General features: G+C 70.9%; 53 protein-coding genes and 1 tRNA gene (1 of these 54 cut by a window edge). 24 read left to right on the top strand and 30 right to left on the bottom strand.

Annotated features, from left to right (window positions below; genetic code table 11):
- The 5 genes from ACZ5KW_RS17130 to ACZ5KW_RS17110 form a co-directional block, all read right to left on the bottom strand.
- On the bottom strand, nucleotides 1-180 hold the 5' end (the start) of the coding sequence (locus ACZ5KW_RS17130) for an ornithine cyclodeaminase family protein (protein WP_343779074.1). 879 nt of this gene lie to the left of the window's left edge; 180 of the gene's 1,059 nt are visible here — the first part of the coding sequence; the start codon lies at nucleotides 178-180; the stop codon falls past the left edge of the window.
- Nucleotides 181-200: 20 nt separating this feature from the next.
- On the bottom strand, nucleotides 201-1,664 hold the full coding sequence (locus ACZ5KW_RS17125; RefSeq protein WP_343779072.1) for a glycerate kinase type-2 family protein: 1,464 nt from the start codon (nucleotides 1,662-1,664) through the stop codon (nucleotides 201-203).
- 66 nt (nucleotides 1,665-1,730) lie between these two features.
- Complete coding sequence (locus tag ACZ5KW_RS17120; protein WP_343779070.1) at nucleotides 1,731-3,110, bottom strand: NCS2 family permease; 1,380 nt, start codon at nucleotides 3,108-3,110, stop codon at nucleotides 1,731-1,733.
- A 126-nt stretch (nucleotides 3,111-3,236) separates the two neighbouring features.
- Nucleotides 3,237-3,950 carry a phosphoribosyltransferase family protein gene (locus tag ACZ5KW_RS17115; RefSeq protein ID WP_343779068.1) on the bottom strand — a complete coding sequence of 238 codons (714 nt, stop codon included), beginning with the start codon at nucleotides 3,948-3,950 and terminating at the stop codon, nucleotides 3,237-3,239.
- A gap of 73 nt (nucleotides 3,951-4,023) precedes the next feature.
- Nucleotides 4,024-4,479 carry a DUF7529 family protein gene (locus ACZ5KW_RS17110; RefSeq protein WP_343779067.1) on the bottom strand — a complete coding sequence of 152 codons (456 nt, stop codon included), beginning with the start codon at nucleotides 4,477-4,479 and terminating at the stop codon, nucleotides 4,024-4,026.
- A gap of 183 nt (nucleotides 4,480-4,662) precedes the next feature.
- Between ACZ5KW_RS17110 and ACZ5KW_RS17105 the strand changes: the two genes are divergently transcribed.
- From ACZ5KW_RS17105 to ACZ5KW_RS17080, 6 genes are all read left to right on the top strand, one after another.
- Nucleotides 4,663-6,216, top strand: coding sequence for an ABC transporter substrate-binding protein (locus ACZ5KW_RS17105; protein WP_343779066.1), 1,554 nt, complete (start codon nucleotides 4,663-4,665; stop codon nucleotides 6,214-6,216).
- Nucleotides 6,217-6,246: 30 nt separating this feature from the next.
- Nucleotides 6,247-7,239, top strand: a complete 993-nt coding sequence (locus ACZ5KW_RS17100) for an ABC transporter permease (protein ID WP_343779065.1) — start codon at nucleotides 6,247-6,249, stop codon at nucleotides 7,237-7,239.
- 1 nt (nucleotide 7,240) lies between these two features.
- Nucleotides 7,241-8,260, top strand: coding sequence for an ABC transporter permease (locus tag ACZ5KW_RS17095; protein ID WP_343779064.1), 1,020 nt, complete (start codon nucleotides 7,241-7,243; stop codon nucleotides 8,258-8,260).
- Nucleotides 8,257-9,573, top strand: a complete 1,317-nt coding sequence (locus ACZ5KW_RS17090) for an ABC transporter ATP-binding protein (RefSeq protein ID WP_343779062.1) — start codon at nucleotides 8,257-8,259, stop codon at nucleotides 9,571-9,573. The genes ACZ5KW_RS17095 and ACZ5KW_RS17090 overlap by 4 nt, the downstream gene beginning before the upstream one ends.
- On the top strand, nucleotides 9,570-10,619 hold the full coding sequence (locus ACZ5KW_RS17085; RefSeq protein ID WP_343779060.1) for an ABC transporter ATP-binding protein: 1,050 nt from the start codon (nucleotides 9,570-9,572) through the stop codon (nucleotides 10,617-10,619). The genes ACZ5KW_RS17090 and ACZ5KW_RS17085 overlap by 4 nt, the downstream gene beginning before the upstream one ends.
- A 120-nt stretch (nucleotides 10,620-10,739) precedes the next feature.
- Nucleotides 10,740-11,891 (top strand): multicopper oxidase domain-containing protein, encoded by a 1,152-nt coding sequence (locus ACZ5KW_RS17080; RefSeq protein WP_343779058.1) that lies wholly within the window; start codon nucleotides 10,740-10,742, stop codon nucleotides 11,889-11,891.
- Between the two features lie 39 nt (nucleotides 11,892-11,930).
- Here the strand turns inward: ACZ5KW_RS17080 and ACZ5KW_RS17075 are convergent, their stop codons facing one another.
- Nucleotides 11,931-12,773 carry a polyprenyl synthetase family protein gene (locus ACZ5KW_RS17075; RefSeq protein ID WP_343779056.1) on the bottom strand — a complete coding sequence of 281 codons (843 nt, stop codon included), beginning with the start codon at nucleotides 12,771-12,773 and terminating at the stop codon, nucleotides 11,931-11,933.
- Between the two features lie 473 nt (nucleotides 12,774-13,246).
- Nucleotides 13,247-13,915, bottom strand: a complete 669-nt coding sequence (gene npdG / locus ACZ5KW_RS17070) for an NADPH-dependent F420 reductase (RefSeq protein WP_343779054.1) — start codon at nucleotides 13,913-13,915, stop codon at nucleotides 13,247-13,249.
- A 164-nt stretch (nucleotides 13,916-14,079) separates the two neighbouring features.
- On the opposite strand from npdG, the gene ACZ5KW_RS17065 reads away from it, so the two are divergent.
- Nucleotides 14,080-14,250, top strand: coding sequence for a hypothetical protein (locus ACZ5KW_RS17065; protein ID WP_343779052.1), 171 nt, complete (start codon nucleotides 14,080-14,082; stop codon nucleotides 14,248-14,250).
- Between the two features lie 50 nt (nucleotides 14,251-14,300).
- Here the strand turns inward: ACZ5KW_RS17065 and ACZ5KW_RS17060 are convergent, their stop codons facing one another.
- From ACZ5KW_RS17060 to ACZ5KW_RS17050, 3 genes are all read right to left on the bottom strand, one after another.
- Nucleotides 14,301-16,061, bottom strand: a complete 1,761-nt coding sequence (locus tag ACZ5KW_RS17060) for a globin-coupled sensor protein (protein WP_343779050.1) — start codon at nucleotides 16,059-16,061, stop codon at nucleotides 14,301-14,303.
- 137 nt (nucleotides 16,062-16,198) lie between these two features.
- A complete protein-coding gene (gene fdhF / locus ACZ5KW_RS17055) occupies nucleotides 16,199-18,301 on the bottom strand; it encodes a formate dehydrogenase subunit alpha (RefSeq protein WP_343779841.1) in 2,103 nt (700 codons plus the stop codon).
- A gap of 143 nt (nucleotides 18,302-18,444) precedes the next feature.
- Entirely contained in the window at nucleotides 18,445-19,395 is a 951-nt protein-coding gene (locus ACZ5KW_RS17050; protein WP_343779840.1) for a hypothetical protein, read from the bottom strand.
- A 186-nt stretch (nucleotides 19,396-19,581) separates the two neighbouring features.
- Between ACZ5KW_RS17050 and ACZ5KW_RS17045 the strand changes: the two genes are divergently transcribed.
- Entirely contained in the window at nucleotides 19,582-20,277 is a 696-nt protein-coding gene (locus ACZ5KW_RS17045; protein WP_343779048.1) for a helix-turn-helix domain-containing protein, read from the top strand.
- A gap of 248 nt (nucleotides 20,278-20,525) precedes the next feature.
- Here ACZ5KW_RS17045 and ACZ5KW_RS17040 read toward each other — a convergent pair whose 3' ends face one another.
- From ACZ5KW_RS17040 to ACZ5KW_RS16995, 10 genes are all read right to left on the bottom strand, one after another.
- Nucleotides 20,526-20,945 carry a DUF7522 family protein gene (locus tag ACZ5KW_RS17040; protein WP_343779046.1) on the bottom strand — a complete coding sequence of 140 codons (420 nt, stop codon included), beginning with the start codon at nucleotides 20,943-20,945 and terminating at the stop codon, nucleotides 20,526-20,528.
- Between the two features lie 302 nt (nucleotides 20,946-21,247).
- Complete coding sequence (locus ACZ5KW_RS17035) at nucleotides 21,248-22,888, bottom strand: cobyric acid synthase (RefSeq protein WP_343779044.1); 1,641 nt, start codon at nucleotides 22,886-22,888, stop codon at nucleotides 21,248-21,250.
- 4 nt (nucleotides 22,889-22,892) lie between these two features.
- The gene (locus ACZ5KW_RS17030) at nucleotides 22,893-23,636 is read right to left on the bottom strand and encodes a cob(I)yrinic acid a,c-diamide adenosyltransferase (protein WP_343779042.1); all 744 of its coding nucleotides are present in this window, start codon (nucleotides 23,634-23,636) and stop codon (nucleotides 22,893-22,895) included.
- Nucleotides 23,633-24,427 (bottom strand): adenosylcobinamide amidohydrolase, encoded by a 795-nt coding sequence (locus tag ACZ5KW_RS17025; protein WP_343779041.1) that lies wholly within the window; start codon nucleotides 24,425-24,427, stop codon nucleotides 23,633-23,635. The genes ACZ5KW_RS17030 and ACZ5KW_RS17025 overlap by 4 nt, the downstream gene beginning before the upstream one ends.
- On the bottom strand, nucleotides 24,420-25,493 hold the full coding sequence (locus ACZ5KW_RS17020) for an aminotransferase class I/II-fold pyridoxal phosphate-dependent enzyme (RefSeq protein ID WP_343779039.1): 1,074 nt from the start codon (nucleotides 25,491-25,493) through the stop codon (nucleotides 24,420-24,422). The genes ACZ5KW_RS17025 and ACZ5KW_RS17020 overlap by 8 nt, the downstream gene beginning before the upstream one ends.
- The gene (locus ACZ5KW_RS17015) at nucleotides 25,490-26,215 is read right to left on the bottom strand and encodes an NTP transferase domain-containing protein (protein ID WP_343779837.1); all 726 of its coding nucleotides are present in this window, start codon (nucleotides 26,213-26,215) and stop codon (nucleotides 25,490-25,492) included. The genes ACZ5KW_RS17020 and ACZ5KW_RS17015 overlap by 4 nt, the downstream gene beginning before the upstream one ends.
- Complete coding sequence (cobS, locus tag ACZ5KW_RS17010; RefSeq protein ID WP_343779834.1) at nucleotides 26,215-27,012, bottom strand: adenosylcobinamide-GDP ribazoletransferase; 798 nt, start codon at nucleotides 27,010-27,012, stop codon at nucleotides 26,215-26,217. The genes ACZ5KW_RS17015 and cobS overlap by 1 nt, the downstream gene beginning before the upstream one ends.
- On the bottom strand, nucleotides 27,009-28,028 hold the full coding sequence (locus ACZ5KW_RS17005; protein WP_343779037.1) for a CobD/CbiB family cobalamin biosynthesis protein: 1,020 nt from the start codon (nucleotides 28,026-28,028) through the stop codon (nucleotides 27,009-27,011). Before ACZ5KW_RS17005 ends, cobS begins: the two co-directional genes overlap by 4 nt.
- Nucleotides 28,025-29,341, bottom strand: a complete 1,317-nt coding sequence (locus ACZ5KW_RS17000) for a cobyrinic acid a,c-diamide synthase (protein ID WP_343779035.1) — start codon at nucleotides 29,339-29,341, stop codon at nucleotides 28,025-28,027. Before ACZ5KW_RS17000 ends, ACZ5KW_RS17005 begins: the two co-directional genes overlap by 4 nt.
- Nucleotides 29,338-30,450, bottom strand: coding sequence for a nicotinate-nucleotide--dimethylbenzimidazole phosphoribosyltransferase (locus ACZ5KW_RS16995; protein WP_371152635.1), 1,113 nt, complete (start codon nucleotides 30,448-30,450; stop codon nucleotides 29,338-29,340). The genes ACZ5KW_RS17000 and ACZ5KW_RS16995 overlap by 4 nt, the downstream gene beginning before the upstream one ends.
- 321 nt (nucleotides 30,451-30,771) lie before the next feature.
- On the opposite strand from ACZ5KW_RS16995, the gene ACZ5KW_RS16990 reads away from it, so the two are divergent.
- The 3 genes from ACZ5KW_RS16990 to ubaA all read left to right on the top strand — a co-directional run bounded on the left by ACZ5KW_RS16990 (nucleotide 30,772) and on the right by ubaA (nucleotide 33,812).
- Nucleotides 30,772-31,362: a 50S ribosomal protein L15e gene (locus ACZ5KW_RS16990; RefSeq protein WP_343779033.1), complete on the top strand. Its 591-nt coding sequence runs from the start codon at nucleotides 30,772-30,774 to the stop codon at nucleotides 31,360-31,362.
- 202 nt (nucleotides 31,363-31,564) lie between these two features.
- Complete coding sequence (locus ACZ5KW_RS16985) at nucleotides 31,565-32,947, top strand: hypothetical protein (RefSeq protein ID WP_343779031.1); 1,383 nt, start codon at nucleotides 31,565-31,567, stop codon at nucleotides 32,945-32,947.
- 52 nt (nucleotides 32,948-32,999) lie between these two features.
- On the top strand, nucleotides 33,000-33,812 hold the full coding sequence (gene ubaA, locus ACZ5KW_RS16980) for an SAMP-activating enzyme E1 (RefSeq protein WP_343779029.1): 813 nt from the start codon (nucleotides 33,000-33,002) through the stop codon (nucleotides 33,810-33,812).
- 61 nt (nucleotides 33,813-33,873) lie between these two features.
- On the opposite strand, the gene ACZ5KW_RS16975 is transcribed toward ubaA, so the two are convergent.
- Nucleotides 33,874-34,275 (bottom strand): zinc ribbon domain-containing protein, encoded by a 402-nt coding sequence (locus ACZ5KW_RS16975; protein ID WP_343779028.1) that lies wholly within the window; start codon nucleotides 34,273-34,275, stop codon nucleotides 33,874-33,876.
- Between the two features lie 97 nt (nucleotides 34,276-34,372).
- Here ACZ5KW_RS16975 and ACZ5KW_RS16970 point away from each other — a divergent pair, with 97 nt between their 5' ends.
- From ACZ5KW_RS16970 to ACZ5KW_RS16940, 7 genes are all read left to right on the top strand, one after another.
- Nucleotides 34,373-34,753: a Rid family detoxifying hydrolase gene (locus tag ACZ5KW_RS16970; RefSeq protein ID WP_343779026.1), complete on the top strand. Its 381-nt coding sequence runs from the start codon at nucleotides 34,373-34,375 to the stop codon at nucleotides 34,751-34,753.
- Nucleotides 34,753-35,013 (top strand): hypothetical protein, encoded by a 261-nt coding sequence (locus tag ACZ5KW_RS16965; RefSeq protein ID WP_343779024.1) that lies wholly within the window; start codon nucleotides 34,753-34,755, stop codon nucleotides 35,011-35,013. The genes ACZ5KW_RS16970 and ACZ5KW_RS16965 overlap by 1 nt, the downstream gene beginning before the upstream one ends.
- Before the next feature lie 27 nt (nucleotides 35,014-35,040).
- Nucleotides 35,041-35,122 (top strand) — tRNA-Ser (locus ACZ5KW_RS16960).
- Nucleotides 35,123-35,564: 442 nt separating this feature from the next.
- Nucleotides 35,565-36,059, top strand: a complete 495-nt coding sequence (locus ACZ5KW_RS16955) for a hypothetical protein (protein WP_343779022.1) — start codon at nucleotides 35,565-35,567, stop codon at nucleotides 36,057-36,059.
- A 484-nt stretch (nucleotides 36,060-36,543) separates the two neighbouring features.
- Entirely contained in the window at nucleotides 36,544-36,711 is a 168-nt protein-coding gene (locus ACZ5KW_RS16950) for a hypothetical protein (protein ID WP_006111840.1), read from the top strand.
- 103 nt (nucleotides 36,712-36,814) lie between these two features.
- Complete coding sequence (locus ACZ5KW_RS16945) at nucleotides 36,815-39,412, top strand: DNA topoisomerase I (protein WP_343779020.1); 2,598 nt, start codon at nucleotides 36,815-36,817, stop codon at nucleotides 39,410-39,412.
- A 142-nt stretch (nucleotides 39,413-39,554) separates the two neighbouring features.
- Complete coding sequence (locus ACZ5KW_RS16940; RefSeq protein ID WP_343779018.1) at nucleotides 39,555-41,075, top strand: PAS domain-containing sensor histidine kinase; 1,521 nt, start codon at nucleotides 39,555-39,557, stop codon at nucleotides 41,073-41,075.
- Between the two features lie 63 nt (nucleotides 41,076-41,138).
- Here ACZ5KW_RS16940 and ACZ5KW_RS16935 read toward each other — a convergent pair whose 3' ends face one another.
- The 5 genes from ACZ5KW_RS16935 to ACZ5KW_RS16915 form a co-directional block, all read right to left on the bottom strand.
- Nucleotides 41,139-41,504 (bottom strand): DUF192 domain-containing protein, encoded by a 366-nt coding sequence (locus tag ACZ5KW_RS16935; protein WP_343779016.1) that lies wholly within the window; start codon nucleotides 41,502-41,504, stop codon nucleotides 41,139-41,141.
- Nucleotides 41,505-41,600: 96 nt separating this feature from the next.
- Entirely contained in the window at nucleotides 41,601-41,855 is a 255-nt protein-coding gene (locus tag ACZ5KW_RS16930) for a glutathione S-transferase N-terminal domain-containing protein (RefSeq protein WP_343779015.1), read from the bottom strand.
- Between the two features lie 199 nt (nucleotides 41,856-42,054).
- Entirely contained in the window at nucleotides 42,055-43,701 is a 1,647-nt protein-coding gene (thsB, locus tag ACZ5KW_RS16925) for a thermosome subunit beta (protein ID WP_343779831.1), read from the bottom strand.
- 245 nt (nucleotides 43,702-43,946) lie between these two features.
- Entirely contained in the window at nucleotides 43,947-44,498 is a 552-nt protein-coding gene (locus ACZ5KW_RS16920; RefSeq protein WP_371152627.1) for a copper resistance protein CopD, read from the bottom strand.
- A 31-nt stretch (nucleotides 44,499-44,529) separates the two neighbouring features.
- Nucleotides 44,530-44,862: a hypothetical protein gene (locus tag ACZ5KW_RS16915; RefSeq protein ID WP_343779012.1), complete on the bottom strand. Its 333-nt coding sequence runs from the start codon at nucleotides 44,860-44,862 to the stop codon at nucleotides 44,530-44,532.
- A 152-nt stretch (nucleotides 44,863-45,014) separates the two neighbouring features.
- Between ACZ5KW_RS16915 and ACZ5KW_RS16910 the strand changes: the two genes are divergently transcribed.
- From ACZ5KW_RS16910 to pheA, 4 genes are all read left to right on the top strand, one after another.
- Nucleotides 45,015-45,527, top strand: coding sequence for a DUF7523 family protein (locus tag ACZ5KW_RS16910; protein ID WP_343779010.1), 513 nt, complete (start codon nucleotides 45,015-45,017; stop codon nucleotides 45,525-45,527).
- A gap of 113 nt (nucleotides 45,528-45,640) precedes the next feature.
- The gene (locus ACZ5KW_RS16905) at nucleotides 45,641-46,510 is read left to right on the top strand and encodes a CbiX/SirB N-terminal domain-containing protein (protein WP_343779008.1); all 870 of its coding nucleotides are present in this window, start codon (nucleotides 45,641-45,643) and stop codon (nucleotides 46,508-46,510) included.
- 2 nt (nucleotides 46,511-46,512) lie between these two features.
- Nucleotides 46,513-47,715 carry a DR2241 family protein gene (locus ACZ5KW_RS16900; RefSeq protein WP_343779007.1) on the top strand — a complete coding sequence of 401 codons (1,203 nt, stop codon included), beginning with the start codon at nucleotides 46,513-46,515 and terminating at the stop codon, nucleotides 47,713-47,715.
- A 101-nt stretch (nucleotides 47,716-47,816) separates the two neighbouring features.
- The gene (pheA, locus tag ACZ5KW_RS16895) at nucleotides 47,817-48,623 is read left to right on the top strand and encodes a prephenate dehydratase (protein ID WP_343779005.1); all 807 of its coding nucleotides are present in this window, start codon (nucleotides 47,817-47,819) and stop codon (nucleotides 48,621-48,623) included.
- 48 nt (nucleotides 48,624-48,671) lie between these two features.
- Here the strand turns inward: pheA and ACZ5KW_RS16890 are convergent, their stop codons facing one another.
- The 4 genes from ACZ5KW_RS16890 to ACZ5KW_RS16875 all read right to left on the bottom strand — a co-directional run bounded on the left by ACZ5KW_RS16890 (nucleotide 48,672) and on the right by ACZ5KW_RS16875 (nucleotide 54,189).
- Nucleotides 48,672-49,292: a class I SAM-dependent methyltransferase gene (locus ACZ5KW_RS16890; protein ID WP_343779003.1), complete on the bottom strand. Its 621-nt coding sequence runs from the start codon at nucleotides 49,290-49,292 to the stop codon at nucleotides 48,672-48,674.
- A gap of 143 nt (nucleotides 49,293-49,435) precedes the next feature.
- Nucleotides 49,436-50,944: a cysteine--tRNA ligase gene (gene cysS / locus ACZ5KW_RS16885; RefSeq protein ID WP_343779002.1), complete on the bottom strand. Its 1,509-nt coding sequence runs from the start codon at nucleotides 50,942-50,944 to the stop codon at nucleotides 49,436-49,438.
- Nucleotides 50,945-51,467: 523 nt separating this feature from the next.
- Nucleotides 51,468-52,730, bottom strand: coding sequence for a threonine ammonia-lyase (gene ilvA / locus ACZ5KW_RS16880; protein WP_343779001.1), 1,263 nt, complete (start codon nucleotides 52,728-52,730; stop codon nucleotides 51,468-51,470).
- Nucleotides 52,731-52,803: 73 nt separating this feature from the next.
- A complete protein-coding gene (locus tag ACZ5KW_RS16875; protein ID WP_343778999.1) occupies nucleotides 52,804-54,189 on the bottom strand; it encodes a cryptochrome/photolyase family protein in 1,386 nt (461 codons plus the stop codon).
- Nucleotides 54,190-54,300: 111 nt separating this feature from the next.
- On the opposite strand from ACZ5KW_RS16875, the gene ACZ5KW_RS16870 reads away from it, so the two are divergent.
- Complete coding sequence (locus ACZ5KW_RS16870) at nucleotides 54,301-54,789, top strand: Hsp20/alpha crystallin family protein (RefSeq protein WP_343778997.1); 489 nt, start codon at nucleotides 54,301-54,303, stop codon at nucleotides 54,787-54,789.
- A 139-nt stretch (nucleotides 54,790-54,928) separates the two neighbouring features.
- Complete coding sequence (gene hsp14, locus ACZ5KW_RS16865) at nucleotides 54,929-55,342, top strand: archaeal heat shock protein Hsp14 (protein WP_343778995.1); 414 nt, start codon at nucleotides 54,929-54,931, stop codon at nucleotides 55,340-55,342.
- The last annotated feature ends 146 nt before the right edge of the window (nucleotides 55,343-55,488 follow it).

Genomic DNA, 55,488 nt, shown 5'->3' with positions numbered 1-55,488 from the left:
GAGGTACGCGGGCATCGAGCGGAAGTCGCCGTTGTACTCCGGCAGGTCGATGTACGACTTCGCCGGCATCTTGGCGTTGCCGCGCTCGTAGGCCGTGAACGCGCCCCGAACCGCGTCGATGACACGGTCCGTCTCGGCGTTTTCCTCCACGTCGTCCGCGTTGAGGAGCAGCGTCTGCATGCCGCAGAATTTGCCGGCCGCTACTTAGTCCCTTCCGAACGCGCTCCGGTCGTCGGAATCACGACGGCGCGGAGGTCGTTGACGTTCGTTCCGGTCGGTCCGGTCCGGAGCAGCGCGCCCGCGGCGTCGAGCGCCGGATACGCGTCGCGGGCGTCGAGCGCGGCCGCCGCCGCGTCGCGGTCCAGTTCCTGGCCGTTCGGCGCTCCGGGGCCCGGCTCCCCGTCGTCGCCGACGAGCCGGTCGTCGACCAGCGCCCCCGCCGCGTCCGTGGCGCCGTCGATGCCGTCGGTGTCGACGCTCGCGGCGACGACGCCCTCGCCGTCGGCTCCCGCCCCGTCGAGTTCGAGCGCCGCCGACAGCGCGAACTCCTGGTTCGGCCCGCCTCGGCCGTGGTCGTCGCCGAGCGTGACCGTCACCTCGCCCGCCGAGAGGACGACGGCGGGCGGCTCGATCGGGTCGCCGACGGCCCGGCACTCCTCGGCGACCGCCGCGTGCGTCTTCGCCGCCTCTCGGGCCTCGCCCCGCACTCGCGAGGAGAGCACGAGCGGCTCGTACCCGTTCGCCGCGGCGACCGCTCGGGCGGCGTTCAGCGCCGTGCGCGCGTTCGCGACGACGCGAACGTCGACCCCGTCGAACGCGGCGTCTCCCGGCTTCGGCGTCTCCGCGACCGCGCCCCGGTCCCCCCGGTCGAGACGCTGCCGGACCGCCTCCGGCGCGTCGATCCCGTACCGATCGAGGACCGACAGCGCGTCCGCGAACGTCGTCGGATCGGGCGAGAATGGACCGCTCGCGATCACGCCGAGGTCGTCGCCGGTCACGTCGCTGATCGCGAGACCGAGCGCGTCGGCGGGCGCGACGGCCCGGGCGAGGCCGCCGCCTTTCACCGCCGAGAGGTGCTTGCGGACCGCGTTGATCTCGGCTATCGTCGCGCCGCTGGCGAGCAGCGCCTCGGTCGTTTCACGCAGGTCGTCGAGGTCGATCCCGGGCGCGGGCGCGGCCAAGAGCGCGCTCCCGCCGCCGGTGATCAGGCCGATCACGAGGTCGGACTCGCCGGCGTCGGCCGCGAGGGTCCGGACCCGTCGGGCGCTCTCGACGCCCGCCTCGCTCGGTGTCGGGTGGTCACCGGGGAGGACCGTAATCCGCTCCGTCTCGACCGGGTCGTCGGTGACGACGGCGCCGCCGTCGATCCGGTCGCCGAGCACCTCCTCCAGCGCGGCCGCGAAGTGGCCCGCCGCGTTTCCGGCGCCGACGACCACCGCGCGGTCGTACCGGTCGAGGTCGCGTGTCGTCGTCCCGCCGTTCACGTCCGAGGCGGTCAGCCGGTCGCGGTCCAGCGAGAGGGCGTCGGCGACGACCGCGGTGGGGTGGGCGGCCTCGATGCCCGCGACCACGCAGTCGAGCGCGAGTTCGCGCGCCGGGTCGGTCGCGTGTTGCTCGCGGTCGGCGACGGTCACGGAGCGATCGGCGTCGGGCGCGTCGGGCATCGTCTCTCGGTCGGTATGCGGCCCGTCGCGACAAGAGGGTTCGGTCGGACCGGAGCGCGGTCCGCCTCAGAGGATGTACCCGGCGGTCGAGAGGACGTAGTAGGCGGCCAGCAGCGCCGCGATGACGTACTGCCCGAGCGCGACGTCGCGCCCCTCGCCGATCGCGAGCTTGACGACCGGGTACGCGACGATGCCGGCCGCCAGCCCGTCGGCGATGGAGTAGGCGAACGGCATCACGGTGACCGTGAGCCCGGCGGAGACGGCCCACGCGGGGTCGGTCCAGTCGACCTCGGTAAGCCCCTGAAGCATTATCACGCCGACGACGATCAGCGCGATGAACGAGGCGTACGCCGGGATGGCGGCGACGACGGGGATCACCACGAGCGACGCGAGAAAGAGCAGCGCGACGACCAGGGCGGTCAGCCCGGTGCGACCGCCCTCCTCGACGCCGGTCGACGACTCGATGTAGGTCGTCACCGTCGAGGTGCCGACGACCGCGCCGAATGTGGTGCCGACCGCGTCGGCCATCAGCGGCCGGTCCATGTCGGGTAAGTCGCCGTCCTCGTCGAGGAAGTCACCGAACTGCGAGACGCCGATGAGCGTCCCCGCGGTGTCGAAGAAGTCGACGAAAAAGAAGGTGAACACGACCAGCACGAAGGTGAGCGGGTCGACCCCGGAGAGCCCGTCGAGGAACGCCCCCGCCAGCGGCGTGATGTCGTACTGCGCCGACGGCAGGGTCTCGGGCGTGACCGCGCCGCGAGCGAACACGCCGCCGAGGGTGAGCGCCCACCCCGCGACCGCGGTGGTGAGGACGCCGAGGATGATGGCGCCGGTGACGTTCCGCGCCCACAGCACGAACGTGAGCACGAGCCCGAGCACGCCGAGGATCGCCCACGGGTTGGCGAAGACGCTCCCGAGCGCGACGAGCGTCGCCTCGTCGTTGACGACGATCTGGAGCTCCTGAAGCCCGATGAAAAGCAGGAACAGTCCGATACCGGCCCCGACCGCCCGCTTCACCGGTTCGGGGAACAGGCGGATCACGTACTCGCGAGCGCCGACCGCGGTCAGGAGCATGAACAGGACGCCCTCGACGAACACCGCGGCGAGCGCCGTCTGCCACGGAATTCCGAGTCCCAACACGACCGTGTACGCGAAGAAGGCGTTGAGCCCCAGCCCGGGGGCGAGCCCGAACGGGCGGTTGGCGTACAGCGCCATCACGGCCGTCGCGACCGCCGCCGAGAGGATCGTCGCGATGGCGATCATCTGGAACACCTCGCCCTGGCCGTACCCCTCTATCTGGATCGCCGCCGAGAGGATCGCGGGATTCACCACGATGATGTACGACATCGCGAGGAACGTCGTGAGCCCGGCGACCAGTTCGGTACGGACGTCCGACCCGTGCGACTCCACGTCGAACCGCGCAGCCAGCGTGTCTGAAAGCCCCATTGAACGCGTAGAGGTACCGGCGGATCGACTGATAAGCCTTGCTGAACGCCACGGCAGATGATCCACAAATACGGATCAAAAACGTCTACCGGACGGATTATTTCCCGATAATATGCTCGAACGTGGTTACTCGAACGTCGTCAGCGCCCCGACCGGCGCGTCGGTGATCGCTCGCGCGCGTTCCATCCCCTCGTCGCCGACGGCGATGAGCGCGAACACGCCGGTGACGTCCGCGTCGCCTTGGAGCGCGATGTCGAGCAGTAGCTCCTGGGTCTCGCCCGACCGGATCAGGTCGTCGACGACGAGGACGGTGTCCCCGGCGTCGATGGCGCTCGCGGGGAGGTAGTAGGTGAGTTCGATGCCGGACGCGAGCCGCTGGCGCGACTCGATGAACTCCTCGACGGCCGTCTCCTTCGACTTCTTCGCGTAGGCGAGGCGCGCGCCGAAGAAGGAGGCCATCGCCGCCCCCAGCGTGATCCCGTCGGTCGCGGCCGTCAACACCACGTCCGGGCGCTCGAACCCGAACGTCTCCGCCGCGACGGGCGCTACGAGGTCGAGGAACGACTGGTCGAAGACGACGCCGGAGTTGTCGACGTACCCCTCGTCGTCGAACTCGACGCGCGCGACCAGTTCGTCGGCCAGCGCCTCGCGGCCCACCGACTCGACGACCTCGCTCGCGCGGTCGGTGCCGGGCAGAACGTGGCCGTTCACGTACCGGTTCAGGTCGCCTGCGGGCAGCCCGGTCACCTCGGACAGCTCCTCGTACGTTCGCGTCTCCTTCAGCATCCGCAACACGGCGACCGCCTGCAACTGGAGGGCCGCCTTCTCTGCGCGATTCATAGCGATGATCGTGATCGCACAACTATGAATACGTCGAAGTCACACGAGCGTGGAATACCCACGTGTGTGGTTCTCACGCCTCGGGCGCGTCGAAGAAGACGGCGGGGTCGTCGATCGCGATCTCGACGTGGTCGCGGTCGTCGAGCGGACGCAGTCGGACGGTGAGCGTCCCCGCCGCCTCGGCGGCCGCCCGCAGCGAGGCGAGGTCGTCGCCCCCGAGGTAGGTGGGCACGCACAGCGCCACGCCCGCCGCCTCGTCGGTCGCGACCACCAACCGGTACGCGACCCCGCCGGCGGCGCCGGCGTACACGTCGACGCCGTCGATCGCGGCCTCGTCGACCGCGTCGAGCGCCGCGTCGAACTCCGACCCGGGCAACAGCACGTCGATCCGGGCGGCGTCCGCGACGGGGTTCACCTGCCCGGGGTGGCCAGCGATCGCGGTCCAGCCGCGCTCTCGGTACGCCGCCGCCGTCGACTCCGCGTCCTCCTCGACAGCGTCCCACCGCGGTCCGGGATCGGGTCCGTCCATACCGCTCGCCTACCGTCGGCGTCCCTACATAGGCGTCGGTTTTCGCTCGCGTCGGACTCGCCCGCACCGCACGCTCATCCCGTCGATTCGGCACCCCCTACTGTCAGCGGATCGCCAGCAGCGGACCCGAAGGGGGACGCGTCTGCCGGTAGGTTCATAACGCTCTGTCGTATGATATCGGCTATGCCTACTGACAACGATTCGCAGGTCGACAGGCGGACGGTGCTCAAGTACGCCGGAACGGCCGGCGCGGTCGGCCTCGCTGGCTGTGCCGGAAACGGCGGCGACGGCGGCGACTCCTTCGAACTCGGCGTCACCATGGGCCAGATGGACTCCGGGCTCGACCCGCAGGACCACGCCGAGACGAACACCGAGATCATCGTCGGCCAGCTGTACGAAGGACTCCTCGACCGCGACAAGCAGGGGGGAATCATCGCCGGCCTCGCGGACGAGTGGGAGCGCACCGACGACGGCAGCGTCCGGTTCATGCTCCGGGACGGCCTCACCTTCCACAACGGCGACGAGGTCACCGCCGAGGACGTTCGGTTCAGCATCCGCCGGATCGTCTTCGAGGACGTCGGCATCGCCAGCCCGCAGTCGAACGACCTCGGCTCGGTTACGGAGGTCGCGACCGGCGACGGCGAGGTGACGGTCTCCTTCGAGGGGTACAACCCGATCGCCTTCCAGCTGTTCGCGACGAACGGCCCCGTCATGCAGCAGTCGTGGGTCGAGGAGAACGGCAGCGACTACATCAACCGGAACGCCAACGGGACGGGACCGTTCCGCCTCAGCGAGTACGAGTCGGGCAACCAGGTCGTCTACGAGCCGAACGAGGAGTACTGGGACGGCGCTCCCGCGGTCGACGAACTCACGATGAGCGCCTCCAGCGAGTCGAGCACGCGGGTCAACCAGCTGCTCGCCGAGGAGACGGACATCGTGACGAACGTGCCGCCGAACGAGGTCTCTCGGGTGAACAGTTCCGACGTCGCGACGATCAACTCCGTTCCGAGCGCGCGGATCATCTTCCTCCAGATGCGGTACGACGTGGAGCCGTTCTCCAGCCAGCAGTTCCGGCAGGCGATGAACCACGCGGTCGACGTCGAGAGCATCATCGAGAACGTCCTCAACGGCTTCGGCAACATCACCGGACAGCCGACCCTCGACGGCCACGTCGGCTACAACCCCGACATCGAGCCGTACCCGTACGACCCCGAGGAGGCCGAGCGCCTCGTCGAGGAGTCCGGTCACGCCGGCGTCGAGATCACGCTGGAAACGCCGATCGGACGCTACCTCCGCGACGTTCAGATCGCGCAGGCGGCGGCGAACCAGATCGACTCGCTGTCGAACGTCTCCTGTGAGGTCGAACAGCGCGAGTTCTCCTCGCTCGTTCAGGACGTCACCGCGCCGGACATCGAGGACCGCCCGCACTTCAACCTCCTCGGCTGGGGGAACGGCGAGTTCGACGGCAGCCAGACGCTGACGCCGCTGCTCTCGTCGAGCGGCGCGCTCACCGTGCTGGAAAACGAGGAGCTCGACGGACTGCTCACGGACGCCGAGGCGACCGAGGACCCCGACGAGCGCGTCGGGATCCTCCAGGAGGCGAACCAGCTCGCTCACGACCTGGCGCCGTGGGTGTTCATGCACCAGCAGTTCAGCGTCTACGGCGTCTCGAACGAGATCTCGTGGGAGCCGCGGGCCGACGAGTTCATCGACCCGGACACCGCCACGCAACAGTAACGCGACCGCCATCTCCCCACATCCGTATTAATGTCATTCGGCAGATTCGTACTCAAAAGAAGCCTCCAAGGAGTCGGCGTCGTCTGGGGCGTCGTCACCGTCGTGTTCGCGCTCCGATTCGTCACGCCCGGGAGCCCGATCAACGCGGTCTCGCCGCTCGACGCCTCACAGGAGACGCGACAGGCGATCGCGGCCGAACTCGGCCTCGACCAGCCGCTGTACGTCCAGTACGGCCAGTACGTCTTCGACCTGCTTCAGGGCGACATGGGCCAGTCGTACATCCGCGGACAGGAGGTCACGACGCTCGTGTTCGAACGCCTTCCCGCCACCGTGGAGCTCGCCGTCGCCGCCAGCGTCGTGGCCATCGCGCTCGCCATTCCGCTCGGCGTGATCAGCGCGACCCGCCGCAACGAGCCGGTCGACTACGGGGCGACGCTCCTGTCGCTCGGCGGCATCTCGACGCCGAACTTCTGGCTCGGGATCATGCTCATCCTGATCTTCGCCGTGGAGTTCAACGTGTTCAACACCAGCGGCCGCGGGGTCGACGTTGGCGACGTGGCGCTGTCGGTGATCAACGCCGAGCCGTTCGTCGGGACGCTGGTGGCGTGGCTCGCGTACATCACGCTGCCCGCGATCGCTCTCGGCACCTACTTCATGGCCCTCATCACCCGGCTGACGCGGTCGGGGATGCTGGACGAACTCAGCAAGGGCTACGTTCAGGCCGCGCGCGCCAAGGGGCTCCCGCGGACGCTGATCCGGTACAAACACGCGCTCCGGAACACCCTCATCCCCGTGATCACCGTGCTCGGGCTCCAGCTCGGGACGCTGATCGGCGGGGCCGTGATCACCGAGGCGGTGTTCTCGTGGCCGGGGCTCGGGACGCTGGTCATCGAGAGCATCAACCAGCGCGACTGGCCGGCGCTCCAGGGGAGTCTCATCGTCATCGGGACGAGTTTCGTCCTCGTCAACATCCTCGTCGACGTGGTGTACGCCTACCTCGACCCCGAGGTGGTGACTGACTAATATGGTCTCTTCACGTGTCATACGCAATCTCAAAAAGGAGTTCAGAGGGAGCGGGCTGGCGAAGCTCGGGCTGGCGCTGGTGGTCGTCATCGTGTTGACCGCCGTGTTCGCCCCCTTCGTCGCGCCCCACGATCCGACAGACCAACAGCTCGACCAGAGCGAGTTGCCGCCGGTCGGCTTCTCGCAGACGGAGGAGCGGACCTCCTCGCAGATGGTCGACGGCGAGATCCAGACGGTCACCGAGACCGTCGAGATCACCCCCGACCCCGACCACGTGTTCGGCACCGACGGGCTCGGCCGCGACATGTTCTCGCGGGTGGTGTACGGCGCCCGGACGTCGCTCGTCGTCGGGGTGCTCGGCACCCTGTTTGCGGCGTCGATCGGCGTGCCGGTCGGCTTACTCGCCGGCTACCACCGCGGGCGCGTCGACGACGCGCTGATGCGGATCGCCGACATCAGCCTCGCGTTCCCGTCGCTGGTGTTAGCGGTCGCGCTGATCGGACTGTGGGGCCGCGCGGCGGTGAACGTCCCCGATCCGTTCGTCGTCGCGGGGCTCGCGCCGGAGATGCCTGAGAGCTTCGTGCTACCGATAACCGTGGTGATCGTCGTCGGCCTCGTCAACTGGGTGTGGTTCGCCCGCGTCGCCCGCGGGGAGGCGCTCTCCCTGCGCGGGCAGGAGTACGTGAAGGCGTCTCGCGCGCTCGGCGCCAGCGACAACGCGATCATCCTCCGGCACGTCCTGCCGAACGCGATCACGCCGATCATCGTCCTCGGGACGGTGCAGGTGGCCGCGATCATCCTCTTGGAGAGCTCGCTGTCGTTCCTCGGCTTCTCCGGGACGACGCTGTCGTGGGGCTTCGACATCGCGCAGGGGCGCGACTACGTCTCCTCGGGCCAGTGGTGGATCGCCTCCATCCCCGGGCTCGCTATCATGCTGTCGGTGATCGGGATCAACCTGCTCGGCGACTGGCTGCGTGACGCCTTAGACCCCGGTATCGAGGGCGAGGGGGGTGCCGCATGAGCGACGCCGAGCGGACGGGTGACGGTCCGGCGGCCGGCGACGCCGCCGCGGCCGCGGAGGCCGGCGGAACCGGCGACGCGACGCCGACCGGAACGCCCGGGGTCGACGACGTGCTGTCGGTGCGGGACCTCTCGACGCGCTTTTTCACCGAGGAGGGCCAGATCAACGCGGTCGAGTCGGTGTCGTTCGACCTCCGGGAAGACGAGATTCTCGGCGTCGTCGGCGAGTCCGGCTCCGGCAAGTCGGTGACCGCGCTGTCGCTCGTCGACCTCGTCGAGACCCCCGGCCGGGTCACCGCCGGCGAGGTGTGGTACCGCGACCCCGACCTCGCGGAGGAGTTCCGCGGCACGGACGGGGTTCACGTCGACGGAGACCACGTCGACCTCCGGACCGTGCCGCCGAGGGTCCGCCGGTCGCTGCGCGGCCCCTCGTTCAGCGTCATCTTCCAGGACCCGATGAGCAGCTTCAACCCCTCGATCACGGTCGGCGAGCAGATCGCCGAGGCGGTCGAGGTCCAGCGTCGGGCGCGGGCGAACCCCCGCTCGACGCGGTCGCGGACGCAGGGGTACGGGCTCGGGAAGTACCTGCTCGACGGGATCGTTCCCGGCCGCGACTACACGAGCGAGGAGAGCATGGAGCGCGCGGTCGACCTGCTCGGACAGGTCGGGATCCCCGACCCCGAGGAGCGCGTCGACGAGTACCCGGGTCAGTTCTCCGGCGGGATGCTCCAGCGCGCGATGATCGCGCAGGCGCTCGCCGGCGAGCCGGACGTGCTCATCGCCGACGAGCCGACGACCGCGCTCGACGTGACGATCCAGGCGCAGATCCTGAACCTGCTGAAAGAGATCCAAGCGGACCGCGGGATGAGCATCGTGCTCATCACCCACGACCTGGGCGTGATAGCCGAGATGTGCGACCGCGTCTGCGTGATGTACGCCGGCGAGGTCGTCGAGCGCGGCACGCTCGAATCGGTGTTCGAAGACACCGTCCACCCGTACACGCGGGGCCTGCTCGGCTCGATCCCCGACGTGGACGACCCGCGGGCGCGGCTCGAACCGATCGCGGGCAACGTCCCGAGCCTGATCGATTCCGAGATGGACGACCGGTGTTACTTCGCGGACCGGTGTCCGAAGGCGATGGACGCGTGTCTCGACAAGCCGGCCGAGGCGACCGTCGACGCCGCGGCCGACCACGGCGCCAAGTGCGTCCTCGCGGACCGCGAGTACGACTCGCTCGACGCGCTCCCGGACGACTACTTCGGTGACGGCTCCGGCCGCGCCGACGCCGCGGCCGACGGGGGTGCGGGCGAATGAGCGACCCCCTGCTCTCCGTCGACGGGCTGAAGAAGTACTACGCCGACGACCCGTCGCTCGTCGACCGCCTGCTCGGCGAGGAGTCGGCGAGCGTGAAGGCGGTCGACGGCGTCTCCTTCGACGTGCGAGAGGGCGAGACGCTGGGGTTGGTCGGCGAGTCCGGCTGCGGGAAGTCGACCACCGGCGAGACGGTGTTACGACTCCGCGAGCCCACCGCCGGCGAGGTCAGCTTCGACGGCGAGGACGTCCGCGGCATGACCGACAGCCAACTGACGCAGTTCCGGCGGCGCGCGCAGATCGTGTTCCAGGACCCGTTCTCCAGTCTCGACCCCCGGATGACCACCGGCGACATCATCACGGAGGGGCTCCGGATCCACGACATCGCCGACCGGGACCAGCGGCGCGAGACGGCTCGCGACCTGCTCGAGCGGGTCGGCCTCTCGGCCGACCAGATCGACCGGTACCCGCACGAGTTCTCCGGCGGCCAGCGACAGCGGGTCGGGATCGCCCGAGCGCTCGCCTTAGACCCCGACTTCGTCGTCCTCGACGAGCCGGTATCGGCGCTCGACGTCTCCGTTCAGGCGCAGATCCTGAACCTCTTGGAGGACCTCCAGGAGGACTTCGGGCTCACGTTCCTGTTCATCGCGCACAACCTCGGCGTGGTCCGACACGTCTGTGACCGCGTCGCGGTGATGTACCTCGGCGAGATAGTCGAGATCGGTCCGGTCGAGGAGATATTCGACGACCCCGCGCACCCGTACACGCAGGCGCTGTTGTCGAGCGTCCCTCGCGCGAGCACGGACGCCCGCGAGGAGGAGTTCACCACCCTCCGGGGCGACGTTCCCTCGCCGCGTAACCCGCCCGCGGGCTGTCGGTTCCACACCCGCTGTCCGGAGGCCCGCGCGGCCTGCCGGGAGTCGTCGCCCCCGGCGTACGACGTCGGCGACGGCCGGACGGCGACCTGCTTCCGCTCGGACGACGACCACGCGTACTGGGACAGCGAGCCCATCGGCGAGAACGCCGTCGAGAACCCCGCGGACGACTGAGCGACGCCGCGGCGACCGCGCTGATTCCTTTATGTATTCCGGGGCGAACCAGTTCGCTCGTCGTCTCTCGGATCGGGAAGCCGCGACCCGGTTATGGCTCCCGTTCCCCTCGGTCGAACCATGACGCACCGTGACTCCGGCTCCGACGGCGGCTTCGCGCGGCGAACCATCCTTCAGGCTGCGGGCCTCTCGGGCGTCGCCGGACTGGCCGGCTGTCTGAGCGACGCGGCGACCACCGCGGCGAACGGTCCCGACGACGCCGGCGCGACGGAGCGCGACGGACCGGCCCTCCCCGAGACCCGGTCCCCGGAGGTCGTCGACCTCGACGAGCGCGGGCGCGAGGTGACGCTGCGCTCGGTCCACGCCCGCCACCCGGCCCACCCCGGGAGTTCGCTCGGCGGCCCGGTCGAGATGCCGGTGACGTGGGCCTTCCAGGCCGACGACGGGACGCCGAGCGTCCCCGGGCCGGTCCTCCGGGCGACCGAGGGCGACGACCTGTCGATCACGCTCGATAACACCGACGGCGAGATGCCCCACACGCTCCACTTCCACGGCGTCTCGAAGTCGTGGAAGGACGACGGCGTCCCGTCGACGACGGGGCTCACCGTGATGCCCGGCGAGAAGCACACCTACGAGATCGGCGCCGACGTGCCCGGCACCCACCTCTACCACTGCCATTTCAACACTCCGATGCACATGGACATGGGGATGTACGGGATTCTCCGTATCGACCCCGAGGGGTACGAGGAAGCCGACGTCGAGCGGTTCATGACCCTGAAAGACTGGGACACCCGACTCTCCCGGTCGTACGGCGGCGAGGACGCGAGCTACGACGTCCAGGACCGCCGCCCCGACGCGTTCACGATCAACGGCCGCGTCGCGCCGTACACGCTCAACCCGGACCACGGCTCACCGATCGTCGTCAGCGAGGGCGACACGGTGCGGCTCCACCTGGTCAACGCCGGGTTCATGTCGCACCCGATGCACACCCACAACCACCGGTTCCGCACCGTCGAGAAGGACGGCGCCGCCTACCCCGAGGTGATGCAACTCCCCGAGGACGTGGTGAACGTCGCGCCAGCCGAGCGGTACACGGTCGAGTTCGAGGCGAACGCGGACCCCGGGATATACCCGATGCACTGCCACAAGGTCGACCACGTTCAAAACGACGGCTTCTACCCCGGCGGGATGCTCACCGCCATCGTCTACGAGGGGGCGATGGGGACCGACGTGTTCGCGGACCTCATGGAGAAGGCGGGCTACGATATCTGAGCCCCGGGCGACACCGACCGCGAGATCGCCTCTCTCCCCTTACCGCTCGCGGACGACGACGAACTCGGCCAGGTCGCGGAGGTACTCTATCGCCTCGGTCTCGGGCGGGTCGGCGTCGTCGAGGGCGGCCAGCGCGCGCTCGGACTCCGTCCGGGCGCGTTCGTTGATCTCCTCGGGCGACAGCGACGTGACCTGAAGCACGGAGGGGCGGTCCATCTCGGCGTCCTGTCCGGTCGGCTTGCCGAGGTCGTCGGCGTCGGCGGTCGCGTCCAGTACGTCGTCGCGCATCTGGAAGGCGACGCCGACGCGCTCGGCGTACTCGCCGAACGAGTCGATCGCGTGGGGCTCCGCGCCGCCCGCGACCGCGCCCAGCTCGGCGGCGGCGCGGAACAGCGCGCCCGTCTTCCGGCGGGCTAACTCCATGTACTCGGCCTCGTTGGTCGGGCGGGCGGCCAGCTCCGTCGCCTCGCCCTCGCCGAGTTCGACCATCGCCTCGGCGACGGTCCGCATCGCGCGGGGGTGAGTCGAGAACAGCGCGAACGCCTCCCCGAGGAGACCGTCGCTGGCGATGATCGCCGGGCCGTAGCCGAACTCCGCCCAGGCGGCCGCGGTGCCGCGCCGGACCTCCGAGCGGTCGATGATGTCGTCGATGACGAGCGAGGCGTTGTGGACGAACTCGATGCCGGCCGCGAAGTCCACCGCCTGCTCCGGGTCGCCGTCGAACGCCTCGCAGGCGAGGACGGTCACCGCGGGGCGGACCCGCTTCCCGCCCGCGAGGACGACGTGGCCGACCTCCTCGGACAGCTCGTCGGGCTCGACGTCGTCGATGACCGCCTCGATCCGGTCTTCGACCAGCCCGACCCGACGCTGCAAGTACTCCATCTACCGCCCGGAGGAACCCGGCGCGCAAAGGCCTAACGGAACGCCCTCCGGAGGGGATTCGGACGACTGCGACGACGTTATCTCGCGCGCAAGTACTGTGGTGGCGCGTGCCTCCGAGCGCCCCTCGTGCGCGAGGGGCACGCGCGAGGGAGTCGCGGCCGCTTTTAAGCGGCCGTGACGAGGCTGGGGAGGTGTGAGGTGCGGTTGCTGTGCGGGGTGGGACTCAACGGGGAGCCGGGTGGACGAAGCCCGGCGACGGGAGCACCGCAGCGAGCAACGCGAGCGAGGAGCGCACCGAGCCGCGCGAGTCCTCCCGGCTGGGGCTTCGGCGGTGGTCGCCGTCGATCCGTTCTCAACTATGTATCACCGATTGACCGCCAGAACGGGAACCATCGGCGCCGCCCGCTCCTATTTATAAACCGCGCTGAACGCCCAACTGCCCTTTACAAGCAACTCACGCCCAGAACGACCGTCTACTGAAACCGGACGCCGAGGTCGTGAAGGCCGTCGTTGTTGCTGGAGACGTTGATGAGAAGCGGCGTGAGCCCCTCGATTTCGGGTGCGTTGGCGAGGCCACCGGCGTCGAGCGCCCGCAGCCCGTCGACCCCCTCGGCGACGTCGGCGACGGTCGTCTTCGCGTCGTCGTCGTCGCCGATCACGAGGGTGTCGACCCCGAGGTCCGCGTCGAGGTTCGCGAGCCGCGCGGCCGCGAGGTTGTGGAACGCGCCGACGACGGCGACGCCCTCGGGCGCCGCGTCGGCGGCGATCTTCGTCACCGAGCCCGCGCCGGGCTTGTGGTAGTGGAACCCCTCGTCGTCGCGTTTCATCCCCGTCGCGGGCGAGACCAGGACGTCGCCGTCCTCCAGCGACTCCGCCACCGCCTCCACGGTGTCGCCGACGTGGTACGGCGGGACCGCTAAGACGACGATCCGGGCGTCGGCGGCGACCGCGGCGTTCTCCCCGCCGGTCACCGCGGCGTCGAGCCCGCGGCTGTCGAGTTCGGTGGTGTACTCTTCCGCCTTGTTCTCCGCCCTCTCCGCGTCCCGAGAGCCGATCGCGATCCGGTGTGGCGTGTCGGCCGCCAGCCGGAGCGCGAGCCCCTCACCGATGTCCCCGGTGCCGCCCAAGATGGCGATTTCCATACGATCCGTGGGGTCGCTCGCGTCTTAGGGGTTGCGTGACCGGCCGTCCTCGCCACGGTCCGAAGCCGGGAACACCCACCGAGCGCGCGGCGGCGACGCCGGTTCGGCGTGAGAGCGCCCTCCCCGACGCACCGGTTCAAGTGCGTCGACCGCCTACTGCGTCCATGACCGACGCCCCGTCGCTCGCGCTGCGCTACGTCGCCTGCGACGCCTGCGACACGGTGTTCGCGCGGCCCGACGATCCCGACGAACCGACCGCCTGCGATCGGTGCGGCGCCAGCCCCCTCCGCGAGCTCTCCGGGGTCCGGGGACCGGACGCGTACTTCGCGCCCTGAGTTCGGGCCGCGGACCTCGGCGCCCCGGCGGAGCCGTCACCGCCGCCGACTCACCGCAGGTCGTCCATCTCCAGCTCTCCGGCCGCGATCGCTCGCAGCTCCTCGTCTGAGAGGCGGTCGATCACGAACTCGGGCATTCCCTCCGGAAGCCCCGCCGGAACCGATCGACCACCGCCCTCCCCCGTCGCTCGGTTCCCGCGGTCCGGCCCCGTCACTCGCCGTCCGCCGTCCGTCAGGGACGCCGCGCGGGACCCGCCGTCGCCGCCGTCGCCGCCGTCGACGGCCAACCGACGAACGGTCCGTTCGACCGCCTCGACCGCCGCCGACTGGCGCTCGCTTTCGTCGGCCAGCTCCTGCATCCGCTCGCTGATCCGGTTCGACTGGTCGACCACCCCGTCGATCGTCGCGGCGATCTCCTCGGCGGCGGCGGCCTGCTCGTCGGTCACGTCGGAGACCTCGTCGATCCCGTCGGCCGTCTCCGTCACCGCCTCGGCGATGTCGGTGAGGTTCTCCGTCGCGTCGGCGACGCGCTCGCTCCCCTCGTCGACTCGCACCGTCGTCTCGGAGAGGCTCTCGACCGTCTCCTCGGTGTCGGTGCGGATGCCGTCGACCATCGACTCGATGTCGGCCGCGTGCCCCTGTGACTCCTCCGCGAGCGACTTGATCTCGTCGGCGACGACGCCGAATCCGGCACCCGCGTCGCCGGCCCGCGCCGCCTCGATCGAGGCGTTCAGGGCGAGCAGGTTCGTCTGGTCGGCGATGCCGTTGATCGCGTCGACGAACTCGTCGATCTCTTCGACCCGCTCTTGGAGCGTCTCGACGTCCTCCGCGACCTCGTCGACGGCGGCGCCGATGTCGTCCATGGCCGACGCGGCGTCGTCGGCCGCCTCCCGACCGTCCTCCGCGAGCGTCTCCGCCCGGCCGCTCGTCCGCTCGACCTCGTCGGCGGTCGACGCCACCTCCTCGACCGTCGCCGAGAGGTTCGCCACCTCCGAGGAGATCTCGGCGACCCGCTCCGACTGGTCCTCCGCCGCCTCGCCGACCTCGGCGGCGCTGTCGGCGACGTCGCTCGCCGACTCGCGGAGGTCGCCGATCGGCTCTTTGACCTCGTCTTCCACCTCCGCCATCAGTCGCTCGTTCTCCTCGACGGCCTCCGAGAGCTTCTGGCTGTACGAGTGGATGTACGTGTCCGTGACGACCTGCATGTCGAGATTGACGATCCGGAGGACTGAGAGCAGGTCCTCGATCGCGTCGTCGACCTCCTCTTCGACCGCCGTCGCGGTCGCGTCGTCGACCGTCTCCCCGGCCGCGTCGGGGGCCAGCCGGTCGGTGAGCGAATCGACGAGGCGGTCGCCGATGAGCGGCAGGATGAGGTCGTAGTACACGCCGTACTGACCGAGGTAGTGTTTCATCGGCATCTCCAGCATGTCGTGGATCTTGCCGATCCGCGCCCGGTCCTCGAAGTACTCCTCGCCGTACTCGCCTTCCGCGAGGGTCACCAGGTACGCCGACTGCGTCCGCTTGAGCCGTTCGATCCCCTTCTCGGACCGCCCGATCACGTCGACCGTCTGCTGGTGGCCGGTGAGGTTCTCGTAGAAGTCGTCGGCGATCCGGTCCGCGTTCTCCGCGAACGCCTCCTCGTACCGGCCCAGTCGCCGCTCGTCGTCCTCGTCGAAGCCGATGAACTCCTTCCGCCACGCGATCTCGTCCGCGTCGAGTCCGATCTCCTCGACCAACTCGCCGGCGTCGAGCCCGTCGTTTAATCCGCCCTGGCCGAAGTCCTCTCGGCCGTACTCTCCAGATGTAGCCATACCGGAGCCTCTCCGCTTGGGTTATATAAACGATAACTCCCGCCTCTCACGAGTGATACCGAACCCCGCGGCGTCGGGTGATCCGTCGCCGCAGTCGGGCGGAACTCGTCGCCGATCGCGGCAGCGGCGACGGCCGTTCAGTCCGCGCCGGCCCCGTCGCTCTCCGCGGTCGCGTCACCCTCGGGCGCCGGCTCGACCGCGACCGCCGAGTGCTTGAACTCGGGGATCTTCGCCGCCGGATCGAGCGTACCGCCGGTGAGGGCGTTCGCGAGCGGCTCCGCGTAGTGGAACGTACAGAACGCGACGCCCTCGCGGACCGCCGGCGTCACCTCGGCCGCGACCTCGACGCTGCCGCGCTCGTTCGAGACGGTCACCCGGTCGCCGTCCTCGATCCCGCGCTCGGCCGCGTCGCTCGGGTGGACCCGGAGGGCGTCCTCGCCCCGCATCGCCATCAGGCGGTCCGAGCGCCGGCTGAGCGCCCCGCTGTTGAAGTGCTGGAGCACGCGGCCGGTCGTCAGGGTCAGCTCGTCCGCGTCGAGGTCGTCGACGGGCGGGACGGGGTCGACGACCGCGAGCGGGGCGGTGCGCTCGCCCGTCGCGAACGTGTCCGCGTGCAACACCTCGGTGCCGGTCCCGTCGCGCTCCGAGAACGGCCACCGCTGGTAGCCGTCGCCGATCCCCTCGTAGCTCATCCCCTCGTAGATGGGCGCGACGCGCGTCAGCTCGTCGAACGCCGCCTCTGGTCCCTCGTAGTCGAACGCATCCGGGCGGTCCGTGAGCCGCCGGCCGAGGCCGGCGAGGATCTCGAAGTCGCGCCGCGCGTTCCCGGGCAGGTCGGCGTTCGGCCGCATCCGCATCACGCGCCGGTCGGTGTTCGTCACGGTGCCGGACTTCTCGGCCCACGCGCTCCCGGGGAGGACCACGTCCGCGTGCGCCGCCGTCCGCGTCTCGAACAGGTCGATCACCACGCAGAAGTCGAGCTCGTCGAACGCCGACGCGACCGCGGTCGCGTCCGGCTCGGTGACCGCCGGGTTCTCGCCGAAGACGACCGCGGCGCGCACCTCGTCGCCGAAGCGGTGGGTCGCCTCCACCTCGGTGAGTCCGGGCTCCGCCGGCGGCTCGACGCCCCACTCGGCCGCGACGCGTTCCCGGGCGGCCGCGTCCGTCACGGGCTCGTAGCCGGGGAGGACGCTCGGCAGTCCTCCCACGTCGCTGGCGCCCTGGACGTTGTTCTGCCCCCGCAGCGGATTCACGCCCGTCCCGGGGCGGCCGATGTTGCCGGTCAGCAGCGCGAGGTTGAGCAGGGCGTGGACGTTGTCGGTGCCGCACCGGTGCTGGCTCGTCCCCATCCCGGTCACGATCGCGGCGCGGTCCGCCCCGCCGTACGCCCGCGCCGCCTCCCGGATCACCCCGGGGTCGACGCCGGCCGCCTCGGCGCTCGCCGCGACGTCGACGTCGGCGAGGTGCTCGCGCAGCCGATCGAAACCGGTCGTCCGCTCCGCGAGGAACGCCTCGTCGACGAGCCCCTCCTCGGTCAGGACGGCGGCGATCGCGTTCAACAGCTGGATGTCGGTGCCGGGCCGCAGCGGGAGGTGGACGTCGGCTGCCTCGGTCGTGTCGTTCGCGCGCGGGTCGACGTGGACGAGCGTCGCGCCGTCGCGGACCGCCGGGAGGACGTACGAGCGGAACGCCACCGGGTGCTGTTCGGCCGGGTTCGCCCCGTTGACGAAGATACAGTCGGCCTCCCCGAGGTCGTCTAAGGTGTTCGTCATCGCGCCGGCGCCGAACCGCTCGCTCATCGCGGCGACGGTCGAGGCGTGGCAGAGCCGCGCGCAGTTGTCCACGTTGTTCGTCCCGAGGACGCGCGCGAGCTTCTGGAGGACGTAGTTCTCCTCGTTCGTACAGTTCGAGGAGGCGAAGAACTGGACGGCGTCGGGTCCGTGTTCGTCGACCACGTCCCCGATCCCGCTCGCGACGCGGTCGAGCGCCTCCTCCCACGGCGCCGTGACGAAGCGGCCGTTGTGGCGGACGAGCGGCTCCGTCAAGCGGTCGTCGTGGTCCACGACGTCGAACGCGGCCGCCCCCTTCGGGCAGATCTCCCCGCGGTCGTTCACCGGTCCCTCGACCCCGGTCGCACTTCCGCGCCCGGCGTACTCGATGCTACAGCCGACGCCGCAGAACGGACAGACCGTGGGGTTCGACTCGAAGCGTCGCTCGGTCGTCTCGGTCGGGTCGGTCATCACGTCGGCGTAGGGGTTCGACGCCCCTCCGAACACCACCGGCGTAGCGTGGTGTTTTAACCCATTCCGCCGTCCGCGGTCCCGCTCTCACGCCGTTCGCCGACGCCCGGCCGCCGTCGAAGCGCCCGTCGCCGCGCCGGTCGTCACCCGGTCACGGCGCCGCTCCCCGTCGGCGCGAGCAGCCGGCCCAGCGAGCGGAGGCCCGCGGTCACGAGGCAGGCGGCGAACGCGATCGTGCCGAGCTTCCCGCCGAACCCGACGAAGTACGGCGCCGCGCCGACGAACCCGACGCCCGCGGTCCCGCCGGCCAGTAGCGTCGCTCCGGGTGTCGAGATCCGCTCTTCGGTGGCCATCCCGACGAACGACGCGCAGAAGGCGACGGTCGCGACCGCGTCGCCGCCGGCGAACAGCGGCGGACAGACGGTCCCGGCGACGAGGCCGACGACCGCGGAGCCGACGACCGGCCCGTGGCCGAGCCGGACGCTCACGGCGAACGTCACGAGCGCGGCGACGGCCGCCGCGGCGACGAGCCCCGCCGCCGCGGTCGGCTCCGGGACCGTCCCCGTCCCCGGGGCGAGCCCGCCGAGCGCGGCCACCGACAGGCAGCCGACGAACGCGGCGGTCCCGAGTTTCCCGCCGAACCCGTTGAACGCGCGCTTCGCGGCCACGAAGGCGACGGCGGCCGCGGCGCCGGCGGCGGCCACCGACCCGAGGTCGGCGCCGGCCGCCGGGGTCGCCATCCCGACGAACGAGCCGCAGTACGCGGGGGCGCCGTACGTCGCCGAGATGAGGTACGCGCAGAGCCCGACGAGCGCGGACGCCACGACCGGCCCGACCCCGGCCCCGACCGAGAGGGCGTACGTGACCGGCGCCCCGGCGGCCACGGCGGCCGCGTTGCCGAGGTCGGTCCGCGTGACCCGGAAGCCGTCCGTCCGCAGCGCGTCCCGCGTCTCCCTCGCGGCGGTGTACCCGAAGCCGGTCCCCGCGAGCGCGGCGAGGAGGGCGCCGAGGAACGGCCCGGCGTCGCCGCTCGGTCCCGTCGTCAGGCCCCCGCCGTCACCGACCGCCAGCCCGGCGGCCGCCGCGGCGACCATCCCGGCCCCGGCGGCGGCCAAGCCGATCGCCCCGACGGCGTGAATCGCTCGTTTCACGGCCGCGACTCCGGACCGCGGACCGATACGGACCGACCCTCAGTACTGCGGGTGTTCTCGGTCGGACCCGGCGGCGCGTCCCCCTGTCGGGGATCAGGCCTTTGTGTCCGTCATCCTAACCCCGATCCGATGGCATCCGGAGGAGAGCCCCCGGCCGACGGCGCCGACGCCGCGCCCGACGGCGTCCGCGCGGGCGTCGCGATTCACGGGACGAGCAACTGCCCGGTCGTCGCCGCCTCGACCGCCCACGACGGCCCGATCACGGGCGTCACTTGGACCCACGCGGGCGACACGCACACCGAGGAGTTCCGCGCCCGCGACCCCGACGCGGTCGACCGCGCCGAGGGCGTGCCCGCGCCCGCGTCCGTCGTCGACCTCGGCGACGAGCGGGTGTACCGGTACGACCGTCCGCGCGACGGCGAGTGCGCCTGCCGGATCATCGAGGAGCTCGACTGTCCGATCGCCGACGCCCGCGCCGAGGACGGCGTCCTGATCCTCACGCTTCACCTCCCCGACCTCGAACGCCTCCGGGACATCGTTTCGGCGCTCGACGGGACGTCGGAGCGCGTCGAGGTCCGCTACCTCGTCCACGGCGCGTCGCGCGGCGACGGGGTGTCCGATCGGACGCTCGTCGACCGCGGTCGGCTCACCGACCGCCAGTGTGAGGTGTTGCGGACCGCCTATCGGATGGGCTACTTCGAGCGCCCGCGCGACGCCAACGCGAGGGCGGTCGCCGACGCGCTCGATATCTCCCCCTCGACGTTCGCCGAGCACCTCGCGACGGCACAGCGGAAGCTGCTAGAGGAGACGCTCGCCGCGAACTGACCCGTTCTACCGGCCCCGTTGAAATCCGTGAGAACTGATGGGACCGGTGTGCGAGATACTGCGGATGTAGTCAGCGGCGGCCCAGCGGTCATTCCACGCGATCGCCGGTGACGACCTCGGTCATAATGGAGCGCGTCTCCGGCGGGGAGTCACGGCGCTCATCGTCGGAGCTCATCGCTTCCCCGCGAGAGATCGGGACGCAGTACCGGAAGACGGATCTCGAGACTATCGGCTGGCGACGGTAGTCCCTATCTCTCCTCGGCCAGTAGCTTGGAAATCGCGCTGGCCGCGTCCTCGAAGGCGTTGACGTCCATGCTATCTGCGGTAAAGAGGACGCCCGCATCACCCTGAAGGATCCGGATCACGAACCCGTTTTCGTGAAATCGGACGGTGAATTCATACGGGCCGATATCCGGTCCGCCTCCCATGCGAGCGATGGTTGTCCGGATCGGTCGCTCCGCAAACCCGGTGCGTTCGAACTCGACGAGTTGCGACTTGGCCTCTCTCGCAGTGTCGATCGAATCGTAGAGATCCTGCCGTCTGTAGAGGAGATCAAACGATGACGGGGTGAAATACACCACGGCCCGGAGGGTGTCTCCGAGGCTCGTTCGAGCCGCACTGACGATACCGTCGGCCCGCTCCTCGCTGATATCGGTTTCAAATGTCATTTTATCTACTGATAGGGATATAGGCGTGCCATCGTATCAAACGTTTCGGCAAAAGTACGCGGACTCAGTTACCAGTCTTTGGCCAAAACCGGAGACAAGCCCACGCGTATTGGATAATATCGATCCCATAAGACGCTATGCCCGCCCGCGTATCGACCGATCGAAGCGACCGTGCGCAGACCGACTCCCCGTTCAACACGCGCTCTCTATTCAGCACGGCTCCAAGAACAGATCAGCGGTTGAGAGCTTCAACAGAGCCGTTCTACTCTGCCCTCCCCCACTCTGTGCTACAATACTCTACCCTACTCTTTCGCGTCGGGAGACGGACCGCTCGATCCCCCGAGTTCGACGGAACCGCCGAGGCCGACGGCGGTCAGGTCGACGTGTTCCGCGACGAGGTCGGCCGCGCGGTCGTACGGCGACCGCGCCGTCGACGCCGCGGTCGGCCGCTCCCGGCCGGCGCTTGCGAAGACCGTCTCGACGAAGGCGTCCCGCACCGACTCCGTCTCGAAGAGCCCGTGGAGGTAGGTTCCGAGGGCGCGCTCGGTGGCGACGCTCTCCGCGCCGAGCGGTCCGGTCGCGAGGCCCGCTCTAACCACTTCGTCGGCGGTCGCGTCGCCGGCGTCCCCGCCGCCGACGAGCCGCGTCCGCCCGGCGTGGATCTCGTAGCCGGTCGCGCGCCCCTCGGCCCCGGAGATCGGTCCGACGCCGTCGACCCGGCGGGTGACGCGCTCGACGCGCTTGTCCGTCGAGAACCGCGTCTCGACCGGCAACAGGCCGACGCCGCGGACGGTCTCGCGGTCGCCGACGCCCTCGACGTGCGCGTCGACGAGCCGTTCGCCGAGCAGTTGGTAGCCGCCGCAGACGCCGACCACGGGCCCGTCGAACGCGCGCAGCGCCGCGTCGAAGCCGGCCTCGCGGAGCGCGAGCAGGTCGTCCACGGTGTTTTTCGACCCCGGAAGCACGACCGCGTCGACCCCGTCGAGGCCGTCGCCGAGGGGGAGGTAGACGACGCGGACGCCCGGCTCGCGGGCCAGCGGTTCCAGGTCAGTAAAATTCGAGATCCGCGGCAGTCGCGGGACGCCGACCCGGACGCTCTCGGCGTCGGGGACGCCGTCGTCGTCACCGAGGACGCCCTCGCCGCCGGCGCTCGTCTCGTCCGGCAGCGAGAGGCTGTCCTCCGCGGGGAGTCCGGGGTCGTCGTGGGGGACGACGCCGAGGATCGGGACGCCCGTTCGGTCTTCGATCGCGTCGATGCCGGGCGCGAGGAGGTCGGGGTCGCCGCGGAACTTCGTGATCACGGCGCCGGCGACGCGCTCGCGCACGTCGTCGGGAAGCAGTTCGAGGGTCCCGTACAGGCTCGCGAACGCGCCGCCGCGCTCGATGTCGACCGCGATCAGGATCGCCGCGTCCGCGAATCGGGCGCACTCGACGTTCGCGAGGTCGCGGTCGTGGAGGTTGATCTCGGCGATGCTGCCGGCGCCCTCCGCGACGACCACCTCGTTTTCGGCCGCCAGCCGCTCGTGTGCGGCGACGGCGGCCGCCCGGGCGTCCGCCCAGTGTTCGTCGTAGTACTCCCCCGCGGGAGCGTTCGCGACCGCCTGACCGTCGACGACGACCTGACTCTCGCCGTCGCCGCGGGGTTTGAGCAGGACGGGGTTCATGTCGGTCGTCGGCACGGTCTCGGCCGCCCGCGCCTGGACGTGCTGTGAGACGCCGATCTCGCCCCACTCGCCGTCCGGGTCGAGCGCCACCCGGGCGTTGTTGCTCATGTTCTGGGCCTTGTACGGCGCGACGGCGACCCCGCGCCGAGCGAGGAGCCGGCAGACCCCGGCCGCCAGCGTGCTCTTGCCGACGTGGCTCGCGGTGCCCGCGATCAGGAGCGTGTCGGCGTCGCCGTCGGTCGCTGGCGAGACGCCGTCGGTCACGGCCGCTCCCTCCACATCGTCAGTACTCCGTCCCCCGGCGGGCTCGCTGTCCGGCGTCGAACGGGTGTGCCTCCTTCCGGACGTTCGTGATCAGGTCGGCGACCCCGTCGAGGTAGTCGGGGGCGTCGTGGCTCCCGGTGAGGACGAGTTCGAGGCCCTCGGGCTTCGACTCGACGAGGTCGACCACCGCCTCGGGGTCGACGAGTCCCCGGTCGGCCGCGTACAGCAGCTCGTCGAGGATCAGCATGTGGACGCCGGCCTCGGGGTCGCCGTCGAGCGGCAGCGGGGAGCCGAGGTCGGCCTCGTCGGCCGCCGCGACGAGGGCTTCCGCGCGCTCGAAGGCGGCGGTCGCCTTCGCCGCGTGTTCGTCGTCCGCGGAGCCGTCGAGCAGGCCGTGCCAGCCGTAGTGGCCGGCGTTCTCGTAGGAGAAGCCGGGGACGGCGGTGATGGCGTTGTACTCGCCTCTGACGCCGTCGACGCTGTCCGCGCCGCCCTTCATGAACTGGAGCATGTGGACGCGGTAGCCGTGGCCCGCGGCGCGGAATCCCATCCCCATCGCCGCCGTGGTCTTGCCCTTCCCGTCGCCCCAGAACGCCTGGACCAGTCCGAACTCCTCGGGCGCGCCCGGTTCGATCGGCTCCGGTTCGGGCGCCGAACCGCCGCCGGGGGTGCGGGCAGCACGGTCGTCGTTCGTCGGCGTCCCGTCGTCGCCGTCGGTCGATGCCTCCGCTTCTGCGTTCGTGTCGTTGTGTTCCGTTGTCATGGATCGAATACCTCCGCTCGCTCGTCGGTGACGACGCCGTGTTCGGCCTCGGCAGCCGGGCCGGGCACGTCGCCGTCCGGGTACCGCGACCGCAGACTGGCGCGGACCGCGTCGCGGACGCAGGCGCGAGCCGCGCCGCCGACCGCGGTGGCGCTGCCGGAGAACTCGGTGGCCGTTCCCTTCGGGTCGTCCGCGACGACGACCGCGTCGCTCGTCGTCCCCGGCACGCCCGCCGTCGCGAGCAGCGTCGCCGCCTTCGCCTCGGCCGCGACCGCGACGAGGTTCGCCGCGGCCCCGGGTTCGAGCCGCCGGGTCGTGCCGACGATCAGGTTGACCGTCCCGGGCCGGTTCGGGCGGTCGTCGGCCGTCGGTGTGTCCGCCGCCGCCGCTCCGCTCCGCTCTGCGGTCTCAGCGGGTGTCGGCGTCGCCTCCGTCTCTATCGGCAACATCGCGGGGTTCGAGAGCCCGACGGTCGCGTACGCGACGACCGACCCGAGCCGCGCGCCCCGAGCGTGGTCCATCGAGACGCCGGTGAACAGCGTCGGCGGGGCATCGTCCGCGGCCGCGTCCGTGGCCTCCCGCTCGCCGGCGTCGCCGCCTCCGATGAACCCCGACCGCGCCAGGCGCTCGCGGCGGTAGGCCCCGAGGTCGGTGCGGTCGAACCCCTCCGGGACCGTGACGTTGTACGCGGCCGACGCCCGCGAGCGGCCCCCGTCCCAGCCCGTCGAGAGCCACCGCGTCCCCGGCCGCCGCAGCCGGAGGACCCCCTCGCGGACGGTCGGCTCAAACACCGTCGCCCTCCCGCGCGTCGTCGCGCCCGCCGTCGTCGCGCCCGCGGCCGTCTCCGTCTCGCACCCCGAGCGCCGCGAGGAGCCGGTCGTTCTCCGCCGGGCGGCGGACGGCCACCCGGACGTGCGAGTCGAGTCCGCGGAACGACCGCGCGTCCCGGACGGCGACGCCGCGCTCGCGGGCGCGCTCGACGACCCGGTCGACGTTGCGGTCGCCCGCGTCGACGAGCAGGAACGGTGCCTCGGAGGGCGCCACGTCGTAGCGCTCCGTGAGGGCGGCTCGCATCCGCTCGCGCTCCCGCTCGACGCGCTCGCGGGTCTCCCGGACGAACTCCTCCTGCCGGAGGCAGTACTCGCCGGTCGCGAGCGCCGGGGCGCTCACGTTCCACGCGCGACGGGCGCCCCGCAGCGCCGCGCCGAGGTCGCCGGTCGCCGCGGCGAAGCCGGCGCGGACGCCGGGCAGCCCGAACAGTTTGGTGAGCGCCCGCGCGACGACGACGCCGGGCGTCCCCGCGAGCGATTCGCGCTCGGTGAACCCGAGGAACGCCTCGTCGACGAGCAACACGGCCTCGGCCGCGCGACAGCGCTCCGCGAACGCCAGCAGCGCGTCCCGGTCGTAGCCGGTCCCGGTCGGGTTGTTCGGCGTACAGACGACCGCCAGCGCGTGATCGGTCGGGTCCGCGTCGAGGACCGCGTCGGCGTCGACGAACGCCGGCTCGCCGCCCTGAAGTCGCACCTCGCGGGCGTACTCCCCGAAGCTCGGCGCGGGGAGGAGGGCCGTGTCGCCCGCGCCGACCGCGAGCGCGACCGCGGCCCGGATCGCCGCCAGCCCGCCCGGCGTCGGCACGACGCTCTCGGCGTCGCAGTCGACGTACTCGGCGGCGGCCGCACGAAAGGCGACCGGCGGTTCCGGCGGATACGTCCGCGCCGTCTCGAAGGCCGCACGGTACGCCCGCTCGACCCCCTCGGGAACGTCGGGGTTCGTGTTCGCGCTGAAGTCCAGCAGGTCGGGGTCGTCGCTGCTCCCGTGGGGTTCACGGCCCAGCGCCGCGGCGCGCTCGCGGTTCACCGGGAATCACCTCGGTCGGTCGACGCCGACGCGTCGAGCCAGTCGATCCCGCCGCTCGGGAGGTCGGGAGCGCCGGCGGCCCCAGCGAGGATCCGCTCGGCGAGCCGACGGTCCGTGGGTCGGTTGACGTTGACGGCGAGGCGAGCGTCGCGGGCGGTCCGGACGGCCTCGTCGCCCGCGCCGTCGAGCGCCGCGACGACGTTGATCCCCGCCGGGAGGTCGACTCGCGTGCGGGCACCGTTTTCGCCGGTCTCGGACCCCTCGTACCGCGTCGCGGCGTCGGCGCTCGCGCCAAGTTCCCGCTTTCGCGCCGCCGGAACACGGACCGACAGCGCGTCCGCGTCGGCCGCGGCGTGAGCGTCGCAGACGGCGTCGACGGCCGCGCCGTCGAGGAGCGGGAGGTCGGCGGCGACGGTGAGCGTCGGCGCGGTCGGTCCGGCGTTCAGGGCCGCCCGAAGGTCCGCGACGTACCCCTCGCCCGGCGTGTCGACGACGGTCGTCTCGCCCGGCCTGCCTCTCGATTCGCTCGCCTCGCCGCTTTCCCGCGCGACCACTCGCTCTCGCGTCCCCGGGGTGTGCGGGGAGACGGCCGCGTAGGCGGTCTCGACGCGCTCGGCGGCCGCGAGGGCGTCGAGCACGCGGTCGAGCATCGACCGCCCAGCGACCGGAATCAGCGGCTTCTCGCGGTCGCCGTCGAGGCGCGTGCCGCGGCCGCCGCACATCACGAGAGCGTCCACGCGATTACCCCCACGTGGAGCCCGACGACGCGGGCGAGCTCGTTCGTCGCGCCGAGCACGTCGCCAGAGACGCCGCCGAGGCGGGCGCGAGCCCACGCGAACGCGAGCGCGGCGACGACGACTGCGGCGGCGAGCACGGCGAGGGAGGGCGCGACCGCGTCCGGTCCGAGGGTCGGCCAGCCGAGCAGCGCCGCGGGGGCCGTCACGAGCGCGACCCAGCCCAGCGCGCCCGGACCGGACGCCCCGGTCAGGGCGGAACCGAGGCCCTCGTGCGGGGCGTCCCCGACGCAGACGAGCGTCGCCGTCGCGGCCTTCGCCCCCACCTCCGCGACGACGACGAGGAGGACCGCGCCGACGAGAGAGAAACGGGCCAACTCCGCGACTGCCGTCGCTCCGGCCGCGAGCGCGACGACTACCAGCGCGAGCGCGACCGTTCCGCCGACGCCGAGCGCGGAGTCCTTCAGGACCTCGCGCCGGCGGTCGGCGTCGCCGTGGACGACCGCCGCGTCGCCCGCGTCCGCGACGCCGTCGAGGTGGGTGATCCCGGTGACGAGGTACAGCCACGCGGGGAACGCGACCGCGACCGTGGCCGCCGGCACCCGGACCGGCGACAGCGCCGCCCCGACGACCGGCAGCGCGATCAGCGCGCCGAGCGCGTACCCGACCGCCGGCATGGCCGCGGGCGTCCGTCGGAACGCCTCCCAGCCGTCCTCGGTGTGGCCGACGGGGAGCCGCGAGAGGAAGCCGACGGCGCCGCGGAGCGCGGCGACCGCGCCGGTCACCCCCACGCGATCACCCCCGCGAGCGCGAGGAGCCACCCCGCCGTGGCCGCGACCGCGACGCCGCCGGCGGACCCGACGAGCCGCACCGCGTCGCGGGCGACCGCCGGACTCGGCGGCTCCGACCCCCCGGAGAGGGCGTACGCGCCCGGCTTCTCCAGTCGGACGCCGAGCGCGACGGCGGCCGTCGCCATCGGCCAGCCCGAGTTCGGCGAGGTCGGCTCGCGGGCCAGCGACCGCGCGCGACGGAGGCTCCCGGGCGATCGCGCCGCGACCGCGAGACAGCACGCCGCGACCCGCGCCGGCAGGTACATCGCCGCGTCGTCGAGCCGGGCGCTCGCCCAGCCGACGGGCTTCGACCGGTAGCCGAGCATCGAATCGAGCGTGTTCACGGCCTTCACCCACGCCGCGGCCGCGACGCCGGCGGAGAGGGCGGTCCCACCGACGAAATCGCCTCCGGCACCGGCCGCCGCGCCCGCTCCGACGCCGGCGCCGAGCGCGAACCAGACGAGGGGAGCGACGAACCCGTCCGCGAGGTTCTCGGCGGCGCTCTCGACGGCGGCGCTCCTGAGTCCGGCCGGCGAGAGCTCGGTCGGGTCGCGCCCCACGAGCGCCCGGACCGACTCGCGGGCCGCGTCGGGGTCGCGCTCGGTCTCGTCGACCACTGCGTCGGTCACGTCGAGGAGCATCCGGAGGCTCGCGACCGAGAAGAGGACGCCGGCCGCGACGGCGACCGCGGCGACCGGCACGCCCTCGATCAGCGGTCCGCGTCTCGCCGCGAGCGCGACGACCCCGCCGGCGACCGCGGCCGCGGCGAGCGGGAGGCCGACGGCGACCGCGACGCCGACGAGGCGCGGTCGAGTCCACTCCCGGTCGAAGGGTTCGACGACGCTCCCGAACAGGGCGACCGGATGGACCCGAGCTGGGGGTTCCGCGAGCGCGAGGTCCAGCGCGACGGCGAGGACGACCGGAGCGAGGAGGGTGACGGCGACCGGGACTCCTGCGGTGACGGCGCTCACCGTTCCACCTCGTCGAGGAACGCGTCGAACGCCCCGCTCTCGGCGTGGACGTGGCAGTACGTTCCGAGCGTATTGTACTCTGTCAGCCCCTCGCGGTCGCCGTCGATCCCGGCCCCGCGCTCCACGTCGAACGCGAACTGGGCGTCCGCGGCGACGTCGGCCGCGGAGTAGTGGAACTCGTGGCCGCGGACGCGGTCGCCGGCCGCCGCGGTGAGCGTGTCGCTCCGGGCGCGCAGTTCGACGTGATCGAGCGCCTGATACCGCTCGTGCCGCTCGACCGTCGCCGGGAGGACGCCCGCCATCTCGTGGGTGTCGCCGTCGGCCGTCGTCAGCGTCTCCGCGAGCGCCATGAGCCCGCCGCACTCGCCGACGACCGGCGTGCCCTCGGCCGCGGCGTCCGCGACCGACGCGAGGCCGGGCCCCGCCGCGAGCGCCTCGGCGCGGAGCTCCGGGTAGCCCCCGGGGATGTAGACGCCGTCGCAGGGCGGGAGGTCGTCGCCGGCCGCCGGCGCGAAGGGGACCACGGTCGCGCGCTCGCGGAGGCGCTCGCGGGTCGCCGGGTAAACGAACCGGAAGGCGTCGTCGTCGGCGACAGCGATCCGCGGGCGTTCGTCGTCCGCGTCACGCGTGGATTCCGGCTCGGTCGCCGGCGGCGTCGGCTCTCGGGCGAGGTCGAGCAGTCGGTCGGTCCGGAGCGTCTCGGCGGCGGCGTCGAGCGCCGCGTCGCCGAGCGGCGCCTCGTCTCCCATGTGGAGGCCGAGGTGGCGTTCGGGGACCTCCAACTCCTCGCGGGGCGGTATCCGGCCGCAGTAGTCGAGTTCCTCGGGGAGCGCCTCGCGGATCCCGGCCTCGTGGCGGCCGCCGTGAGCGCGTTGGGCGATCACCCCCTCCACGTCGACGCCGTGCTCGGTCCGGTCGGCGTAGTCCCTGAAGCCGAGCGCGGTCGCCCCGACGCTCTCCATCCCGGCGCTCGCGTCGACGACGAGGACGACGGGCAGGTCGAGCGCGGCGGCCACCCCTGCCGTGCTCGCGGCGCTGCCGTCGTACAGTCCCATCATCCCCTCGACGACGCAGACGTCGCCGTCGCCGCGGGCGTAGTTGCGACGGAGCCCGTCCGTCCCCTGAAGCCACGGGTCGAGCGTCCGCGACGGGCGGTCCGCCGCCCGAGCGTGGTGGCTCGGGTCCACGAAGTCGGGGCCGGCCTTCGCGGGCTGAACGGTCGCTCCCGCGTTCTCGAACGCGCGCAGCGTCGCGAGCGTCGCCACCGTCTTGCCGACGCCGGAGGCCGTGCCGCCCAGGACGACGCCTCTCACCGTGTGACACCTCCGGTCGAGCGTGGAGAGCCGTCCGCGCTCCCGCCGTCTTCAGCCCGCTCGGCGAGCAGGCGGTCGGTGACGGCGGCGATCCGCTCGCGGACGGCGGCGTCGGCGACGCCCGCCCGCTCCGCGAGCGCGAGCGCTCCGCCCATCCCGACGCCCTCCTTCGCCTCGCCGCGGGCGTAGGCGGCCATCGCCGGGTGGTCGGCCTCGCCGAACCCCGGGTCGGCGGCCGCCAGCCGCAGGTCGAGGTCGGCGGCGAGCGCCGGGAGGTCGGCCGTGGGGTCGTCCGCGACGAGCGTCGTCGTCGCGAGCGGGAGGGGGCGGTCGACGCCGGCGTGCCGAGCGAGCGCCCCCGCGGCCGCGAGCTGCGTGCCGCCCGCGAGCGTGACGTCGACCCCGGCGTCGGCCGCGCCGGCGATCAGCCCGGACGCGGCGGCGAGGACGGGGTCGCCGGCCAGCCGGACCGCCGCGATCGGGTCGCCCGCCGCGCCGCCCGCCTCGAGGTCGCTCGCCGCCAACGCCTCGGCGACGACCCGCCGCTTGCGCTCGATCGGATTCGCCGGCAGCGACGAGGAGACGGCGGCGCGCTCGCCGAGCGCGGTCAGGACCCCGAGCGCGGTGGTCGTCCCGCCGGGAATCGTCTCGGCGACGAGCAGTTCGGCGGGTTCCTCTTCCGCGTCTCTCGCCCGGTCGCCGCCCTCGTTCGGCGCGGCGAGTTCCGGTGCCAGCGCGCGAGCGCGCTCGAAGACGGTCGCTGCCTCGGGAACCGGCTCCGGATCGCGGACGTCGCCGCCGGGGGTCGCCCCCACGTCGCGGACGGCGGCCGCGGTCGGCGCGGTGAGTCCGGCGTCGACGGCCTCGACCGGGAGCGACTCGGGACCGAGCAGCTCGCGGACCGCCCGAGTGACGGCCGCGGGCGTCGGGCACCCCGTCGGACTCACCGGCACGGGCGAGTCCGGCGCGGGGCGTCCCGTCTCGACGATCTCGAGGTCGGCGCTCGGCGTGTGCGTTCGCAGGTCGGTATCGGCGCCCGCGGCGCTGATCCCGTCGATCGCGGCCGTCGCGGTCGTCCCCGCGACGACGACGAGCCTCACGCCGCCCATCGGTACCCCTCTCCGTCGGCACCGCCTCGGGTCGGCGCGGCGTCGGTGTGTACCACTGGCGGTTCATCGATACAAGTGAACTTTAATCGATCGACGCACGCTCTCCTCGCCCCCGCCCCGGACGACCTCCCGAGTGGGACGCGACCGCATGCGGACCGCGGAGCGAAGCCGTTAAGAGCGAACCGCAGGTATTCAGGACAACTCGCTGGTGCGGACACAGCGGGCACTCGCCGCCGGGAACGTCGGTTCGGCCGACGCGCGCCCGGGACGAGACGACATGTGGCCCCTCGCGGCTGAATCGCAACCGTCCGCGGACAACATATGGCACGAAGCTTCTACTCGCACATCAAGGAGGCGTGGCGGTCCCCCAAGGAGGGGAAACTGGCAGAGCTACAGTGGCAGCGCAAACAGGAGTGGCGCGACCAGGGCGCCATCGAGCGCATCGAGCGCCCGACCCGGCTGGACAAGGCCCGCGAACTGGGCTACAAGGCCAAACAGGGCGTCATCGTCGCCCGCGTGAGCGTCCGCAAGGGCGGCTCGCGCAAGCAGCGCTTCAAGGCCGGCCGTCGCTCGAAGCGACAGGGCGTCAACCGCGTCTCGCGGCGCAAGTCGATCCAGCGCATCGCCGAGGAGCGCGCCTCGCGGAAGTACCGGAACCTCCGCGTGCTCAACTCCTACTGGGTCGGTGAGGACGGCTCCCAGAAGTGGCACGAGGTCATCCTCGTGGACCCCGCTCACCCCGCGATCGAGAACGACGACGAGCTGAACTGGATCTGCTCGGACGACCACAAGGGCCGCGCGTTCCGCGGACTCACCTCCGCCGGCACCAAGGGCCGCGGTCAGCGCAAACGCGGCAAGGGGACCGAGAAGACGCGCCCGAGCGTCACCTCGAACGACCGGCAGGGCAAGTAACGCGCCCGCGGTTTCGAACGTCCCGGCCTCGAACTACCCCCTTTATCGGTCGAACTCCCGACTCTCGCCGAGTCACGTCTCCGGAGGCGAACCCTCCGAGACGGACGGCTCCGGCGCGACGCGACCCGTCGCCGCGCGGCGACACCGGCGGAAGAGAAAAGATACCACGTCACGTTACACCGATACACATGGAGATCGGTCCGTGACCGGGAACAACCCCATCGCCCCCGACGCCTTCGCGACCGCCGTCGAGTCGCTCGACAGGGACGCGTTCGCGGCGTTCGTCGGCGAGGCGTACGAAGCGACCGCGGACGCCGTCGACGTCGACGGGCCGCGCGTCACGGTGTCGACGGACGGACGCCGGACGGAGTTGCTCGTCGTCTCGGCCGCGGACGAGGGCGTCGCGGCCGACGGAGTCGACGCCGTCGTCGTCGCGAGCGAGCCCCTCCTCGATGACGGCTCCGAGCCCGACGCCGAGGTCGTGACGCCGGCCGACCTCCGCGAGCGGCTCCTGTACGCCGTGCCGACCGCGGAGGCGAACGCCATCGCCGACCGGACGCTCGGCCTCCCGGTCCGGTCCGCGGCGTACGACCCCGTGCCCGGCGACGGGGGCGACGCGGCGCGTGACGACGCGAACGTACGGAACGCCGCCGCCGACGCGGCGGGCGGTGAGGGCGACGTGGGGGGCGATCAGGGCGGCGTTCCGTCGGCCGCCCCGGAGAGCGCCGCCGCGAACTCCCCGCCGAGCGCTCGAACCGCTCCCGGCTCGGAGCGCTCGCAGCCCCGCGACCGACCGACGGATTCCGCCGACGCGACTCGCGGGAGCGGCGAGACGGTGACGGCCGCGACGGTCGGTGACCGAGAAACGGCGACCGATCGCTCCGACGCCGAAACGGCGGCTGACCGGTCGTATCCGCGGAGCGCCGTCGCGGTGGTCGTCGCCGTCGCGCTCCTCACCGCGGCGGTCGGGGCCGGGTTCGTCGCCGGTACCGCCGGGGTCGGCGGTCCGGACGGTATCGCCGGCATCGGCGGTAAATCGACCGATTCCGCCGACCCGGAGTCGGGGCCGACCGGATCGACGGACGGGGGCGACGACGGGGACGGAGCGACGACCGCGGACGGCGACGCCGCGAACACCGCGGTGATCACTGACGGCAACCTGTCGGATGAAGCCGCTAGGAACACCGCTCCCACTCCCACCTGCGAGCGGTCCGCGCTTCAGGTCGTTCAGATCCAGATGAACGCCCTCCGGTACAACGACAACGCGACGAACGACGGGGTTCGGACCCTGCGAGCGTTCGCGTCGCCGGAGAACAGAGAGGTCGTCGGGTCCGTCGAGGAGTACGCCGAACTGTTCGACTCGCCCCGGTACGCCCCGATGCTCACGTACGACACCGCCCAGTACTCGGTGCCAGTCATCGACGACGACGCGGCCGAAGTCGAGGTCGTCACGCGGGAGAACGGCAGCGTCACCGGCCGGTACGTGTTCCGACTCGAACTGGTCACCGGCGGGAGCGCGGGGGGCGACGTCATCCTCGGGGACGTGGACGACTGCTGGATGACCGACGCTGTGGCGGCGGAGTGACCGGCCCTCGCGCCGGGAACACGGTTATATCCGCGCTCCCACAGGTACGGACATGAGCCTCTCACTCGACGCGACCCAACTCGACCGCTACTCCAGACACGTCATCCTTGACGACGTCGGGCCGGAGGGGCAGAAGCGCCTGCTCGACGGGCGGGCCCTCGTCGTCGGTGCCGGGGGGCTGGGCGCGCCCGCGATCCAGTACCTCGCGGCCGCCGGCGTCGGCACCATCGGAATCGCCGACGACGACGTCGTCGAACGGTCGAACCTCCAGCGACAGGTCATCCACGGCGACGGCGACGTGGGGCGCGCGAAGGTCGACTCGGCCGCGGACTACGTCGCCGACCTCAATCCCGACGTCGACGTCGAGCGCCACGAACGCCGGCTCGACGCGGGCAACGCCCGCGAGCTAATCACCGAGTACGACGTGATCGTCGACTGCTCGGACAACTTCGCCACTCGGTACGTGGTGAACGACGCCGCCCGGATCGAGGGCGTCCCCGTCTCGCACGGCGCCATCTACAAGTTCGAGGGACAGGTGACGACGCTGTCGCCCGACGGCCCCTGCTACCGGTGTCTGTTCCCGGAGCCGCCGGAGCCGGGAACGGTGCCGGACTGCGCCAGCACCGGCGTCCTCGGTGTGCTCCCCGGAACGGTCGGCTGTCTCCAGGCGACGGAGGCGATGAAGCTCCTCGTCGACATCGGCGAGCCGCTCGTCGGCCGCATGCTGTTTTACGACGCGATGGACCTCTCCTTCGAGACCGTGCCGTACGCGCGCAACCCGGACTGCCCGGTGTGCGGCGACGACGGTATCGACACCATCGACGGGATCGACTACGCGGCCGGCTGTCGAGTCGACGCGACCTGAGAGGGCCGGTGCGTTCGCTTTCGGGAGTCGCCGGAGCGTTCGCGGGAGACCCCGCACTCCTTCACGACGACCGGTCGGCCATCGCGGTCCCCGCGGTGACCCCGGCGCCCTCGTCGACGAACCCCGACCGCACGCACCACCGGCAGTACCGGAACCCGTCCCGGTTCTCCGCACCGCAGTGACGGCACACGACCGTTTCGCCCTCGGCGTCGAGCGGCGGCGGGTCGCGCCGGCCGATCGACTCGCCCGGTTCGTCGCCGGCCCCGTCGCCGTCCGACGCGGCCGCTGACCCGACGCCGGCCACCGCCCCGTCGCGGTCGGGACTCGACGCCCGGGCCGTGACCGAGTCAAAGAACGTCCCCGGACCGCTGTTCCGGCGGATGAGCACCCACGCCACCGCGAGGTTGACCCCCATCACACCGGCGAGTATCGCGACGAGCGGCAGTAGCTGGTCACCCGTCATGTGTGCCGTGTTATCATTCCAGTGGCTTGTGTCTGACGGTGGGCGCGGTCGGGGCCTCCAGAGTACTCTTGAGGGTGCCGGTCGAACGCGGACTCGCATGAAAGAGATCATCCACACGGACGACGCCCCGGCGGCGGTGGGCGCGTACAGCCAGGCGACGACCGACGGCGACCTCGTGTTCACGGCCGGGCAGATCCCGCTGACGCCGGACGGCGATCTGCTGGACGACGCGTCGATCGCGGTCCAGACGGAGCGGGCGCTCGACAACCTCCTCGCGGTGCTCGACGAGGCGGGCGCGTCGCCCGAGGACGTGCTCAAGACGACGGTGTTCCTCGCCGACATGGACGACTTCGACGAGATGAACGAGACCTACGCCGGCTACTTCGACGACTCGCCGCCAGCGCGGTCCGCGGTCGAGGCGGGCGCGCTCCCGAAGGGCGCCGGCGTCGAGATCGAGGCGGTCGCCGTCGTCGAGTGATGGCGGACGGCGGCGGCGAATCGGCGAGGGCGCGCGGCGCCCCGGCCACCCCGCGCGCCAGGGTGCGGTCCGCGGCGCTGTGGGGGGTCGTCGGCGGGTTCGCCTTCCTCGTACTCGCGCAGGGGTACCGGCTCCTCGGTCCGGGGCCGCTGCCGGTCGGCCTCTGGGGGCTGGCGCTCGTCGCGCTCGGCGTCGGCGTCGCCTCGGCCGGTCTTTCCTACCTCGCCGAGGCGCGCCTGCGGGCGAAAAGAAGGACTTAACAGTCGCACCGCAGTATCATCGCGTGAGCCAGGATGGCCGAGTGGTAAGGCGCACGCCTGGAAAGCGTGTTCCCTTCTGGGATCGGGGGTTCAAATCCCTCTCCTGGCGCTTCGCTGTCGCAACAACGAGCGAGGAGCGACAGCGACGAGCGAGTACCGCGACAGCGAAGCGCTTGCGGGTTTGAACCAGGGAGTGGAGCGAGCGAAACGAGCGGAACGACTGAGGTTCAAATCCCTCTCCTGGCGTTTTCGACGAACAACACGGTGAGCGGAGCGAGCCGTTCGTCGAAAACGCGACTGAGGGGATTTGAATCTGAGGACGAGCGAACGAAGTGAGCGAAGTGCTCCGGGTTCAAATCCCTCTCCTGGCGTTCTGTCGACGCCGACTCCGAGCGAGGAGCGACAGCGACGAGCGAGTCCGTAGTTCCCGAACCTACCGATCTTGGGTCCGTTGAAATCTTCGGAGAGCGATGCGCTTCTGTCCTGTATTCAGTACGGACATACGGTGGAAAAATACAAACAGATCTATCCGAAATAGATCTGTCGTACGAATGGTCCCCGAACTGTCTACTGACCGTCGTAAGCTCCTCGCGAGCCTCGGCGGTGTCGGCCTCGTCGGTCTCGCGGGCTGTACCGACCTCGGCGGTGATTCCACGGAGAGCGATAACGACCCCACGGTCATCGACACGATCGAGATCGCAAACGGTCAAGACGTCGCACGAACGTTCGAAATCGTTCTGCGATCCGCCGAGAGCGTACGCTACTGGGACTCGTTCGAGGTCGATGCGTCGGAAAGGGGTGACGGAAATTTAGCTATCGTCGAAGGTCCGTTTGGGAACGGTGAGGAACGGTTGTGGCTGGACGTGAAAGCGGGGTATCCCGACCACGGTCCCGACTCATCCGAGGATGAAACCGTCCTCACCCAGCCTCTCGGCGAGGAGTACGGCGGCTGTATCTACGTGGTGGTCTTTGCGCGCATTGCTGGCGGTGTCTCGGTCTTCGTTGACCCGGCCGACGAGGTCGTGTCCAGGGAGACTCGATGTTGAACTCCGGCGGCACATCGCTGTTAGCCGTTTATAAGTAACCGACTGCGGATCGACGGTGAGTGCCTCCAAAGCCCCAACCGTGAGGAGTCCGGACGCTCGCTGTGCTCCTCGCTCAGTCGCTCCGCTCCTTCGCTGCGGTGCTTGCGTCGCCTCCGAACTCCTCACGGTTGCCCCTTTGAGTCCCACCCCGACCGCGACCGCACCGCAGCCTCACGCCTCCCCAGCCTCGTCGGCCGGCCTCCGCTTCGCTCCGACCGGCCGACTCCCTCGCGCGTGCTGCTCGCGGCCTACCGGCCGCTCGCAGGCACGCGCCGACCGCATCGTTTATTTATAAGTGATCATCGCTGCCGCCTGTCGATATTTACATACTCAGCCGCTGTCGCCGGACTGCGCTGCTTCGATGGCGTCTGTTCCTGCCGCTCACGGATACGTCCGCACACCGACACAAGATTCATATGTGTGGGTATAGTTGACACGGGTGACGATGCCAGACACGAAATCGGGTCGCGAGCGGAAGGGGAGGAACAAGCGCCGCCAACTCGAGAACCACCTCGCACGGCGCGAACTCGACGCGGACGACGAGCCGCCGGAGCCGTACCGCGAGGCGACAGACGCGGAGTTCCTCGCCGAGTCCGACGACGCGGCCCGGTGACCGGTCGCGCTCCGATTCGTCTTTTGAGGCCGTCCGTCCCCGAGCCTGCCCGCAATCTCTCGTCACGAAAGGTTTAGACCCGGGAGCGGCGTATCTCGGCGCAATGAGTCGCGGCCCCGAGCTGATAATCACGGAGAAAGACAACGCGGCGCGGCGCATCGCCGACATCCTGAGCGGCGAGTCCGCGACCGCGGAGCGGATGAACGACGTCAACGTCTACGAGTGGGGCGGCAAGCGGTGTATCGGGCTGTCCGGCCACGTCGTCGGCGTCGACTTCCCCGCCGAGTACAACGACTGGCGCGACGTCGAGCCGGTCGAGCTCATCGACGCGCCCGTCACCAAGACGCCCACGCAGGAGGGAATCGTGGCGGCGCTGCGCCGGCTCGCCCGCAACGCCTCGCGCGTCGTCATCGCGACCGACTACGACCGCGAGGGCGAGCTCATCGGCAAGGAGGCCTACGAGCTCGTCCGCGAGGTCAACGAGGACGTTCCCGTCGACCGCGTTCGCTTCTCTTCGATCACCGAAAACGAGGTCCAGAAGGCGTTCGCGAACCCCGACGACCTCGACTTCGATCTGGCCGCCGCCGGCGAGGCCAGACAGACCATCGACCTGACGTGGGGCGCCGCCCTGACCCGGTTCCTCTCTTTATCCGCCCGCCAGCTCGGTGACGACTTCATCTCCGTCGGCCGGGTTCAGGGACCGACGCTCAAGCTCATCGTCGACCGCGAGCGGGAGATACAGGCGTTCGACCCCGAGGCCTACTGGGAGCTGTCGGGCGAGCTGGCGAAGGCGGGCGGCGACCCCTTCGAGGCGCAGTACTTCTACCTGAACGACGAGGGCAACGAGCGCGAGCGCGTCTGGAACGAGTCGGTCGCCGAGACGCTCACCGAGGCCCTCGACGCGGCCGAGGAGGCCAGCGTCGACGACGTCACCCGGCGGACCCGGACCGACGACCCGCCGACGCCGTTCAACACCACGGCGTTCATCCGCGCGGCCGGGTCGCTCGGCTACTCCGCGCAACGCGCCATGTCGCTCGCCGAGGACCTGTACACCGCCGGCTACGTCACCTACCCGCGGACCGACAACACGGTGTACCCCGACGACCTCGACCCCGAGGAGCTGATCGAGGAGCTGCAGGCGTCCTCGACGTTCGGAACCGACGCCGCGAGCCTGCTCGTCGAGGACCGCGATATCGAACCGACCGAGGGAGACGAGGAGACGACCGACCACCCCCCGATTCACCCGACCGGCGAGCTACCGAGCGCGAGCGACCTCTCCGACGACGAGTGGGAGGTGTACGAGCTGATCGTCCGCCGCTTCCTCGCCACCTGCGCCGAGCCCGCGACGTGGGAGCGGCTCCGCGTCGTCGCGCTCGCGAACGGCGAGGCGACCGCGATCGCCGAGCGCGCGGACGGGCTCGCCGCGCTCCGCGACCCGGACGAGGCGCGCGGTCCGGCCGACCTCGCCGCCGACGGGGGCCTGCGGCTGAAGGCGAACGGGAAGCGCCTGCTGGAGGCGGGCTACCACGACGTCTACCCGTACCGCTCCAGCGACGAGCGGATCGTCCCCGACGTCGAGGTCGGGGAGACGCTGTCGCTGTCCGACCGGGTCACCGAGGCAAAAGAGACCCAACCGCCCCGCCGCTACGGGCAGTCCCGCCTCATCGAGGAGATGGAGAAGCGACAGCTGGGGACAAAGGCGACCCGCCACCGCACCATCGAGAAGCTCTACGAGCGGAACTACGTCGAGAGCGATCCGCCCCGGCCGACCCGGCTCGCGGAGGCGGTCGTCGAGGCCGCAGAGGAGTTCGCCGACCGGATCGTGAGCGACGAGATGACCGCACAGCTCGAATCCGACATGGCGTCGATCGCGGGCGGCGAGAAGGACTACGAGGACGTGACCGCGGCCTCCCGCGAACTGCTCTCGCAGGTGTTCGACGACCTCACCGACTCCCGCGAGGCGGTCGGCGACCACCTCCAGACCTCCCTGAAGGCGGACAAGACGCTCGGACCGTGTCCGGAGTGCGGGTCCGACCTGCTCGTCCGGAAGTCGCGACAGGGGTCGTACTTCGTCGGCTGCGACGGCTACCCCGACTGCGAGTACACCCTGCCGCTCCCCTCGACGGGGAAGCCGCTCCTCCTCGACGAGACCTGCGAGGACCACGACCTCCGCCACGTGAAGATGCTCGCCGGCCGGAAGACGTTCGTCCACGGCTGTCCGCAGTGTAAGGCGGACGAGGCGGACGAACAGGAAGACGAGGTGATCGGCGTCTGTCCCGACTGTGGTGCGGAACACGGAGGGGATCTCGCGATCAAGCGACTCCGGTCCGGCTCCCGACTCGTCGGCTGTACGCGCTACCCCGACTGCGACTACTCGCTGCCGCTCCCCCGGCGCGGCGAGATCGAGGTAACCGACGAGACCTGCGAGGAGCACGACCTCCCGCACCTCCGGGTCCACTCAGGCGACGAGCCGTGGGAACTGGGCTGTCCGATCTGTAACTACCGCGAGTTCACGGCCCGGCAGGAGGGGTCCGAGCTCCAAGCGGTCGAGGGAATCGGCGAGAAGACCGCGTCGAAGCTGAAAGACGCCGGCGTCGGCGGCGTCGACGAACTCAAGTCGGCCGATCCGGACGACCTGGCGGCCGACGTCGACGGCGTCGGCGCCGATACCGTCCGCGACTGGCAGGCGAAGGCGGACTAAGCCCGGGGTACCGCGCTTAGCCCGGTGAGTCTCCGTCGGCCCTCTCTCGACTGGATCCGTTCGTACTGCCCACCGCGACCGTTCGCGCCGCGATATCTAAAACAGTAAACACATATGCCCGGAGCGTCTCGATCCTCGACATATGGGAGACGGTGACGCGGACCCGCCGGCCGACGGTCGATCCTCGTCGAGCGGCGTCGCCGCCGCCACCGGCATCCTCCGGGCGTTCGTCGAGGCGGTGCCAACCCCCGCGCTCGTCTGCGATCGAGAGACGCTGGCGATCCGCGCCGCGAACCCGCCCGCGGTGGACCTCCTCGGCTACGACCGCGGCACGCTGACGCTCATGGGGCTTCCGGACGTCGGCGAGAGCGACGTCACCGTCGCCGGTGACCCCGTCGCCGACGTGGCCGCCGACGCGTCGAACGCCGCCGCCGACGCCGCCGGAGTCAAACGGTTCCAGTGGGACGTGCGGCTCGGTGACCCCGGCGTACGGGTCGACGCGGCACTCCACACGGCGACGATCGCCGGCAGCGAGTGGCTCGTCGTCGGCCTCTCGGACGCGACCGCTCGCGTCGCCGCCGCGGGCGAGCGCGACGCGGAGCGCCGACTCGTCGACGCGCTCGCCGAGACGGTTCCCCTCGCGCTGTTCCGGTGTACCGAAGAAGGAACGCTCTCGCGGTGGAACGACCGACTAGCGACCGACAGCGGGTACGAACCCGAGACGCTGTCCGGTCGGGCGCTCTCCTCGCTGTTCGACGACGAGACGACCGACGCCGTCAGGGAAGCTCTCGCGCAGGTGTACCGTGACGCCGAGACCGTCACCTGTGAGGCCCGGCTGCTCACCCGCTCCGGCGAACGGGTCCCGTACCGGCTCTCGATCGGTCCGGTGACCGACGGTGACAGAGTGGTCGGCGCCGTCGGCGTCGGCGAGGACGTCACCGAGGCGTCGCTCAGAGAGGAGCGGCTCGCCGTGTTGACGCGCGTGTTGCGCCACAACTTCCGGAACGACCTCAACGTGGTCACCGGGTTCACCGGCCGAGCCATCGAGACCGTCGACGACCCCGAACTGGTCACGGAGCTCGAACGGGTCGTCGACACCGCCGAGCGGCTGTTGCGGCTCGGCGAGACCTCGCGGAAGGTGGAACGGCTGCTCTCACAGCGCCCTTCGCCGCGGCCGATCGCGCTCGCGCCCGCGGTCGACGCCGCGCTCGAATCGCTCGACCCGGCGGTCCGCGAGCGGGCCGCCGTCGACGTCGACGTTCCCGAAGGGCTCGTCGTCTCCGCCGTCTCGTTTTTCCCGGAGGCGATCACCGAACTCGTCGACAACGCGATCCGTCACAACAGCGCCGACAGCCCGCGGGTGCGGATCTCGGCAGCGGAGCTGCCCAGCGAGTCGTGGCTCTCGCTCGTCGTCGCCGACGCCGGGCCGGGCATCCCGCCGGCCGAGCGGGCCGTCCTCACCGGCGAGGAGACGCCGCTCGACCACGCGAGCGGGCTCGGGCTCTGGTACGTGAACTGGATCGTCACCGCCGGCGGCGGGAGCCTCGACATCGCCGAGAGCAAGGCCGGCGGCAGCCGGATCGAACTGTCCCTCCGCGTCGCGGAGGGATCGCCCTCGGACGGAGACCTGTTCGCTCCCGACGTCCGCGACGGCGACGCCTGAGACCCGGCCCCGCCGTTCGTCGCTGCGCCGTCGCTTTCGCCGGACCGCTCGATCGGTCCGCGTTCAGTCGACCAGGCGCAGTTCGTCGCCGACGGCCACCGATCCGGCCGCGTCCGCCGGCAGTTCGATCACCGTGTCGGCGCGACCGCGACCCAGACCGACGAACGGCGCGAGCCGCTTTTTCTCCGTGACCTCGCCGTCGACGAGCCACACCGCGTCGATCGCGAAGGGGACGAACAGCATGTGGAGCCACTGCGTGTCGACCTCGTCGAACGGAAACACGAGGGCGTAGTCATCCGGGATCGACCGCCGGAACATCAGCCCGCGAGCCTGTTCGAGCGTCGAGCGCGCGACGTCGACGTCGCTCGCGAGGACGGTCTCCGAATCGGTCGCCGCGGCGGGACGGTGAACGAGTCGCACGCCGGACACCTCATTCCCGCCGGATAAATAGCCTCTCGTTCGCCGAACGCCGCGCTCGCTGAACGCTCTCGTTCGTCGGACGCGGCGCCCGACGTGACCGGCGCCTTAGCTCGCGCCGCCGTACGTCTCTTCGAGGTACTCGACGATGTCGTCGCTCTCGGCCATTCCCTCGACGCCGTGTTCCTCGTCGACGAGGACCGGGACGCCCGTCTGCCCGGACACCTCTTCGACCTCGGTGCGTTCGCTGTGCGAGCGCGGCACCATGATCGACTCGTACTCCAACTCGAGGTCCTCGAGCTTCGTCGTCACCTTCGCGCAGTACGGACAGCCCTCCAGCTCGTAGAGCGTCAGGTTCGTCATCACCGATCCGTAGGGTCTGGATCGGTAAAGAGGTGCGGCCGCGGATGCGCACGACGCGCACGGGCGCGGCCCGAGATGCGGACCGGCCGCGCCGCTATCCGTGGATCGAAACGGGGGAAAACGGAGCGTTCGGATGGTCGTTCGTGATCGTGGGGTGACCGACCCCCGCTCGCCGTTCGAGGTTCTCTCAGAACCTCGCTTACATCGCGCCGCCCATGCCACCCATGCCGCCCATGCCGCCGCCGGGGGCGCCGCCCTCGTCGCCGTCGCCGGCGGTCGAGAGGTCGCCCGCCGAGATGATGTCGTCGATTTTCAACACGAGGTTCGCCGCCTCGGCCGCGGAGGCGATCGCCTGTTCCTTGGCGTGGGCCGTCTCGACGACGCCAGCATCGGCCGTGTTGACGACCTCTCCGGCGAACACGTCGAGCCCGGCGTGCTCGTCGCCCGCCTCGTGGGCCGCGCGCAGGTCGACCAGCAGGTCGATCGCGTCGAGGCCCGCGTTCTCGGCGAGGACGCGCGGGATCAGTTCGAGGGAGTCAGCGAACGCCTCGACCGCGAGCTGCTCGCGCCCGTCGACGGAGTCGGCGTAGTCGCGCAGCCGCCGCGCGAGCTCGACCTCGACCGCGCCGCCGCCGGGCAGGGTCCGCCCGTCGGAGACGGTCGTCGAGACCACGTCGAGCGCGTCCTGAATGCCGCGTTCGAGCTCGTCGACGACGTGTTCGGTGGTGCCGTACAGGAGGAGCGTGACGCCGTGGGCGTCCTCGCCCTCGACGTAGAACAGCTCCTCGTCGGCGTCGCGTTCGATCGTGCCGACCGCGAGGTCCTCGGCGGTGAGCGAGTCGAGGTCGGTGACGATCGGCGCGCCGAGCACGTTCTTCAGGAAGGTCAGGTCGGACTTCTTCGTGCGGCGGACCGCCAGGATGCCCTCCTTCGCGAGGTAGTGCTGCGCGAGGTCGTCGATCCCCTTCTGACAGAAGACGACGTCGGCGCCGGAGTCGACGATCTTGTCCACCTTCGCGCGGAGCTGCTCTTCTTCCTGATCGAGGAACTTCTGGAGCTGGTCCGGCGAGTCGACGTTGACCGAGGTGTCGACGTCCGCCTCCTCGACCTCGATCGGGTCGTTGAGGAGGAGGACGTTCGCGTCCTCGAAGTCGGTCGGCATGTCGTCGTGGACGGGGTCCTTGTCGATGACGGCACCGGAGAGCAGGCGCGACTCGCCCGCCGCGCGACCGGTGCGCGTCTCGATGTTGAGGTTCGCCAGGTCGACCACGTGCGAGCCGTCGTCGGCCTCGACGGTGACGCCCTGTACCGCGCGGACGACAAGGTCGGCGAGCACGTCCTTGTCGAGCTCCGCGCCCTTTCCGGTCATCGACGTCTCGGCGACGTTCCGCAGCGTCTCGGCGTCGTCGGGGTCGACGGCCGTCGCGATGTCGTCGACCTGCTCGCGGGCGTACTCGCTCGCGAGGTTGAACCCCTTGATCACCGCCGTCGGGTGGATGTCCTGTTCGAGGAGGTCCTCGGCGTTTTTCAGCAGCTCGCCCGCGATGGCGACCGCGCTGGTCGTGCCGTCGCCGGCCTCGTCCTCCTGGGTCTCGGCGACCTCGACGACCATCTCGGCCGTCGGGTTGTCGATGTCCATCTCCTGGAGGATGGTGACGCCGTCGTTGGTGATGGTGACGTCGCCCATCGAGTTGACGAGCATCTTGTCCATCCCCTTCGGTCCGAGCGTCGACCGGACCGACTCGGCGACACCGCGTGCCGCGGAGATGTTGTACTCCTGTGCGTCCTTGTCCTGGACGCGCTGGGCGTCATCGCCCATGATGATCATCGGCTGACCCTGCTGCATTCGCTGACTCATACAGCGTTTGATTGATTGTGATTCTATATAAATGATTCGTTGGTGGGCGATCGCCGTCCGACGGGTACCGCCGCGGTCAACCTCGAAAAAACGCCTGACACCGCGACCTTCTCGGCCAGTTCATGCGGAGAGTTACCATTGATCTCGGTTCGGAGCGCGACCGGAATTCACCGCGTTTTATATACTGTCCACGGCGCCGACCTTCTCGCCCGCTCGGGACGTTCGCTCCGATGTCAGACAGGGATCCCGCCGGCCAAGAGCGCGGCGTCGACGAGGAGCAACACGGCGAGTGCGGCGCTCGCGAGTAGGTACGGCCGGCTCACGGCCGCCAGCCGCTGGGTCGTCGGGGCTCCCCCGCCGTCGGCGAACGCCTCGGTCGGAAGCCCCTCGGCCATGTACTGACCCCAGCCGACCTCCGGATCGAGTTCGCGGCGCATCCGCAACACGCCCATCTCGACGAGGCCGTTCATCACGCCCCACAGCGACAGCATCGCGAGGACGGCCCACCCGCGGGGCGCGGCGGTCAACGACTCGAGGGAGCCGTACAGCACCCAGACGAGGTACGCGCCGGTGACCGGCAGCGCGACGCCCGTCCAGCGGGTGACCATGAGCAGTCGGTGTGCGGCGTCGGCGAACGACTCTCGAGACAGGTCCCCGTCCGTCGCCCGGGGGAGGACCGCGTAGACGACGAACAGCACGGCACCGGTCCAGAACGCTCCCGACAGCACGTGCGCGGCGTAGGCGGCGGTTCGGATCACGTCGGTTCCTCGGTTCGACGACGGCATAAATGTCGGACGTGACCGGACTCGCCCCGGGTCACGGCAGCGACAGGACTCCCTCGTACCGGTGGGTGCCCTCGACGGTCCGGCGGTACTCGTAGGCGTCGGGCGGGTCGATCCCCCACGCCCGCAAGCGGTCGTCGACCCCGTCGACGTAGGTCGCGAGGAACGACCCCCGATCGCGGAGGGTCGGCGGCGCCCGCGTGTGTTCGGTCTCGAAGCGACACCGGGCGGTCCGGTCGCCTTCGGGGAGTATCCGAATCCGAAGGTCCGAGCGGAGCCGTTCGCGAACCGGCGTCGGCTCCCCGCGCAGGTGCCCCTCGCCGAACGCGTCGATCGCGGCCAGCGCCTCGTCGGGGACGTGGTTCACGTCGCGGTGTACGCTCCGACGACACGAGTCGCTTGCCCCGACTCGGTCGCAGTGCGGCCGCGGCACAGTCCCGACCCGTCCGCGGACCGGCCGTGAATCGGTTGCCCTCCGGGACCGAAACGTCCTTGCGGACCGGCCGCGCACCTCGGCGCATGTCGCTGGCAGCCGAGACCCGCGCGGCGGTCCGCGCGCGCCCCTTCGTCTTCGACGCGCTCCGTGCCGGACTCCTGAACCACAGCGCCGCGGCCGCGTGGCTCGCGGAGGCCGCCGACCTCGACGGCGACGCCGACGCCATCGCGGCCGCCCTCCGACGCTTCCGCGAAGAACTGCCCGCGTACGCGACGGCGTCGAGCGAGGCGACCGTCTCGATGCGGAGCGGGGTGGGAGTCGCCGACGAGGCGGACGAGGCGACGCCGCTCCTCCGGGTGGGGGAGGCCGCCGTCGTTCCGGAGGGCGACCACACGGCGGTCGTCGCGACCGGGAACGTCGACGCCGCGACGCTCGCGGCCGCGCTCCGTCGGCTCGCGGTTCGAGAGGTCCAGGTCGTCGCCGCGGGCGTCGCCGGAGGTTCGCTCGTCTGCGTCGTCCGGCGCCGCGACGGTCCCGACGCGGTTCGGGTCGTCGAGGCCGCACTCGATTCGGCGCCGGCGGTCGACTCGGCCTGACTCGGTTCCGGCCGTCGGCCCGGCCCGCTCCGGTTCCGACGCACCCGCCCGTCACGTTCCCGCCGCGCCGCAGCCTCCGAAGTCCCTAAGAGCGGTGCGCCCACAGATCGGGTATGCAGTCGCTCGTCATCGTCGCGCACGGCTCTCACCTCAATCCGGAGTCGAGCTCGCCGACGTACGACCACGCCGACACGATCCGCGCTACCGGTGCCTTCGACGAGGTCCGCACCGGCTTCTGGAAGGAGGAACCGCACTTCCGGGAGGTGCTCCGCACCGTCGAAGGCGACGAGATCTACGTCGTCCCGCTTTTCATCTCGGAGGGGTACTTCACCGAACAGGTGATCCCACGAGAGCTGCGGCTCGACGGCTGGGACGTCTCTCACTGGGGCTCTGACGGCCTCTCTGCCGACCAGGCGACGCTCGTCGCCGAGGACATCGACCGCGAGGTCCACTACTGCGGCCCCGTGGGAACCCACCGCGCGATGACCGACGTGATCGTCCGGCGGGCGGAGTCGGTGACGAACGACTCGGACGTCGGCGAGGGGTTCGGGCTGGCGGTCGTCGGCCACGGCACCGAGCGCAACGAGAACTCGGCGAAGGCGATCGAGTACCACGCTGACCGGATCGCCGAGCGCGACCGCTTCGACGAGGTGAAAGCGCTGTACATGGACGAGGACCCGGAGGTCGACGACCTCCCCGAACACTTCGAGAGCGAGGACGTGGTCTTGGTCCCGCTGTTCATCGCCGACGGCTACCACACGCAGGAGGACATCCCCGAAGACGTCGGGCTCTGTGAGGACCACACCGAGGGATACGACGTGCCGGAGACCGTCGACGGCACCCGGATCTGGTACGCCGGCGCCGTTGGGACGGAGCCGCTCATGGCCGACGTGGTCTTGGAGCGCGCCGCCGACGCCGGCGCCGACCTCGGGGCCGCGCTCGACGACGTGCGCGAGACGACCCGCGTCGCCACGGGTGACTGACCGTGAGCGACCCGACGCCCGACGCCGCGACCGACGACGGAGACGACGGAGACGACGCGACCGACGACACCGAAGCGCCGACCGTCCCGCCGATCGACCTCCCCGGCGACGCGTTCGACGCGGTCCTCGACGCGCTCGACGACCGCGACCCGGGCGAGCCGGTCCGGTTCGAGGGGTTCACCGTCACCCGCGCCGACGACGGCGGGTACGTCCTCGCCGACGGCGACCGGTCCGATCCGATGGCCGAGCGCGAACTCCACGAGGCGCTCGCCGAGCGCGCGCCGGCGGTCACGGACTGGTACGCCTTCGAGCGAGTCGTCGGCGAGTTCGGCCCGCGCCGCGCCTTCCTTCGGTGGATCGAGGACGCCGACGGCGAGACCGTGGCGGCCCGCTACGCGGCGCTCGCGGCCGGGATCGAGCGCGCCTGGGGGGAACTGAAGATCACGGCCACCGTCACCGACCGCGGGGAACGCCGCTACGACGTGCGCCACGCCGACGACGCCGGCGTTCCGGTCGACGACCTGACGGCCCACGACGACCCGCTCGACGCCCGTGACTTGGTCACCTTCGACGAGAAGGGGCGGTACCGACCCCTCAAGACGGCGCCGTCGCTCGCGAGCGGGTGGGTCTTCCCCGATCTGGGGCCGCGCGACTTCTACGAGACGGTGGAGACGATCTACCCCGCGACGGTCGCCAACTGGCACCGCGAGCGCGAAGGGGAACTCGACGTGACCCACTGGCGCGAGACGATGGAACGCCAGTCGGGGATCTACGGCGTCGTGAAGACGTGGGACCGCGGCGAGGGGTACGAACACGTCAACTGGGTCGCCGAGGCCTGCTGTGACGACTCGCAGTGTCTCAAGCGCCGGGAGTGGCAGTACGACGACGACACCGACCTCGATGTCGACGGCGGCGACGGCGCGTTCCCCTGTCGGGAACCCTGTTCCGTGGTCGTGTCGGCCGCGCGGAAGTGGACCCGACTCGAGAGCGAGCAGCCGCGGACCTACGAGTTCGACCTGACCCCGAGCGAGAAGGAACAGGTCGAGGACATCATCGAGGCCGTCGCTGACGGCCGGACCGACGAGATCCGCGAGGCGGACACGAAGGAGGGAGCGAACCGCTACCGCACGCGCTTCCTCCGCGCGAAGCTGTTCGACGACGAGGGGAACCTCGGCGGCGTGCCGACCGAGCCGGACGACGAGTAGCGGTTCCGTCGGTCGCCTCGCGGTCGCTCGAGGGCCCGACTCCACCCGAAGCATCGCCGCGCCCCGCAGGCTTTTCTCACCTCCCCCGATACGTTGGCGTAATGAACGCCGTCACGCTTGGTCCCGCCGGCACGTACTCACACCGCGCCGCGAGCGCCGTCGCCGCCGAGGTGTCGTTCCGCGAATCGGTCACCGCCATCGTCGACGCCGTCGCCGCCGGCGAGTTCGAGCGCGGCGTGGTCCCCATCGAGAACAGCATCGAGGGGTCCGTCACCGAGAGCCTCGACGCGCTCGCGGAGTACGACGTGTCGGTGACACGCGAGGTCGTCACCCCGATCCGTCACGCCCTCCTCGCGCAGGACGACGAGTTCGAGGTCGTCGCCAGCCACTCGCAGGCGCTCGCGCAGTGCCGCAACTGGCTCGAAGCGAACTACCCCGACGCGGGCCTCGAAGCGGTCGCGTCCACCGCCCGCGGGGTCGAACGCGCCCGCGAGGACGCCCGCATCGCCGGGATCGGTCACCCGGACAACGCCGGCGACGACCTGCGCATCCTCGCCGAGGACATCCAGGACCGCACCTCGAACGCGACCCGGTTCCTCGTCGTCGCGCCCGCGTCGGCCCGCACCGACGCCGGCGGCAAGACGACGCTCATCGTCTACCCGAACGCGAACTACCCCGGCCTCCTGCTCGAACTGCTCGAGGCGTTCGCCGACCGCAACCTCAACCTCTCGCGGATCGAGTCGCGCCCGAGCGGCGAGCGCCTCGGCGACTACCTGTTCCACTTCGACGTCGACGCAGGCCTCTACGAGGACCACATGGCGCAGGCGGTCGGCGACATCGAGGCGATCGCAGACAAGGGGTGGGTCAAAGTGCTCGGCTCGTACGACACCGAACACGTCCTGGAGTGAGCCGGGCGCCCTGACGGTTCCCGTTCCGCCCGCCTGCGCCCGCCGCGGTCAGTCGACGTCGACGCGCGCGACGAACCCCAGGCCGGCGTCGAACCTCTCGACGACGGTCACCGACTCGAACCGGCGCTGGAGGTCCGCGAGGACGTCCGCGTGCTGGAAGTTCACGACTCGTCGGTACGCCTTCATGACCGCGTTCCCGAACGCCCCGTCGGGGACCCGCCCGTCGATGACCGCGACGCGGCCGCCGGGACGGACCACCCGCTCGATCTCGTCGAAGACGGCCTCCACGTCCGGCATCGCGCTCAGCGCCAGCGACGCGAAGACGCCGTCGACGCTGTCGGCTCGCAGGCCCAACTCGGACGCGTCCGCACGGAGGACGGACACCGACGGGTACGCCGCCGCCCGCTCGGCGGCCGCGCGAACCATCTCCGCGCTGTAGTCCACGCCGATCACCTCCCCCTCGGGGCCGACGGCCTCGGCCAACAGCGGGAAACTGCCCCCGGGCCCGCAGCCGAGATCGACGACCGTGTCGGCCGCGTCCGGCGCGAGCGCCCTGACCGCCGCCTCGCGCATCGACCGCGACAGTCGGTCCACCAGTCGGTACGCGGGTCCGTACGTCGCCCATCGGTCGTAGACGCGCTGACCGCGACGAGCGGGGTCGTCGACCATCGCGTGTGCGATCTGTTCGCAATGTCAAACAGCTACCGGTCCGAACGGCGTCCGAAGAGTCTCACGCACCCGTCGGCCGGCACATCTCGACCGGTCGGGGTTGCCGGCGAACAGTCGGTTCGTCCGTCAGTCTCCCCGCCCGGTCACTCGAACCGGTACGTCGCCCCGTCCGGCCCGTCCTCGATCTCGACGCCGACCTCCTGAAGCGCGTCGCGCAGTTCGTCGGCGCGCTCGTAGTTCCCGGCCTCGCGCTCGGCCTCCCGCACGTCGAGGACGAGTTCGACCAACTCGCCGGCCAGGTCCACGTCGCCGTCGCTCGTCGACTCGAACTGGAGGCCGAGCACGTCGCCGCCGAGCGCCTCGAAGGCTTCGACCGCCTCGCGGAGTCCGCGGTAGTCGTAGGCGGCCGCCGCGTCCGTCCCGTCCGCGCTCGCGTCGTCGACCGCGTCGACGTGGCGGTTCACCGCGTCGGTGAGGTCTAAGAGCGCCGCGGTCGCCTCCCGGAGATTGAGATCGTCGTTCATCGCGGCCGCGAAGTCGTCGCGGGCGGTCTCGACGCCCCCGCGGAGGGTCTCGTCGGCCGTCTTCGCGGCGGCGTCCACGGAGTCGAGCGCCTCGACGGCGCGGTCGTAGGTGCGCGAGAGGCGCTCCCAGCGCTCCTCGGCCTCGGCGATCGTCTCCTCGGTGAGCGCCTGCTCGGAGCGGTAGGCCGCCCCGGCGTAGAAGGTCCGGACGACGTTGACGCCGAGTTCGTCCAAGGCGTCGGGGACGGTCCAGAAGTTCCCGATCGAGGAGGACATCTTCTCGCCGTCCATCGCCAGCAGGCCGACGTGGAGCCAGTGGCGCGCGAACGGCTCGCCGGTGGCCGCCTCCGACTGTGCGATCTCGTTTTCGTGGTGGGGGAAGACGAGGTCGCGGCCGCCCATGTGGACGTCGAGCGTGTCACCGAGATGGGTCGTCGACATCGCCGAGCACTCGACGTGCCATCCGGGGCGACCCTCGCCCCACGGCGACGCCCACGTCTCGCCCGCGGGCGTCTCGTCGCCGTGCTCGTGTTTCGCGTGTTCCCGCGCGGCGGTCTCGCTCACGCCGTCGGCCTTCCAGAGGGCGAAGTCCGACGGGTTGCGCTTCTCCGACCGCTCGTCCGGCTCGCCCTGCGCTTCGAGCGCGTCGAGGTCCTGGTTCGAGAGCTTCCCGTACTCGTCGAACTGCGTCACGTCGAAGTAGACGGAGCCGTTCGACTCGTAGGCGTACCCCCGCTCGATCAGGGTCTCGACGAGGTCGACGATCTCGGGGACGTGTTCGGTGACGCGGGGGTACACCTCGGCCCGCTTGAGGTTCAGGCCGCGCATCGCGTCGAAGACGGTCGCCGTGAACGTCTCGGCCACGTCGCGCTCGGCCGCCCACTCGTCGCGCTCGCCGACCCGGGCCGTGATCTTCTCGTTGACGTCGGTGACGTTCTCGACGTGACGCACGTCGTGACCCAGGTGTTCGAGCCACCGGTGGAGCACGTCGGCGTGGAACCACAGGCGGGCGTGGCCGAGGTGGGGGTCGTCCGACACCGTCAGTCCACAGACGTACAGCGTGACGTCGCCGTCGGCCGTGAACTCGACGCGCTCGTCCGCCAGGGTGTCGGTAACGACGAGACTCATTAGCGGGTGATTGCCGAGGTGAGCGTTTTAAATCGTCGGATCGAGCGAGACGAGGCAGACGTGTTCTCTGTCGGTTCGTCCACTCGGGTGTACGTAGTCGATGTCGGCGGCGGATCGACGGCAAACGCCTCCAAAGTCCCTGCCGCTCACTCATAAATAGTTGATAATGGACCGGCGGTGAACACCGCCAAAGTCCCTGCCGCTCACTCATAAATAGTTGATAATGGACCGGCGGTGAACACCGCCAAAGCCCCAGTCGCGAGGACGGCGCACGCTCGCTGTGCTCCTCACTCGATCGCTCACTTCGTTCGCTCCCTCGTTGCGGTGCTTGCGTCGCCTGCGCCGTCCTCGCGACTGCCCCTTTGAGTCCCGCCCCGCACCGCTCCGCACCGCAGCCTCACACCTCCCCAGCCTCGTCGCTCGCTTCGCTCGCGACTCCCTCGCGCGTGCTCCTCGGGCCGCCTTCGGCGGCCGCTCAGAGGCACGCGCCACCGCGGTTTTAGTTATACAATGACGACCCTTCTCACGCCTCCTGCGTCGTCCACGCCACCTCGTAGCCCGCCTCGCGAACCGCCGTCAGGACGCGATCGACGTGGGCCGGGCCGTTCGTCTCCACCTCGAACACGAGGTCGGCGTCGCCCACCGGGAGGTCCGGGCGGCTCCGCTCGTGGCGCACCGTCCGGATGTTCGCGCGCTCGCCGCCGATCAGCGTGGCGATCTCGCCCATCGTGCCGGGGGTGTCGTCGATGCGGACCGACAGCTCGATCAGCTGGTCGCGGTCGACGAGCGCGTGGGTGACCACCTCTTTCAGCGTCGTCACGTCGATGTTACCGCCACAGAGGAGGGGGACGACGGTCTCGCCGGCCAAGTCGAGGTCGTCGACCGCGTCGTCGTCGAGCAGCGCGGCCGCGGCGGTCGCGCCCGCGCCCTCGACCATCTGCTTCGCGCGCTCTAAGAGGAGGAGAATCGCGTTCGCCACGTCGTCGTCGCTCACGACGACCACGTCGTCGAGGTGCTCGTTCAAGAGCCCGAACGTGAGTTCGCTCAGCCCGCCGGTCGCGATCCCGTCCGCGATCGTGTCCGGCTCCTCCCGCGTCACGAGTTCGCCCGCTCGCAGGCTCTCCGAGAGCGTCGAGGCGCCCTCGGTCTGAACGCCCACCACGCGCGTCTCGGGCGAGCGCGCCTTGACCGCGGTGGCGACCCCGCCAGCGAGCCCCCCGCCGCCGACCGGCACGAGGACGGTATCGACGTCGGGTACCTGATCGACGACCTCCAGCCCGAGCGTCCCCTGTCCGGCGACCACGTCCGGGTCGTCGAACGCGTGGACGAACCGCGCGCCGGGGTCGTCGGTCAGCGTCCGGGCGTGCGCCATCGCCTCCGGGAACGCGCTCCCCCGGAGCACGACTTCGGCGCCGTACGCGCGGGTGGCCTCGATCTTCGCCGCCGGCGCCGACTCCGGCATCACGATCGTCGCACCGATCCCGGCGTCCGCCGCCGCCAGCGCCACCCCCTGCGCGTGGTTGCCCGCGCTCGCGGCCACGACGCGCTCGATGGCGGGCTCGTCGGTCCCCTCCCCGGAGCCGTCGATCGCCTGCGAGATCGCGTTGTACGCCCCGCGCGTCTTGAACGAGCCGGTGCGCTGGAGGTGTTCCATCTTGAGGCGCACGTCGGCGCCGCACCGCTCGCTCAGCGACCGGCTCCGCTCGACGGACGTGCGCTGGACGATGTCGGTGCCGGCGAGCCGCTCGGCGGCGGCCTCGACGTCGTCGACCGTGACTGGGGACATGCCGGCGGTGTTCGCCCGATCCCGTGAAAAGAACTCGGATACGGAACGGAGTTTCGGCTCGATTCCCGCCCGGCTATCGCTTCCCGAGCGCCTCCTCGAAGACGCGTTGGGCCCGCTCGTACCCCTCGTTCCGGTCGACTATCGGATGCGGGTAGTCGGGGGCGAGTTCCTCGCGTTCCGCCCGCGAGAGCGTCGGCCAGTCGACGACCGTCCCGGCGGGCACGTCCGCCAGTTCCGGGACGTACGCCTTCACGTAGCGGGCCCCGTCGTCGTACTTCGACATCTGGCTCACCGGGTCGAAGATGCGGACGTCGACGGAGTCGGTCCCGGTCGAGGCGGTCCACTGCCACGCGCCGTGGTTCGACGCGTAGTCGTGGTCGATCAGCTGCTTCGTGAAGTAGCGCGCGCCGCGCCGCCAGTCGATGAGGAGGTGCTTGGTGAGGAAGCTCGCGACGACCTGCCGCGGGCGGTTGTGAATATACCCCTCCGCGTTCAGCTGGCGCATTCCGGCGTCGACGAGCGGGTAGCCGGTCTCGCCGCGCGTCCACGCCTCGAAGTCGTCGTCGGCCTCGCGCCACGCGATTTCGTTCGGGAACGACTTGTAGTTCGACACCGCCAGGTCGGGGTTGTAGTACAGCAGGTGGTACATCTGCTCGCGCCACGACAGCTCGTAGCGGTACTTGTCGACGTTGCGGCGCTCACCTCCCGTCACGGCGTCGTACACGTCGCTCGCGCCGGCCCACACTTCGCGGATCCCGATCGCCCCGGTCGCGAGGTACGGTGACATCCGGGAGACGGCGTGCGTCGGCGCCTCGACGGCCCGCGCGAGGTCGTCGCGGGTGTCGTTGTACGAGGCGATCCCGTAGTCGAGGAACTCGTCGAAGCGCTCTCGCGCGGCGTCGTACCCCGCGGCCGGGAGGTCGACGTCGACCTCGGGCTCGGGAACGGTCTTGCCGTCGCGCACGTCGGCCAGCGCGTCCGGGTCAGGCTCGGCGTACGGGCCGCGCTTTGGCACCGCCTCCCAGTCGTCGTGGAACTGACTGTGGTTCGGGTACCGTTCTTCCAACCGCCCGGGGTCCACCAGCACCACGTCGGTCCGGGAGTCCGTCTCGACGCCCGCGTCCCCGAGCGCGTCCTCGACCGCCCGCTGTCGGTTCCGGCGCGCCGGGCGGTAGTGGTCGTCGTAGAACACCGTGTCGGCGTCGTACTCGTCGGCGAGGTCGACGAGGACCTCGTCCGGGTCGCCCGCGCGGACGACCAGGTCGCTGCCGAGTTCGCGGTAGCGCTCCTCCACCCGCTTCACGTGGCGGAGGAAGAAGGCGCGCTGGCGCGCGCCGACGGTCGCGAGCAGGTCGGCGTCGTACACGAAGACCGGCACGACCGTCCCCGACCGTGCCGCGGCCGCGAGCCCGGCGTTGTCTCGCGTGCGAGCGTCCCCTCGGTGCCAGAACAGTTGCATACGAACGGCAGGTGCGCCAGCGGATAGTGTCTGTCGCTCGCTCGGGCGGCGTGCCCGGAGCCCCCGTATCGCCAGTACGTTCAAGACGCTCCGTCACGAATCCTGTCCTGTATGACCCGACGCGATCCCTTCGACGAGATCGAGGACCTGCTCGAACGGATGGGCCACGAGTTCGAGGAACTCGGCGGGACGCTGGAGGGGGCCGGCCCCGACGTGCCGCGGTTCCCCGGTGCCAGAGACGTGGACGTCGACGTCTACGGGGACGACGAGGCGATCACCGTCGTCGCCGACCTCCCGGGGTTCGACGCCGACGACATCGACGTGGAACTGCGCGACGACTCACTCGTGATCGCCGGCTCTCGCGAGGACTCGAGTGACTTCGACGTCTCCGACGCGGGCGGAGACGAAGACGAAGGCGAGGACGCCGTCCGCTATCACCGACGCGAGCGACGCCTCCAGTCCGTCTCTCGGCGCGTCCCGATCCCGGAGCCGGTCGAGGCCAACGCGGCGACCGCCTCCTTCGACGCCGGCGTGCTCACCGTCACTCTCCCCAAGCGCTCGGCCGACGACGACCGCGGTCACACGATCGACGTGAACTGAACCCGGTCGCGCCGCCGGGACGGGAGCGTTTCGGGTCGAATTCGCCGCCGGAGTCCGTATCGGTGCCTGCCGCGATCGGGAGGTAGCACGTCTCACTCTCTCTTTAATAGCTCACGGCGCCTCCGTAAGGGTGAGTACCATGAACACCACGAACCCCTTCGACGACATTGAACAGTTCCTCGGCCGCACCCCCTTCGCGGGCGAGCGAGCGTGGGGTCGTGACCTCCGGACCGCCGACATCGACGTCACGGAGTACGACGACGAGTTCGTCGTGATGGCCGACCTCCCGGGATTCGACCGCGACGGTATCGACGTTCGCGTCGACGACGACCGGCTCACCATCGCCGCCGAGCGCGACGCTGAACACGAGGACGCCGACCGACGGTACCTCCGACGCGAGCGCCGCCACGAGTCCGTCACCCGGACCGTCGACCTCCCCGCGACCATCCGTCCCGACGAGGCGACCGCGACCTACCGCCACGGCGTCCTCACCGTGACGATCCCCCTCGACGCCGTCGAGGCGGACGAGGGACACCGGATCGACGTGAACTGATCCGGGCGGCCTCTGGGTGACCCGACCGGCGTGCGCCGACCGACCCCGAAGCGACATCCTCCAATTTATTCCCTCCGAACCGATCGCCTGCGGACCGATCTCGCCCCCTCCACACTCCCTGTCGATCCGAACTCCCACCTCTTCCG

This window comes from Halorubrum ejinorense (genome assembly GCF_055389685.1).
The sequence above is the reverse complement of the archived record's forward strand: the minus strand, read 5'-3'. Positions and strand labels throughout refer to the sequence as shown.

Excerpts from the sequence above, each read along its gene's own strand:
- ACZ5KW_RS17125 (WP_343779072.1), bottom strand. The coding sequence starts at position 1,664 with ATGCCCGACGCGCCCGACGCCGATCGCTCCGTGACCGTCGCCGACCGC.
- ACZ5KW_RS17120 (WP_343779070.1), bottom strand. The coding sequence starts at position 3,110 with ATGGGGCTTTCAGACACGCTGGCTGCGCGGTTCGACGTGGAGTCGCAC.
- ACZ5KW_RS17115 (WP_343779068.1), bottom strand. The coding sequence starts at position 3,950 with ATGAATCGCGCAGAGAAGGCGGCCCTCCAGTTGCAGGCGGTCGCCGTG.
- ACZ5KW_RS17110 (WP_343779067.1), bottom strand. The coding sequence starts at position 4,479 with ATGGACGGACCCGATCCCGGACCGCGGTGGGACGCTGTCGAGGAGGAC.
- ACZ5KW_RS17105 (WP_343779066.1), top strand. The coding sequence starts at position 4,663 with ATGCCTACTGACAACGATTCGCAGGTCGACAGGCGGACGGTGCTCAAG.
- ACZ5KW_RS17100 (WP_343779065.1), top strand. The coding sequence starts at position 6,247 with ATGTCATTCGGCAGATTCGTACTCAAAAGAAGCCTCCAAGGAGTCGGC.
- ACZ5KW_RS17095 (WP_343779064.1), top strand. The coding sequence starts at position 7,241 with ATGGTCTCTTCACGTGTCATACGCAATCTCAAAAAGGAGTTCAGAGGG.
- ACZ5KW_RS17090 (WP_343779062.1), top strand. The coding sequence starts at position 8,257 with ATGAGCGACGCCGAGCGGACGGGTGACGGTCCGGCGGCCGGCGACGCC.
- ACZ5KW_RS17085 (WP_343779060.1), top strand. The coding sequence starts at position 9,570 with ATGAGCGACCCCCTGCTCTCCGTCGACGGGCTGAAGAAGTACTACGCC.
- ACZ5KW_RS17080 (WP_343779058.1), top strand. The coding sequence starts at position 10,740 with ATGACGCACCGTGACTCCGGCTCCGACGGCGGCTTCGCGCGGCGAACC.
- ACZ5KW_RS17075 (WP_343779056.1), bottom strand. The coding sequence starts at position 12,773 with ATGGAGTACTTGCAGCGTCGGGTCGGGCTGGTCGAAGACCGGATCGAG.
- npdG (WP_343779054.1), bottom strand. The coding sequence starts at position 13,915 with ATGGAAATCGCCATCTTGGGCGGCACCGGGGACATCGGTGAGGGGCTC.
- ACZ5KW_RS17065 (WP_343779052.1), top strand. The coding sequence starts at position 14,080 with ATGACCGACGCCCCGTCGCTCGCGCTGCGCTACGTCGCCTGCGACGCC.
- ACZ5KW_RS17060 (WP_343779050.1), bottom strand. The coding sequence starts at position 16,061 with ATGGCTACATCTGGAGAGTACGGCCGAGAGGACTTCGGCCAGGGCGGA.
- fdhF (WP_343779841.1), bottom strand. The coding sequence starts at position 18,301 with ATGACCGACCCGACCGAGACGACCGAGCGACGCTTCGAGTCGAACCCC.
- ACZ5KW_RS17050 (WP_343779840.1), bottom strand. The coding sequence starts at position 19,395 with ATGGTCGCCGCGGCGGCCGCCGGGCTGGCGGTCGGTGACGGCGGGGGC.
- ACZ5KW_RS17045 (WP_343779048.1), top strand. The coding sequence starts at position 19,582 with ATGGCATCCGGAGGAGAGCCCCCGGCCGACGGCGCCGACGCCGCGCCC.
- ACZ5KW_RS17040 (WP_343779046.1), bottom strand. The coding sequence starts at position 20,945 with ATGACATTTGAAACCGATATCAGCGAGGAGCGGGCCGACGGTATCGTC.
- ACZ5KW_RS17030 (WP_343779042.1), bottom strand. The coding sequence starts at position 23,636 with ATGACAACGGAACACAACGACACGAACGCAGAAGCGGAGGCATCGACC.
- ACZ5KW_RS17015 (WP_343779837.1), bottom strand. The coding sequence starts at position 26,215 with ATGTGCGGCGGCCGCGGCACGCGCCTCGACGGCGACCGCGAGAAGCCG.
- ACZ5KW_RS16995 (WP_371152635.1), bottom strand. The coding sequence starts at position 30,450 with ATGGGCGGCGTGAGGCTCGTCGTCGTCGCGGGGACGACCGCGACGGCC.
- ACZ5KW_RS16990 (WP_343779033.1), top strand. The coding sequence starts at position 30,772 with ATGGCACGAAGCTTCTACTCGCACATCAAGGAGGCGTGGCGGTCCCCC.
- ubaA (WP_343779029.1), top strand. The coding sequence starts at position 33,000 with ATGAGCCTCTCACTCGACGCGACCCAACTCGACCGCTACTCCAGACAC.
- ACZ5KW_RS16975 (WP_343779028.1), bottom strand. The coding sequence starts at position 34,275 with ATGACGGGTGACCAGCTACTGCCGCTCGTCGCGATACTCGCCGGTGTG.
- ACZ5KW_RS16970 (WP_343779026.1), top strand. The coding sequence starts at position 34,373 with ATGAAAGAGATCATCCACACGGACGACGCCCCGGCGGCGGTGGGCGCG.
- ACZ5KW_RS16965 (WP_343779024.1), top strand. The coding sequence starts at position 34,753 with ATGGCGGACGGCGGCGGCGAATCGGCGAGGGCGCGCGGCGCCCCGGCC.
- ACZ5KW_RS16955 (WP_343779022.1), top strand. The coding sequence starts at position 35,565 with ATGGTCCCCGAACTGTCTACTGACCGTCGTAAGCTCCTCGCGAGCCTC.
- ACZ5KW_RS16950 (WP_006111840.1), top strand. The coding sequence starts at position 36,544 with ATGCCAGACACGAAATCGGGTCGCGAGCGGAAGGGGAGGAACAAGCGC.
- ACZ5KW_RS16945 (WP_343779020.1), top strand. The coding sequence starts at position 36,815 with ATGAGTCGCGGCCCCGAGCTGATAATCACGGAGAAAGACAACGCGGCG.
- ACZ5KW_RS16940 (WP_343779018.1), top strand. The coding sequence starts at position 39,555 with ATGGGAGACGGTGACGCGGACCCGCCGGCCGACGGTCGATCCTCGTCG.
- ACZ5KW_RS16930 (WP_343779015.1), bottom strand. The coding sequence starts at position 41,855 with ATGACGAACCTGACGCTCTACGAGCTGGAGGGCTGTCCGTACTGCGCG.
- thsB (WP_343779831.1), bottom strand. The coding sequence starts at position 43,701 with ATGCAGCAGGGTCAGCCGATGATCATCATGGGCGATGACGCCCAGCGC.
- ACZ5KW_RS16920 (WP_371152627.1), bottom strand. The coding sequence starts at position 44,498 with ATGCCGTCGTCGAACCGAGGAACCGACGTGATCCGAACCGCCGCCTAC.
- ACZ5KW_RS16910 (WP_343779010.1), top strand. The coding sequence starts at position 45,015 with ATGTCGCTGGCAGCCGAGACCCGCGCGGCGGTCCGCGCGCGCCCCTTC.
- ACZ5KW_RS16905 (WP_343779008.1), top strand. The coding sequence starts at position 45,641 with ATGCAGTCGCTCGTCATCGTCGCGCACGGCTCTCACCTCAATCCGGAG.
- pheA (WP_343779005.1), top strand. The coding sequence starts at position 47,817 with ATGAACGCCGTCACGCTTGGTCCCGCCGGCACGTACTCACACCGCGCC.
- ACZ5KW_RS16890 (WP_343779003.1), bottom strand. The coding sequence starts at position 49,292 with ATGGTCGACGACCCCGCTCGTCGCGGTCAGCGCGTCTACGACCGATGG.
- cysS (WP_343779002.1), bottom strand. The coding sequence starts at position 50,944 with ATGAGTCTCGTCGTTACCGACACCCTGGCGGACGAGCGCGTCGAGTTC.
- ilvA (WP_343779001.1), bottom strand. The coding sequence starts at position 52,730 with ATGTCCCCAGTCACGGTCGACGACGTCGAGGCCGCCGCCGAGCGGCTC.
- ACZ5KW_RS16875 (WP_343778999.1), bottom strand. The coding sequence starts at position 54,189 with ATGCAACTGTTCTGGCACCGAGGGGACGCTCGCACGCGAGACAACGCC.
- ACZ5KW_RS16870 (WP_343778997.1), top strand. The coding sequence starts at position 54,301 with ATGACCCGACGCGATCCCTTCGACGAGATCGAGGACCTGCTCGAACGG.
- hsp14 (WP_343778995.1), top strand. The coding sequence starts at position 54,929 with ATGAACACCACGAACCCCTTCGACGACATTGAACAGTTCCTCGGCCGC.